57 protein-coding genes and 13 pseudogenes (1 of these 70 only partly in view) are annotated in these 54,831 nt (G+C 70.0%); 38 read left to right on the top strand and 32 right to left on the bottom strand.

Annotated elements, in window-relative coordinates:
• Positions 1-379, top strand: partial view of a caspase family protein gene (locus tag OG764_RS00345; RefSeq protein ID WP_328966323.1) — the 3' portion only. The gene continues 476 nt to the left of window position 1, outside the view; the window shows 379 of its 855 coding nt (coding positions 477-855); the start codon falls outside the window, past its left edge; the stop codon is at positions 377-379.
• Between the two features lie 110 nt (positions 380-489).
• On the opposite strand, the gene OG764_RS00340 is transcribed toward OG764_RS00345, so the two are convergent.
• From OG764_RS00340 to dhaK, 3 genes are all read right to left on the bottom strand, one after another.
• The gene (locus tag OG764_RS00340) at positions 490-897 is read right to left on the bottom strand and encodes a PTS-dependent dihydroxyacetone kinase phosphotransferase subunit DhaM (RefSeq protein ID WP_328966322.1); all 408 of its coding nucleotides are present in this window, start codon (positions 895-897) and stop codon (positions 490-492) included.
• A complete protein-coding gene (gene dhaL, locus OG764_RS00335; protein WP_328966321.1) occupies positions 894-1,502 on the bottom strand; it encodes a dihydroxyacetone kinase subunit DhaL in 609 nt (202 codons plus the stop codon). The genes OG764_RS00340 and dhaL overlap by 4 nt, the downstream gene beginning before the upstream one ends.
• Before the next feature lie 112 nt (positions 1,503-1,614).
• The gene (gene dhaK / locus OG764_RS00330; protein WP_328972836.1) at positions 1,615-2,616 is read right to left on the bottom strand and encodes a dihydroxyacetone kinase subunit DhaK; all 1,002 of its coding nucleotides are present in this window, start codon (positions 2,614-2,616) and stop codon (positions 1,615-1,617) included.
• A 311-nt stretch (positions 2,617-2,927) separates the two neighbouring features.
• Between dhaK and OG764_RS00325 the strand changes: the two genes are divergently transcribed.
• The 3 genes from OG764_RS00325 to OG764_RS00315 are packed head-to-tail and all read left to right on the top strand — an operon-like array spanning position 2,928 to position 4,587.
• Positions 2,928-3,173: a hypothetical protein gene (locus OG764_RS00325; protein ID WP_328966320.1), complete on the top strand. Its 246-nt coding sequence runs from the start codon at positions 2,928-2,930 to the stop codon at positions 3,171-3,173.
• Positions 3,170-3,844 carry a HAMP domain-containing protein gene (locus OG764_RS00320; protein ID WP_328966319.1) on the top strand — a complete coding sequence of 225 codons (675 nt, stop codon included), beginning with the start codon at positions 3,170-3,172 and terminating at the stop codon, positions 3,842-3,844. Before OG764_RS00325 ends, OG764_RS00320 begins: the two co-directional genes overlap by 4 nt.
• A 17-nt stretch (positions 3,845-3,861) precedes the next feature.
• Positions 3,862-4,587, top strand: a complete 726-nt coding sequence (locus OG764_RS00315; protein WP_328966318.1) for a sensor histidine kinase — start codon at positions 3,862-3,864, stop codon at positions 4,585-4,587.
• Positions 4,588-4,680: 93 nt separating this feature from the next.
• Here OG764_RS00315 and OG764_RS00310 read toward each other — a convergent pair whose 3' ends face one another.
• From OG764_RS00310 to OG764_RS00300, 3 genes are all read right to left on the bottom strand, one after another.
• Positions 4,681-5,460 (bottom strand): sigma-70 family RNA polymerase sigma factor, encoded by a 780-nt coding sequence (locus OG764_RS00310; RefSeq protein ID WP_328972835.1) that lies wholly within the window; start codon positions 5,458-5,460, stop codon positions 4,681-4,683.
• Positions 5,461-5,585: 125 nt separating this feature from the next.
• The gene (locus OG764_RS00305; protein WP_328966317.1) at positions 5,586-6,140 is read right to left on the bottom strand and encodes an RNA polymerase sigma factor; all 555 of its coding nucleotides are present in this window, start codon (positions 6,138-6,140) and stop codon (positions 5,586-5,588) included.
• Positions 6,141-6,356: a hypothetical protein gene (locus tag OG764_RS00300; protein WP_328966316.1), complete on the bottom strand. Its 216-nt coding sequence runs from the start codon at positions 6,354-6,356 to the stop codon at positions 6,141-6,143.
• Between the two features lie 277 nt (positions 6,357-6,633).
• Between OG764_RS00300 and OG764_RS00295 the strand changes: the two genes are divergently transcribed.
• The 8 genes and pseudogenes from OG764_RS00295 to OG764_RS00260 all read left to right on the top strand — a co-directional run.
• Positions 6,634-7,005: a hypothetical protein gene (locus OG764_RS00295; RefSeq protein ID WP_328966315.1), complete on the top strand. Its 372-nt coding sequence runs from the start codon at positions 6,634-6,636 to the stop codon at positions 7,003-7,005.
• 264 nt (positions 7,006-7,269) lie between these two features.
• Entirely contained in the window at positions 7,270-7,854 is a 585-nt protein-coding gene (locus OG764_RS00290; protein ID WP_328966314.1) for a tetratricopeptide repeat protein, read from the top strand.
• 112 nt (positions 7,855-7,966) lie between these two features.
• Complete coding sequence (locus OG764_RS00285) at positions 7,967-9,004, top strand: hypothetical protein (RefSeq protein WP_328966313.1); 1,038 nt, start codon at positions 7,967-7,969, stop codon at positions 9,002-9,004.
• 17 nt (positions 9,005-9,021) lie between these two features.
• On the top strand, positions 9,022-10,191 hold the full coding sequence (locus OG764_RS00280) for a trypsin-like serine peptidase (protein WP_328966312.1): 1,170 nt from the start codon (positions 9,022-9,024) through the stop codon (positions 10,189-10,191).
• Positions 10,188-10,889: a hypothetical protein gene (locus OG764_RS00275; RefSeq protein WP_328966311.1), complete on the top strand. Its 702-nt coding sequence runs from the start codon at positions 10,188-10,190 to the stop codon at positions 10,887-10,889. Before OG764_RS00280 ends, OG764_RS00275 begins: the two co-directional genes overlap by 4 nt.
• A gap of 163 nt (positions 10,890-11,052) precedes the next feature.
• Entirely contained in the window at positions 11,053-12,195 is a 1,143-nt protein-coding gene (locus OG764_RS00270; protein WP_328966310.1) for a hypothetical protein, read from the top strand.
• A 418-nt stretch (positions 12,196-12,613) separates the two neighbouring features.
• A complete protein-coding gene (locus OG764_RS00265; RefSeq protein ID WP_328966309.1) occupies positions 12,614-13,393 on the top strand; it encodes a hypothetical protein in 780 nt (259 codons plus the stop codon).
• A 336-nt stretch (positions 13,394-13,729) separates the two neighbouring features.
• A pseudogene (locus tag OG764_RS00260) lies at positions 13,730-14,335 on the top strand (Tn3 family transposase); the annotation flags it as partial.
• 109 nt (positions 14,336-14,444) lie between these two features.
• Here the strand turns inward: OG764_RS00260 and OG764_RS00255 are convergent.
• The 5 genes and pseudogenes from OG764_RS00255 to OG764_RS00240 all read right to left on the bottom strand — a co-directional run bounded on the left by OG764_RS00255 (position 14,445) and on the right by OG764_RS00240 (position 18,740).
• The gene (locus tag OG764_RS00255) at positions 14,445-16,118 is read right to left on the bottom strand and encodes an FG-GAP-like repeat-containing protein (protein ID WP_328966308.1); all 1,674 of its coding nucleotides are present in this window, start codon (positions 16,116-16,118) and stop codon (positions 14,445-14,447) included.
• 100 nt (positions 16,119-16,218) lie between these two features.
• A pseudogene (locus OG764_RS41615) lies at positions 16,219-16,302 on the bottom strand (DUF397 domain-containing protein); the annotation flags it as partial.
• 171 nt (positions 16,303-16,473) lie between these two features.
• Entirely contained in the window at positions 16,474-16,749 is a 276-nt protein-coding gene (locus tag OG764_RS00250) for a hypothetical protein (protein WP_443055836.1), read from the bottom strand.
• A 93-nt stretch (positions 16,750-16,842) separates the two neighbouring features.
• On the bottom strand, positions 16,843-17,481 hold the full coding sequence (locus OG764_RS00245; protein ID WP_328972834.1) for a response regulator transcription factor: 639 nt from the start codon (positions 17,479-17,481) through the stop codon (positions 16,843-16,845).
• Positions 17,478-18,740, bottom strand: coding sequence for a sensor histidine kinase (locus OG764_RS00240; RefSeq protein WP_328966307.1), 1,263 nt, complete (start codon positions 18,738-18,740; stop codon positions 17,478-17,480). The genes OG764_RS00245 and OG764_RS00240 overlap by 4 nt, the downstream gene beginning before the upstream one ends.
• Before the next feature lie 311 nt (positions 18,741-19,051).
• On the opposite strand from OG764_RS00240, the gene OG764_RS00235 reads away from it, so the two are divergent.
• The 5 genes and pseudogenes from OG764_RS00235 to OG764_RS00210 all read left to right on the top strand — a co-directional run.
• Positions 19,052-19,708, top strand: a complete 657-nt coding sequence (locus tag OG764_RS00235; RefSeq protein WP_328966306.1) for a hypothetical protein — start codon at positions 19,052-19,054, stop codon at positions 19,706-19,708.
• 296 nt (positions 19,709-20,004) lie between these two features.
• On the top strand, positions 20,005-20,496 hold the full coding sequence (locus OG764_RS00225; RefSeq protein ID WP_328973299.1) for a hypothetical protein: 492 nt from the start codon (positions 20,005-20,007) through the stop codon (positions 20,494-20,496).
• Positions 20,497-20,622: 126 nt separating this feature from the next.
• Positions 20,623-20,751: a hypothetical protein gene (locus OG764_RS00220; protein WP_328966305.1), complete on the top strand. Its 129-nt coding sequence runs from the start codon at positions 20,623-20,625 to the stop codon at positions 20,749-20,751.
• A 273-nt stretch (positions 20,752-21,024) separates the two neighbouring features.
• Positions 21,025-21,150 carry a hypothetical protein gene (locus OG764_RS00215; protein ID WP_328966304.1) on the top strand — a complete coding sequence of 42 codons (126 nt, stop codon included), beginning with the start codon at positions 21,025-21,027 and terminating at the stop codon, positions 21,148-21,150.
• Between the two features lie 275 nt (positions 21,151-21,425).
• Positions 21,426-21,839, top strand: a pseudogene (locus OG764_RS00210) (transposase); the annotation flags it as partial.
• A gap of 16 nt (positions 21,840-21,855) precedes the next feature.
• On the opposite strand, the gene OG764_RS00205 reads toward OG764_RS00210, so the two are convergent.
• The 3 genes from OG764_RS00205 to OG764_RS00195 all read right to left on the bottom strand — a co-directional run bounded on the left by OG764_RS00205 (position 21,856) and on the right by OG764_RS00195 (position 23,791).
• Positions 21,856-22,206, bottom strand: coding sequence for a nuclear transport factor 2 family protein (locus tag OG764_RS00205; protein WP_328966302.1), 351 nt, complete (start codon positions 22,204-22,206; stop codon positions 21,856-21,858).
• Positions 22,199-22,810, bottom strand: coding sequence for a TetR/AcrR family transcriptional regulator (locus tag OG764_RS00200; protein ID WP_328966301.1), 612 nt, complete (start codon positions 22,808-22,810; stop codon positions 22,199-22,201). The genes OG764_RS00205 and OG764_RS00200 overlap by 8 nt, the downstream gene beginning before the upstream one ends.
• Positions 22,811-22,876: 66 nt before the next feature.
• Positions 22,877-23,791 carry an IS982 family transposase gene (locus OG764_RS00195; protein WP_328966300.1) on the bottom strand — a complete coding sequence of 305 codons (915 nt, stop codon included), beginning with the start codon at positions 23,789-23,791 and terminating at the stop codon, positions 22,877-22,879.
• 310 nt (positions 23,792-24,101) lie between these two features.
• Here OG764_RS00195 and OG764_RS00190 point away from each other — a divergent pair, with 310 nt between their 5' ends.
• From OG764_RS00190 to OG764_RS00180, 3 genes and pseudogenes are all read left to right on the top strand, one after another.
• A complete protein-coding gene (locus tag OG764_RS00190; protein WP_328966299.1) occupies positions 24,102-24,593 on the top strand; it encodes a hypothetical protein in 492 nt (163 codons plus the stop codon).
• Positions 24,594-24,914: 321 nt separating this feature from the next.
• Positions 24,915-26,439, top strand: a pseudogene (gene istA / locus OG764_RS00185) (IS21 family transposase); the annotation flags it as partial.
• Positions 26,439-26,965 (top strand): annotated as a pseudogene (locus OG764_RS00180) (ATP-binding protein); the annotation flags it as partial. The pseudogenes istA and OG764_RS00180, both read left to right, overlap by 1 nt.
• A 46-nt stretch (positions 26,966-27,011) precedes the next feature.
• On the opposite strand, the gene OG764_RS00175 reads toward OG764_RS00180, so the two are convergent.
• Positions 27,012-27,464 (bottom strand): NUDIX domain-containing protein, encoded by a 453-nt coding sequence (locus OG764_RS00175; protein ID WP_328966298.1) that lies wholly within the window; start codon positions 27,462-27,464, stop codon positions 27,012-27,014.
• Positions 27,465-27,966: 502 nt separating this feature from the next.
• On the opposite strand from OG764_RS00175, the gene OG764_RS00170 reads away from it, so the two are divergent.
• The 3 genes from OG764_RS00170 (at position 27,967) to OG764_RS00160 (ending at position 29,698) form a co-directional block, all read left to right on the top strand.
• The gene (locus tag OG764_RS00170) at positions 27,967-28,167 is read left to right on the top strand and encodes a DUF1272 domain-containing protein (protein WP_328966297.1); all 201 of its coding nucleotides are present in this window, start codon (positions 27,967-27,969) and stop codon (positions 28,165-28,167) included.
• A gap of 123 nt (positions 28,168-28,290) precedes the next feature.
• Complete coding sequence (locus OG764_RS00165) at positions 28,291-29,136, top strand: class I SAM-dependent methyltransferase (RefSeq protein WP_328966296.1); 846 nt, start codon at positions 28,291-28,293, stop codon at positions 29,134-29,136.
• Positions 29,137-29,287: 151 nt separating this feature from the next.
• Positions 29,288-29,698, top strand: a complete 411-nt coding sequence (locus OG764_RS00160; protein WP_328966295.1) for a hypothetical protein — start codon at positions 29,288-29,290, stop codon at positions 29,696-29,698.
• 57 nt (positions 29,699-29,755) lie between these two features.
• Here the strand turns inward: OG764_RS00160 and OG764_RS00155 are convergent.
• From OG764_RS00155 to OG764_RS00140, 4 genes and pseudogenes are all read right to left on the bottom strand, one after another.
• Positions 29,756-30,654, bottom strand: a pseudogene (locus OG764_RS00155) (GNAT family N-acetyltransferase).
• Between the two features lie 215 nt (positions 30,655-30,869).
• A pseudogene (locus tag OG764_RS00150) lies at positions 30,870-31,388 on the bottom strand (MmyB family transcriptional regulator); the annotation flags it as partial.
• Between the two features lie 2 nt (positions 31,389-31,390).
• Positions 31,391-31,834, bottom strand: a pseudogene (locus OG764_RS00145) (terpene synthase family protein); the annotation flags it as partial.
• A 533-nt stretch (positions 31,835-32,367) separates the two neighbouring features.
• Positions 32,368-33,726 (bottom strand): outer membrane protein assembly factor BamB family protein, encoded by a 1,359-nt coding sequence (locus tag OG764_RS00140; protein WP_328966294.1) that lies wholly within the window; start codon positions 33,724-33,726, stop codon positions 32,368-32,370.
• 392 nt (positions 33,727-34,118) lie between these two features.
• On the opposite strand from OG764_RS00140, the pseudogene OG764_RS41610 reads away from it, so the two are divergent.
• Positions 34,119-34,238, top strand: a pseudogene (locus OG764_RS41610) (DUF4132 domain-containing protein); the annotation flags it as partial.
• 179 nt (positions 34,239-34,417) lie between these two features.
• The gene (locus OG764_RS00135) at positions 34,418-34,759 is read left to right on the top strand and encodes a DUF5713 family protein (protein ID WP_328966293.1); all 342 of its coding nucleotides are present in this window, start codon (positions 34,418-34,420) and stop codon (positions 34,757-34,759) included.
• A gap of 44 nt (positions 34,760-34,803) precedes the next feature.
• Here the strand turns inward: OG764_RS00135 and OG764_RS00130 are convergent, their stop codons facing one another.
• Both OG764_RS00130 and OG764_RS00125 read right to left on the bottom strand, forming a co-directional pair.
• Positions 34,804-35,334, bottom strand: coding sequence for a hypothetical protein (locus OG764_RS00130; RefSeq protein ID WP_328966292.1), 531 nt, complete (start codon positions 35,332-35,334; stop codon positions 34,804-34,806).
• A gap of 37 nt (positions 35,335-35,371) precedes the next feature.
• Positions 35,372-35,785, bottom strand: a complete 414-nt coding sequence (locus OG764_RS00125; RefSeq protein ID WP_328966291.1) for a hypothetical protein — start codon at positions 35,783-35,785, stop codon at positions 35,372-35,374.
• A gap of 300 nt (positions 35,786-36,085) precedes the next feature.
• Between OG764_RS00125 and OG764_RS00120 the strand changes: the two genes are divergently transcribed.
• Positions 36,086-36,325, top strand: a complete 240-nt coding sequence (locus OG764_RS00120) for a hypothetical protein (protein ID WP_328966290.1) — start codon at positions 36,086-36,088, stop codon at positions 36,323-36,325.
• A 561-nt stretch (positions 36,326-36,886) separates the two neighbouring features.
• On the opposite strand, the gene OG764_RS00115 is transcribed toward OG764_RS00120, so the two are convergent.
• Both OG764_RS00115 and OG764_RS00110 read right to left on the bottom strand, forming a co-directional pair.
• Entirely contained in the window at positions 36,887-37,711 is an 825-nt protein-coding gene (locus tag OG764_RS00115) for an IS5 family transposase (protein WP_328966289.1), read from the bottom strand.
• A 413-nt stretch (positions 37,712-38,124) separates the two neighbouring features.
• Positions 38,125-38,673: a hypothetical protein gene (locus tag OG764_RS00110; RefSeq protein WP_328966288.1), complete on the bottom strand. Its 549-nt coding sequence runs from the start codon at positions 38,671-38,673 to the stop codon at positions 38,125-38,127.
• Positions 38,674-39,704: 1,031 nt separating this feature from the next.
• On the opposite strand from OG764_RS00110, the gene OG764_RS00105 reads away from it, so the two are divergent.
• The 4 genes and pseudogenes from OG764_RS00105 (at position 39,705) to OG764_RS00090 (ending at position 41,782) form a co-directional block, all read left to right on the top strand.
• Positions 39,705-40,397: a hypothetical protein gene (locus OG764_RS00105; protein WP_328966287.1), complete on the top strand. Its 693-nt coding sequence runs from the start codon at positions 39,705-39,707 to the stop codon at positions 40,395-40,397.
• Positions 40,398-41,055: 658 nt separating this feature from the next.
• Positions 41,056-41,319 carry a hypothetical protein gene (locus OG764_RS00100; protein ID WP_328966286.1) on the top strand — a complete coding sequence of 88 codons (264 nt, stop codon included), beginning with the start codon at positions 41,056-41,058 and terminating at the stop codon, positions 41,317-41,319.
• A gap of 16 nt (positions 41,320-41,335) precedes the next feature.
• A pseudogene (locus OG764_RS00095) lies at positions 41,336-41,515 on the top strand (hypothetical protein); the annotation flags it as partial.
• Positions 41,516-41,560: 45 nt separating this feature from the next.
• Complete coding sequence (locus OG764_RS00090) at positions 41,561-41,782, top strand: chitin binding peritrophin-A domain-containing protein (protein WP_328966285.1); 222 nt, start codon at positions 41,561-41,563, stop codon at positions 41,780-41,782.
• 310 nt (positions 41,783-42,092) lie between these two features.
• On the opposite strand, the gene OG764_RS00085 is transcribed toward OG764_RS00090, so the two are convergent.
• Complete coding sequence (locus OG764_RS00085; RefSeq protein WP_328966284.1) at positions 42,093-42,773, bottom strand: carbohydrate-binding module family 20 domain-containing protein; 681 nt, start codon at positions 42,771-42,773, stop codon at positions 42,093-42,095.
• Positions 42,774-43,856: 1,083 nt separating this feature from the next.
• Here OG764_RS00085 and OG764_RS00080 point away from each other — a divergent pair.
• Both OG764_RS00080 and OG764_RS00075 read left to right on the top strand, forming a co-directional pair.
• Positions 43,857-44,375: a hypothetical protein gene (locus OG764_RS00080; RefSeq protein ID WP_328966283.1), complete on the top strand. Its 519-nt coding sequence runs from the start codon at positions 43,857-43,859 to the stop codon at positions 44,373-44,375.
• Positions 44,372-44,776, top strand: a complete 405-nt coding sequence (locus OG764_RS00075) for an alpha/beta hydrolase (protein WP_328966282.1) — start codon at positions 44,372-44,374, stop codon at positions 44,774-44,776. The genes OG764_RS00080 and OG764_RS00075 overlap by 4 nt, the downstream gene beginning before the upstream one ends.
• Before the next feature lie 128 nt (positions 44,777-44,904).
• Here OG764_RS00075 and OG764_RS00070 read toward each other — a convergent pair.
• Positions 44,905-45,129: pseudogene (locus OG764_RS00070) on the bottom strand (barstar family protein); the annotation flags it as partial.
• A 65-nt stretch (positions 45,130-45,194) separates the two neighbouring features.
• Between OG764_RS00070 and OG764_RS00065 the strand changes: the two are divergent.
• From OG764_RS00065 to OG764_RS00055, 3 genes are read left to right on the top strand one after another with little or no spacing between them, the layout of a single operon-like run.
• A complete protein-coding gene (locus OG764_RS00065; RefSeq protein ID WP_328966281.1) occupies positions 45,195-45,749 on the top strand; it encodes a hypothetical protein in 555 nt (184 codons plus the stop codon).
• Positions 45,739-45,972: a DUF6302 family protein gene (locus OG764_RS00060; protein ID WP_328966280.1), complete on the top strand. Its 234-nt coding sequence runs from the start codon at positions 45,739-45,741 to the stop codon at positions 45,970-45,972. The genes OG764_RS00065 and OG764_RS00060 overlap by 11 nt, the downstream gene beginning before the upstream one ends.
• Positions 45,969-46,106 carry a hypothetical protein gene (locus OG764_RS00055; RefSeq protein WP_328966279.1) on the top strand — a complete coding sequence of 46 codons (138 nt, stop codon included), beginning with the start codon at positions 45,969-45,971 and terminating at the stop codon, positions 46,104-46,106. Before OG764_RS00060 ends, OG764_RS00055 begins: the two co-directional genes overlap by 4 nt.
• A gap of 373 nt (positions 46,107-46,479) precedes the next feature.
• On the opposite strand, the gene OG764_RS00050 is transcribed toward OG764_RS00055, so the two are convergent.
• Positions 46,480-47,700, bottom strand: coding sequence for a hypothetical protein (locus OG764_RS00050; protein WP_328966278.1), 1,221 nt, complete (start codon positions 47,698-47,700; stop codon positions 46,480-46,482).
• Positions 47,701-48,447: 747 nt separating this feature from the next.
• On the opposite strand from OG764_RS00050, the pseudogene OG764_RS00045 reads away from it, so the two are divergent.
• Together OG764_RS00045 and OG764_RS00040 are read left to right on the top strand one after the other, a co-directional pair.
• A pseudogene (locus OG764_RS00045) lies at positions 48,448-48,876 on the top strand (BRCT domain-containing protein); the annotation flags it as partial.
• Positions 48,877-48,927: 51 nt separating this feature from the next.
• A pseudogene (locus OG764_RS00040) lies at positions 48,928-49,114 on the top strand (hypothetical protein); the annotation flags it as partial.
• Positions 49,115-49,148: 34 nt separating this feature from the next.
• Here OG764_RS00040 and OG764_RS00035 read toward each other — a convergent pair.
• The 6 genes from OG764_RS00035 to OG764_RS00010 form a co-directional block, all read right to left on the bottom strand.
• On the bottom strand, positions 49,149-49,613 hold the full coding sequence (locus OG764_RS00035; protein WP_328966277.1) for a hypothetical protein: 465 nt from the start codon (positions 49,611-49,613) through the stop codon (positions 49,149-49,151).
• A 253-nt stretch (positions 49,614-49,866) separates the two neighbouring features.
• The gene (locus OG764_RS00030) at positions 49,867-50,142 is read right to left on the bottom strand and encodes an NUDIX domain-containing protein (RefSeq protein ID WP_328966276.1); all 276 of its coding nucleotides are present in this window, start codon (positions 50,140-50,142) and stop codon (positions 49,867-49,869) included.
• A gap of 1,095 nt (positions 50,143-51,237) precedes the next feature.
• Entirely contained in the window at positions 51,238-51,447 is a 210-nt protein-coding gene (locus tag OG764_RS00025) for a hypothetical protein (RefSeq protein WP_328966275.1), read from the bottom strand.
• 148 nt (positions 51,448-51,595) lie between these two features.
• On the bottom strand, positions 51,596-52,117 hold the full coding sequence (locus OG764_RS00020; RefSeq protein ID WP_328966274.1) for a hypothetical protein: 522 nt from the start codon (positions 52,115-52,117) through the stop codon (positions 51,596-51,598).
• Between the two features lie 242 nt (positions 52,118-52,359).
• Positions 52,360-52,743: a hypothetical protein gene (locus OG764_RS00015; RefSeq protein WP_328966273.1), complete on the bottom strand. Its 384-nt coding sequence runs from the start codon at positions 52,741-52,743 to the stop codon at positions 52,360-52,362.
• Between the two features lie 364 nt (positions 52,744-53,107).
• Positions 53,108-53,314: a hypothetical protein gene (locus OG764_RS00010; RefSeq protein ID WP_328966272.1), complete on the bottom strand. Its 207-nt coding sequence runs from the start codon at positions 53,312-53,314 to the stop codon at positions 53,108-53,110.
• Between the two features lie 422 nt (positions 53,315-53,736).
• Here OG764_RS00010 and OG764_RS00005 point away from each other — a divergent pair, with 422 nt between their 5' ends.
• On the top strand, positions 53,737-53,928 hold the full coding sequence (locus tag OG764_RS00005) for a hypothetical protein (RefSeq protein WP_328966271.1): 192 nt from the start codon (positions 53,737-53,739) through the stop codon (positions 53,926-53,928).
• The last annotated feature ends 903 nt before the right edge of the window (positions 53,929-54,831 follow it).

Raw genomic sequence — 54,831 nt, 5'->3', positions numbered from 1 at the left:
CGGGACCAGTGACCCGGACCAGCTCGAAGCCGGGTTCCGGGCGATGCCCCTGCTGCGCCAGACGGAGATCTACGAGCGCGACAAGGACTTCTTCCTGCAGCTCCAGCAGGATCTGAAGAGCGCGAACGGCAACGGGCGCAAGCCCACGGCCCTGCTCATCTCGGGCTGCCAGGACAACCAGTTCTCCATGGACGGCTCGCAGAACGGCGCTTTCACGGGCGCGCTGCTCGACGTGTGGTCGAACGGCTCCTTCCGCGGCGGCTACCGGCAGTTCCACCGGGCGATCCAGCGCAAGCTCCCGGTGACACAGAGCCCCAACCTGTACCTGACGGGGGAGCCCGGAGCCGAGTTCCTCGACCAGAAGCCGTTCACCGTCTGACAGCCGGCGAGCCCCGCGCCACCCGACCGACGCCCGGTGGCCCCCCGTGGCTGCGGGCCGCCCTCCCGGCGGCTCCGGCCGCGGGCCCGTCGTGGGCGGAAGGGGCGGTTTCATCCCTTGCGGTAGTCGTACGCCTCCTCCGCCGCGGCCGCCACGGCCTCCAGGGGGGCTCCTGCCGAGGCGGCAACCAGGGCCGCCACCGCGCCCTCCAGGAAGGGCGCGTCCAACAGACGCGACCCGGGCGGCAGTTCCTCGTCCCCGAGCAGCGCCTTCACCGTGAGCACCGAGCTGCCCAGGTCGGCGAGGAATGCGACGCCGGCTCCGCGGTCCACCGCCGACGCGGCTGCGGTGATGAGTTCGGCGCTGGTGCCGAGCGTGCCGTCGGCGGTGCCGCCCGCCGGGGCGATCGGGGCCACCGCCCCGCCCGCTGCCAGGCCGCGCGCCAGTTCCACCACCTGCTCCGCGACCCCGGCGCTGTGTGACACCAGCACGATCCCGACCAGCGCCCCGGCGCTCATGCGGTCCCCTCCGCGGTGTCGGCCAGCGCGCCCAGCAGCAGCGCGGCCGAGGTGGCGCCGGGGTCCTGGTGCCCGATGCTGCGCTCCCCGAGGTAGCTCGCGCGGCCCTTTCGGGCCCGTAACGGAACCGTCGCGCCGGCTCCGCCGTCCGCCGCGTCCGCCGCGGCCCGGTACGACCTGCTCAGCGCCTCGACCCCCGGGACCAGCGCGTCCAGCATCGTCTTGTCCCCCGGCGCGGCCCCGCCGAGCCGGGCGACCGCGTCCACGCCCGCCCGCAGGGCCGCGCGCAGGTCCTCGTCGGAGACCTCGGCCGCCTCGCCGAGCTCCTTGCCCGTGCGCCGCAGCAGCGTCCCGTACAGCGGCCCGGACGCGCCGCCGACGGTGGCGATCAGCGTGCGTCCCGCCACCTGGAGCAGCGCCCCGGGCGTTCCCGCCGGCTCCGGGCCAGCCACGGCCGACCGTACGGCTGCGAAGCCGCGCAGCAGATTCGCCCCGTGGTCGGCGTCACCGATGGGCGAGTCGAGTTCGGTGAGCCGGTCCGCCTCCCGTTCCACCGCGTCCGCGGCGGCCCGCATCCAGTGCCGGAAGAACTCTGCGTCACGCATCCTGCCTCCTCCACATCCCGTACGTGCACATCCCGTACGTGCACATCCCGTACGTGCACATCCCGTACGTGCGCTTCCCGTTCGCGCGCCTTCCGTACGTGCGTCGCACCGCTCAGCGGCCCCAGCGCAGGGCCGCGGTCTGCACCGGCGCGTCCCACAGGCGCAGCAGCTCGTCGTCCGCCCGGCACACGGTCACCGAACAGCCTGCCATGTCCAGGGAGGTGACGTAGTTTCCGACGAGTGCCCGGGCCACCGGCACACCGCGTGCGGCCAGGGCCGCGGCCACCTCCGCGTGGAACCCGTACAACTCGAGCAGCGGGGTCGCGCCCATCCCGTTGACCAGCAGCAGCACCGGCCGGCCGGCTGCCGGGTGCGTCCGGGCGAGGTCGTCGAGCACCGCCTCCACCGCCACCTCCGCGATCTCCCGCGCGGTCATCATCGCGTGCCGCTCCCGGCCGGGTTCGCCGTGGATGCCCACGCCCAACTCCAGCTCCCCGTCCGGGAGGTCGAAGGTGGGGCTGCCCTTGGCAGGGGTGGTGCAGGAGCCGAGCGCCACCCCGAAGCTGCGGGAGACGTCGTTGACCTGCCGGGCGAGGGCGGCGACCCGGTCCAGCGGCGCCCCTTCCTCGGCGGCCGCCCCGGCGATCTTCTCCACGAACAGGGTGGCCCCCGTACCGCGCCGACCGGCCGTGTACAGGCTGTCCGTCACCGCGACGTCGTCGTCGACGAGCACGGTCTCCACCCGCAGGCCGTCCTCCTCCGCCAGCTCGGCAGCCATTCGGAAGTTCAGCACGTCCCCGGTGTAGTTCTTGACGACGAACAACACTCCCTGACCGGCGTCCACGGCGCCCGCCGCGTGCAGCATCTGGTCGGGCACCGGCGAGGTGAACACGGCCCCCGCGCAGGCCGCCGACAGCATTCCCGGCCCCACGAAACCGGCGTGGAGCGGCTCGTGCCCGGAGCCCCCACCGGACACCAGGCCGACCCGGCCGCCGTCCCGCGCACCACGCCGTACGACGACCTGCCGCGCCACGTCGACCTCGAGCTCGGGGTGCGCGGCGGCCATCCCGCGCAGCGCGTCGCCGACCACCGTGTCGGCGGAATTGATGAGCATGTTCACGGAAACCTCCGGTGCGGTGGAGTCCTGCGTGTGACCTGCTGCCGACCGTAAAGCACGGCGGGGCGCCGCGGTGGCGGAACGCGAGCGGGCCGGCGCCCCCGGACTTCACGCCGCAGCAGGGGCGGGGTCGGCCGTTCCCCCTTCGGGTCCCCATTTTCACGAGCGGAAGTGCTCCCGGGGATTCTTACGCGCCTTTGCCGTTGCCCTGCCGCGGCTGTGAAACGCCCCCGGCAATGTCGTGTCCGCACTGCGAACGAAGCGCGGAACACCCGGAGCGCACGAGCGCGAACCACGAGGGAGTGGGCATGACGAAGACCAAGACGAAGCCGAACACGGCACGGCGGGCCGGAACGGCGGTGGGCGTGGTGGCGATGCTGGCCGCGGCGCTGCCGGCGGTGGCGGTCGCGGCGCCCGGCACTGCGCCGGCGGTCCCGGCCGCATTGGTCCCGGCCGCATCGGCGGCCCCCGCGTCTGCGAAGTGGTGCCCGAGCGTGGCGGGGCACCGGGTCGACTGCGGCACGGTCGACCGCGGCTCGGCACGATCACGGTGAGCTACGCGGTCGTGCGGCACACCGCGGCCGGCCCCGCGAAGGGCACCGTGGCCGTGAATCCGGGCGGTCCCGGCGAGGTCGCGATCGACCGGGCGCCCCTGTTCGCCCCCGCTCTGCACGGCCTGCTGGCGGACCACGACCTGCTGCTCGTCGACCCCCGCGGCACCGGCCGCTCCGAACGGCTCCCCTGCGGGGTCACCGACGCCGAATACCGCTTCGGCACGCGCGCCCAGCAGCGCGCCGCCGTCGAGCGCTGCGCCCGCAACCTCGGGCCCAAGGCCGCCGCCTACACCGCCGCCACCGCCGACGACACACTGCCGGTCACCCCGGAAGCCCTGCGGGTGGCCCGTACCGGCCGCGGCGAGCACCGCGCGGACGTCGTCGTCTCCGGCACCGAGTACGGCACCCTGACCCGGGCACTGCCCGGCGGCGGAGCGGTCACGGCCGGGCAGAGCTACGACGACGTCGCCCGCGTCGACGACGCCTTCCTGTGGCGGATCTCCTGGACCACCGCGGCCGCCGTCGCCCTGTCCGCGCTGCTGAGCTGGTGGGTACTGGGCCGGATCCTGCGCCCGTTGCGCGAGCTGGCCCGCGCCACCGGACGCATCACCGCCACGCAGGACCTCTCCACCGGGTTTCCGCCGGCCGGGTCCGACGAGATCGGCCGCTGACCCGCAGCTTCGAATCCATGCTCACGGCGCTGCGCCGCTCGCGCGCGCAGCAGCAACTGGTCCAGGACGCCGGCCACGAACTGCGCACCCCGCTGACGTCGGTGCGCGGCAGCGCCGAACTCATGCAGCGGGCCCGCGGCCGGCTCGCGCCCGAGGACGAGGAGCAGATCCTGACCACCCTGGTCACCGAGACGGCGGCCCTCGACGACCTCGTGCGCGAACTCGTCGAGCTCGCCACCGACCGCTACGCGCAGGAGGACCCGGCCGAAGTGGACCTCGCGGTCCTGGCCGAGGACACCGCGCACCGGCACCGGGCCCGGACCGGGCGCACGATCACCGTCACGACCGACAGGCCGGTCCCCGTCCGGGCCCGGCCCCGCGCGCTCCAGCGGTGCCTCGACAACCTCCTGGGCAATGCGGTGAAGTTCAGCCCCGACGGCACCGAGGTCACCCTGCACGTCGCCGGCTGCCGGCTCGCCGTGCGCGACCGGGGCCCCGGCATCGCACCCGGCGAGCACGACGCCGTCTTCGACCGTTTCCACCGCGGTCCGCGCACCCAGGCCATCCCCGGCTCGGGACTGGGCCTGGCCATCGTGCACGACATCATCACGGCCGACGAGGGCACCGTGTTCGCCACCGATGCCGCCGGCGGCGGCGCGGAGGTCGGCTTCGTCCTCCCGCCCGCGACCCCGCCCGAACCGGCCGCCACACCGCCGCGGCGCAGGCTCCGCCGCACACCGTGACGCCGGAGGGGGCGACTTGGCCGGACCCGACCTGGCCGCGCCCCGCCCCGGGGGGCCTGGGGAACGGGGGCGCACCGCCGGCGCAAGCGGTGCTCAGAGGTCGAGATCCGGCAGCTCCGCCCGCAAGCGGTGCACGGACTCGTTGTGGATCCGGCGGACGCGGTTCTCGGTGATCCCGAGCACGGCGCCGATCTCGGCGAGCGTGAGCCCCTCGTAGTAGCGCAGCGTCATGACGGTCTTCTCCCGCTCGGGCAGTTCGTTGATCGCCCGTGCCAGGGGCCTCGGCAGCTCGACGTCCTCGGCCGCCCCCGCGGGCAGGCCGGAGGCGGAGTCCTGCGGAGTCTCCGCCGGATCCGGCAGGCCGGCCTCCGCGGCCCGGACCTGCAACCGGCCGGCCGGCTCCTGGAGCGCGTCCCCCACGGTCCCCGGACCGGCGGCGCCCCCGGACCGCGTACGCCGCCACCCCGGCTCCCGGGCGGCACCGGCCCGCGTCCTCGGCCACGCCCCCCGCCGCCCGGACCGCGGCACCGGGTCCGGCGCCCGGAGCCCGTCGGCCATCGCCCTCGCGATCAGGGGGACCGCGTACGTCTCGAAGTTGATCCCCCGCTCGAGGTCGAACGTCCCGATCGCGTCGACCAGCGCGAACATCCCGGACGGCACGAGGTCGGCCTCCCCGCCCGCACCCACCCTGGCAGCCATGTACGTGACGAGAGGCGAGTAGTGCAGGATCAGCTGCTCGCGCAACCGCTCGTCGCCGGTCGCGTCGTACGACCGCCACAGCTCACCGATCGCCGGCGCCGGGGCAGCCACGCCCCCCGCACGCGGCGCAGCGGGATCCGCCTGCCGGCCGAGCCGCTCCTTCAGCGCGGCCAGGGACGTCTCCACCTCCGCCGGCGGAACGGCCCGGCCCAGCGCCGCCTCCGTCGCACGCAGCACGTCCCGGACCGGATCGTCCTCCGCCGACCGGAGGCCGTCGATCTGCTCGTGGTGAGGTCCCGTCACCGCCGCTCACCTCCCTCGACTCCGTCGAGCAGCCCCAACTGCTTCAGTCTGGCCGACAGGGGCGCCAATGCGCGACGTGCCGTACTGAGCTGGACCCGTACCGTCGACGGCTCGATCCCGAGCATGGCCGCGATGTCAGCGGTGGGAAGGTCGGCCAGGTAGTAGAGCGCGGTCACCTCGCACTGGCGGGACGGCAGTTGCGCGATGGCCCTGCACACCTGGTGGAAGCCTTCCTTCACATCCATCAGGGCGGCCATGTCCGGACCCTGCGCGGCCGACTCCGCACCCTCGAGAGGGACCGCGCCCGGATACCGGCCGCACACCTTGATCGATTCGCGGATCACCGTCTTGGTCAGCCAGGGCCCCCAGTTCCGCACGGGCTCGGCAGCCGGGTCGTTCATCCGTCGCCAGCACTGGATGAACGTCTCCTGCACGGCGTCGGACGCCAGCGCGTGCAGCGCCCCGCACACCATGGCGGCCCTGGCGAGCAGCGGCCGGTACCACCTCCGGTAGACCGCATCGAACTCCTCCTCGCAAAAGTCTCCGGGCATTCATTCCTGCTCGCCGTCGGGACGCCTCGCGGTCCACGAGGCTCCGTCCTGGTCGGTGACCTCGACGGATCCTCCACCGTGGGACAGCTGGTGCAGCACGACCCGCAGGGTCCTGCGCCGCGCCGCCTCGCGGATCCAGTAGGCGCACGTACGCGCGATCACGGCTGCGGCACCCGCACCGGTCGCCGCGAACGCCCACCCCCAGGTTGAGAGCACGGTACCGCCCTCCCTCTCGTCTCATCCGGACGCCGGGAAGACCCCGGCACCCCGTAAGAGGCGCGCGACCTCAAAAGTGCGTAGACGGAACGCCGCACCGACGGCGGACAAGCCGATCGAGCGACGCCCGGCACACCAGTGCGTACCGGGCAGGGCGCGGGCGGCCACCGGCATCGGAACGGCCCCGCCGGGCATGACTGGCTCGGCACCGCGCACGGCGGGCGCCGCAACGCCGAGCGCCTAGGGGGCGTCACATGGGGGCGAGCAAGGAAAGCTCGTGGTGGAGACGGACTGGCTGCCGCCGGCGGAACTGGAGCGGCTGCTCGCCGCGGACGTGGCCGGGTTCCCCGGGCTCGCCCTCGAGGGCGCGGCAGACGCGCCGGGCGGGCACCGCGGCGGGCCGGACCCCGTGCTCGTCTCCACCGTGGTGACCGGGGTGACCACCCTGCTGGCGCCGTTCGTTGCCAAGCTCGTCGACCGGCTCTTCGCGGCGGAGCCGGACGCCCGCACCTCCGTCGTCCCCGGCGACGGCGGCCCCGAGATCGTCCTCAGCGGCCTGCCCGCGGACACCCGGGTGGAAGTCGTCTCGCAGGCCCTGGAATCCGGGGCCGTCTCGCTGCCCGTCACCCTCGAGCCGGCTCCCCGCTAGGCGCTCGTGCGCCGGCGTCGCAAGGCCGCCGCACAGTGGCGGACGCAGCTCGAAGCACTCGTCGGCGAGGCCCGGTCAGGGCCTCGCCCGCCGGCCCGGCTGGTGGAGGCCTGCCTCCACCACGCCGCGCAGTGCGACCCGTAGGACACCGGCAGCCTGGCCGCCGCCCTGGACGAACTGCTCGCCCTCGCCCATCACCTGTGGCAGCCGGGCGGCGGGGGCAGCCCGGGGGAGAACCCCGGCTGGCCGCCGCTCGCCCTGGCGATGGACCTGTCCTTCGCCCCGTACGGGGTCACCGGCGACGCCGACTTCGTGGTGGCCTTCTCCCGGCGTCTGAACGACCTCGGCCTGACCGCCTCCGCCATCGGCATCGTCGACCGGGCGCTGGAGACCGACGTCCCGTCGGCCCGGCTCGACGGTGCCCGCCACCGGTCGGGCCTCTCCCGGCTCCACTGCCACCGGGGTGAACTGCTGCGCCAGGCGGGAGAACTGGCCGCCGCCGAGACCTCGTTCCGTACGGCTCTCGGCCTGCTGGAGGGCGGGACTACCCGGGCGGGCCGGGAAGGCAGGGCCGCCGTCCTCAACAACCTCGGCCTCGTCCACTGCGAGCGCGGCGACCTCTCCGAGGCCAAACGGTGCCTGATGGCGTCCATCGAGATCGACGAGCGGCTGGGCACCGGGCGCCTGGAGCTGGCCGTCGGATTCGACAACCTCGGCGTGATCGAACTGCGCCTCGCGGCTGCGGCCGGCCCCCGCACCGCCCGCCCGCCCACGTCCCGGGCGGGGCGAGCTGATGAACAGGCAACTACTCCCAGTGTGCATTCAGTAGCAGAAGCTTGTAATTCATGACAAAATCTGATGTGAGCTTCCAGTGCGGCATGCTCGCGCGTCGAGCCGGGCAGCCCATCCATCGTCGGAACGGTCGGGGACCGCTCTGAACGGCGATGCGAAAGGACGCGTTATGGACCTCGAATCCTTCCTCGAACTCGAATCCCTCCCGGACGACGTCGTCGCGGCGATCGAAGTCCGGGATCGCTGGAGGCGTGCATCGGCCGGCGGCGGCCTGGAGTTCCTCGTCACCGACATCGCCAGGTGGACGCCCGGTGGCACGGTGCGGGTCGCGTTCCTCGACGGGGACGACCAGCTGCACGCGGACATCGCAGCAGCCACCGCGCAGATCACCGACAGCTGCAACCTGACACTCGACTTCGGCCACGACGAGGCGACCGGGACGTTCCGGCGATGGACCACGGCCGACACCGCCTACGCCGCCGAGATCCGCGTCAGCTTCGACCTGGGCGGCTTCTTCTCCCTGGTAGGGACCGACAGCACGGATCGCATCATCGGTGCCGGCGGCGGCCAGGTCGGAGGCAACCCCGGACAGCGCAGCCTCAACCTCGGAGGTTTCGCCGTCAACAAGCCCCCGACGTGGCAGGGCACCGTGCGCCACGAGTTCCTCCACGCGCTGGGGTTCCACCACTCCCACCAGAACATGCGCGGAACCTGCGAGGGCGAATTCCGCTGGGACGACGATGCCGGGTACGTTCCCACGCAGAATGACAGAGGCGTGTTCGTGGCGGACGCCCAAGGGAAGCAGCCCGGCATTTACACGTTCCTCGCGGGCGCGCCGAACAACTGGTCGCGCGCGACGGTGAATCACAACCTGCGCACCGAGAACGATCCGGACGTCGTCGCCGGGCCGTTCGACTCACGATCGGTGATGCTGTACCGGTTCCCGCTGTTCTTCTACAAGTCCAGCCCGAGCAGCTGCGCGCCGAGCGGCAACGGGCAGAGCCTGTCGGACGGGGACAAGCGCGGGCTCAGGCTGCTGTACCCGCACACCGCGGACGAGCTGGCGGTCCTCCAGGGCCGCGCCGGTGCCGTCCTGGAGTCGCTGGGAGCCGGCCCGGAGGGGACCCCCGGTTCGAACGGCGGCAGCCTGGCCGACGCGTACCGCAGCCGGGTCGGTGAGCTGGCCGCGGCCCAGGCCGGCGGCTGAACCGAGCGGAGGATGCCATGCCTGGCCGCAACCCCTACGACGGGCTCCTGGGCGGGCCCTCGGACGGAGAAGGCGGATTCGAATCGGCAGCCGGGGGCGGCCCGCCGAGCCCACCGGACCCCGCCTACCTGATCGACGAGCTGTCCCGCGACATCGCCTGGCTGGAGGAGCAACTGGGGGAGCCGGCCGATCCTGAGGTGCTGGAGCGGCTGAAGCAGGACGCGGAGCGCGCGCTGTGGGAGGTGGCCGATCTCGGCGGCGACGCCCGGTTCAGCCGGCGTGACGAGGCGAACCTGGAGGCCGTCGTCCACAGCGACGGGTCCCGCCCGGTGCTGTTCGTCAAGGACGACTTCTTCGACGCAGGCGCGCCCGCGGCGACCACGTGGGGGATGTCCCTGATGCAGGTGGAGGCCGAGGTCCGCAAGGTCTGCCGGGCGGTCGGCCGGGTGAACGACCCTCGCGTGCCCATCGGCTACCAGGGCACGGCGTGGATGATCGACGAAGGTGTCGTCGTGACGAACTACCACGTCCTGAAGGCCATCTCCCTGAATCCGTCCCGGACGGCCGACGGCACGTTCACCGGAACGCTCGCCCCCGGCGTGTCGGTCGACTTCGGGGTGGAGATCGGCGGCGGACCGCCGGACCGCTCGTTCCCCATCCGCCGGGTGCTGGGCGTGGGCCGCGCCGGAGCTCCCGAGTTCGCCCATCCCACCGTCGGAGAGGTCAACTTCGACGGCCTCGACCTGGCCGTGCTCGAACTCGACCGGGTACCGGGACGGCAGTTCCCCGCCCCGGTCGAGGTCGCCCGCGGCGACGACCCGCAGACGCAGGGAGGGCTCGCCTCCCGAGGGCGCAGGGTCTACCTCGTCGGCTTCCCCGGCAACCCCGGGTCCACCACCCCGGACGTGTTCGCCGAACTGTTCGCCGGAGTCAAAGGCGTGAAGCGGCTGACTCCGGGACTGCTCACCGAAGGGCGGGGCGAGCGGGAAGACGACGCCCGCAAATGGATCATCGGCCACGATGCCAGCACGCTCGGCGGCAGCTCCGGCTCGCTCGTCGTCGACCTCGAGGCCGGGGGCCGGAAGGTGCTCGGACTGCACTTCGCCGGGGTGCCCGCGCGAGTGAACTGGGCCCATGGCCTCGAAGGCGTGACACCCGATCTGGCAGCCGTGATACCGGGGTGGTGACACCCGTGCCGGAGTCCTGGAATCCGCGCTTCCTCGCGATGGCGAACTCCGTCGTGCGGGATATTCCACGTATCCGGGCCATCCTGCACCAACTCGGGATCCGCAGCGTCGACTACGAGGATCCCGAGGACTACGTCCCGAGTGCCTTCACCAACGCCTTCGGGCTGGACAAGGTCGTCCCGTTCCAGGCTGCACTGGCCAAGGCGGGGTTGCTCATCGACGACGGGCCCGTCGACATCCAGCAGGAGCTGTTCGACCGCCTCGTCACGCTCCAGGCCATCGGCTCGCGCGCCTATCTGCCCGCCAACCCCCGCGTGGCTGCGCGGCGCCTCCTCCTCGCCTCCGACCTCGTGTGCCAGGTCGAAGCCGACGGGCAGCAGGGAACCGGCCTCCTCGTCGCCCCGACCCTGGTGGCGACCGCCGCCCACGTGGTGGCGCCGCTCGTCGACGAGGTGCAGCCGGGATCCTTCTCGGCGCGCACGGGCTCGACGAGCCGTATCCATGTGACGTTCGGGAACGTGGCGGACCTGCTCGACGACCAGGAGTCGCCCACCCAGCTGACGGGGACGCCGACCCCGCTCGCCGCTGCCTGGCTTGAGTACTACAGCCCCCGGCCACCCAGGAGGCCGCCGCCGACTTCGTCGTCGACAGCGTCGTCGGCATCGGTGAGGACGGGCCCTGGGATGCCGCGCTCCTGAGACTGGCCGAGGAGCGCCCGTTCCATCCGAGACCCCCGTGCGAGTCCATTCCCAGGAGCCGGTTCCAGATCCACGTGCTGCACCACCCCGACAACGGCACTGGTCAAGCCCCCCCATGCTGTGGTCGATCGGAACGGTCGACAGGCCCCTCGGAGATCCGCCCATGAGGCTCCTGCACTCCGCGAACACCTCCGCGGGCTCGTCGGGCGGCCCGGTCTTCGACGCGGAATTCCAGGTCGTCGGCCTCCACCAGGCGGGCAGACCCGGCCGGTTGGCTTCCGGTGAAGACGAGGTCTGCAACCGGGCCGTCCCGATGCGGCCGCTGGTGTCCAAGATCGAGTCGCCGAAGGTCCCCGAGAGCGTGCCGCTCGTCCCGACCGTCGAGAAGGCCGACGAGCAGGGCAACGCGGTGACCCGCACGGTCATCGGCCGGCTCGGGACAGTGGAGCGGATCCACCGCGGCCTGCACCCCGACGCCACTGCACACGAACGCCTCATCGTGGTCGTCGGGGAGCCGGGGCACGGGCTCCGGTTCACGAAGTACCTCGTCCGTGCCCTCGTCACCCGCTTCTCCGGGGTGTACGCAGCGATCGACGTCGCGAACTGCCAGCGTGAGGACGCCGCGTCCTTCGCCGAGAAGGTGGCGGGCGCCTTCGCCGCCGAGACGGGTGCGGGCCCGCTGACCGGGCTCACCACCGGCCAGCGCGAAGTGCGCAGCCGCACCGTCGTCGCCCTGTCCGAGACGCTCAAGGAGATCGCGAAGCCGGACGGGGCGTGGCTCGTCCTCGAAGGCTTCGACACCGCGGCCGAACGTCTCTCGGCGTCAGTCATGGACCTTGTAGGCCAGCTCATCGCCGAACTGCCGCAGGCGCCCGGCGTCCATCTCGTGCTGGCCGGGTGGCCCGAGAACCTCCCGAGCGGATTCGAGACGAGCATCGACTACCTCGTGGCCCCGTCGGCGGAGGACATCGCGCGCACGCTGCTGCCGCCGGCCCCGACACCGGCCCTTCTCTCCTTCGTGGTGCCGACGGTCGAGATGGCCCTCAAGGCTGCCGAGCAGGCGATCCCCGGTGCGTGTGCCTACCGGATCGCGGAACGGGCGCGCCCCGCCGTGGCGCACGGTGCCCCAAAGGAGCAGCATGCGTTCCGAGGGGGAACTTGCCGTGCGCTGCGCGGAAGCAAGGTTCACAGCCATCGTTCGAGCGGCGAGGAGGGCGGACAAGCTCAGGGAGCGAGCAGAAGGTGCAGCAGCCCGACGACGCCGACACCGACTACCACCGCCGTTCCGATGGCGGGGCGCTGGTAGGCCAGGCACCCGGCGACCGTGCCTACGATGATGAGCAGGACAGCCCGCAGGCTGAGTTGATCGTTCTGACCGTTCAAGGGAGTTCTCTCCTTCGTGTTCCGGTGTAGGGCTCCGCGCGGTGTCTGTCCGAATGCACGTGCGTTGGTTCCCTGGGCCTTCCGGCAACGGGCCGGCCCGACGCCCCTGGCAGCCACAGAGAGTCGGTGGGGGCCCCACCAGTGGACGCAGACCGAGCCGAATTCCTGAAGCTGCAGCCGAGGATGCAACCCTGGAAGTTCGGCTAAGCGCGGAGGACGGGGAGTGGCGTATGGACGGGAGTTCGGATCTGGGGCCGTATGACCCGCTGCACTGGCGGCTGGGCGGGACGCTCGGGCCGCGTGGGAGCGGGAGGGGCGCCGAGTCGTTGCCTCGGAGGGAAGTGACCTCCCATGACGCCGAGTTTGTTCGATGGCTGCGCGGCTGCCTGGTCCGCGGAGGCTGGACCTCGCTCGGCCTGGCGGTGGCCAAGGTGAAGCGCGACCGCGACCGGCCCTGGCAGGACTGGGAGGAAGGAGAGTCGCAACTCGGGATCGCAGAGACCACGCTCTCGCGCTGGCTCAAGAGCGAGACGATTCCCTCCCGCACCAAGCTGCAGGATCTCGTTCAGGCCCTCAACCTGTGCATCCGGGACCAGCAGGTCGCTGGCCAGGCACGTGAGGTCCAGCCGGTCTCCTCTACGGAGCTGCAATACGGTATACGACTACGTAATGCCGCCCAAACAGCCCGCGATCAGACCCCTGCGCAGCGAGCCTACGACCAGGCACAGAAGGAACTTGACGAGGTCAGCCACCACTACCAGCAGGTCATGGCCCGCCTCGCAGACCTCCTGGGGCAACGCGAGGGATACCAGCGCACTGCAGGACTCCTCTTCGAGACCCAGAAGGAGCTCCCGGCCGCGGCACGCGAGCTCGCCGAGGAAGTGAGCGAGGCCATCGCCCGTATCGAGACCGTGCTTGACCGGTGCGAGATGGCCCGCCAAGACGCCCAGGAGACCTCCAGCAAAGCCCTCGACCTGTTGGAAGGGGCAGAAGGTGACCGGGACAAGGCTCGGCGTCGAGCGGATGAGCAAGAGAATCTGAGGAGGCAGGCCGAGCGGTACCAGGCCGAGACCGCAACGTGGGCGCAGTTTCAGCACGACATGGATCCACGGTGGAACTGAGTACTGAGGTCCGCACGGTCGTCAGCGCGAGCCGAACGCCCCGGCACTGTGCCGTCCGCACGGCTTTAGGTGCGAGGCGCGGCATACGGCCATGGGGACCAGCGGTACAGCCGTTGGCGCTAAGGACTTGATCTTGGTCGCCTAGCGCAGGTGATCGGCTTGCTGCGGGTGTTCTCCGGAAGATCATCGACCGCTGGCGGGGGCTGGTTACCGTCCGCCGCATGCCGGTGGAATTTCTGACTGATGAGCAGGCCGAGGCGTACGGGAAGTTCGCCGAGGAGCCGACAGTCGCGCGGGGTGCCGGGCACCACCATCTGCCCGATGCCGATGAGCTCCTCGCCGCGCTTCAAGGACCGGGAGGACCAGCGGTTCTGGAAGGCCCAGATGCCCGGCGCCGAGACGGCGGGCATCTGGGCCGCTGGCCGGCTCCCTGGTCACCAACCAGGTCCGGGCCTACGACCTGCTGCGGATGTTCGGCCGCGAGGGCCACCCCACCCCGCTGGGGCAGGCGTTCGCCGAGTACCGGCGGATCGCCAAGACCCTCCACCTCCTGGCGGTGGTGGACCCCGTGGACGACACCTACCGGCGTCAGATGCACAAGCAGCTCACCGTTCAGGAGTCCCGCCACAAGCTCGCCCGGGACATCTGCCACGGCAAGAAGGGCACCATCCACCAGGCGTACCGGGACGGGGCGGAGGACAGCTCGGCTCACTGGGCCTGGTCCTGAACGCCGTGGTGCTCTGGACGCCCCGGTACATCGACGCCGCCGTCGCCCAGCTCCGCGCGGAGGACCACGAGATCCGGGACGAGGACATCGCCCGGCTCTCCCCGCTCAAGCACAAGAATCTCAACATGCTCGGCCGCTACAGCTTCACCGCCTCCACCCCAGCCGGCGGCAGCCTGCGGCCACTGCGCGACCCGGATGCCGCCGGACTCAACTGATCCACGGCTCTCGGCTGGGGGCTCTATGTCGGGTCTATCGGGAATCATTCATGACACTCCCACTTGGGAGTCCCGACGCGCAGTGTCGCGCCGGGGCTCCCGGTGTTTCTCAGGCGAGGGACTGGATGTAGGCCCAGCCGCCTTCGCCGACTCGGACCGGGGTGCCGAAGATGTCCGTGGTGCCCGGGCGGAACCATAGGTCGCCGCCCGTGGCGGTTGTCGCGTCGTACTTCGTGGTGACCCAGAGGTCGGCGCGGCCGTCGGCGTCCGCGTCGCCGAGCGAGACGGCCAGGGGGCGCTGTGCGGCGGTCCAGGTGTCCCCGCCGATCGTCTGGGGCGCGGCCAGGCCGGCCGCGCCCTTGGAGCGGAACTCCTTGAGCTCGCCCGTGGTTCGGTTGCGTGCCCACAGGTCGGCCATGTTCTCGTCACCGGTCTCGGCCGGGTTCTCAGTGACGTCCCCCGGGGTGAGTACGTCGTGATCCGCCCAGTCCCCCTCGGTGGGCAGCAGCTCGATCGCCGCGCGGGGCAGTGAGGGGCCGGTCGCCGGGGTGCCGCCCCGGTGCAGCCACAGGCGGCTGCCGCTCGCGCTCTTGACGACCAGGTCGCACTGGCCGTCGCCGTCGAGGTCTCCGGCGGCGAGCGGGACCGTGCCCGTCCAGCCGGTTTCCCGGTTGGGTACGGCTACGCGCTCGCCCAGCGTTCCGCCGCCCACGTTGGGGTAGACCCACAGGTTGTCGCCGATCCGCGCCACCACGTCCTCGCGCCCGTCGCCGGTCCAGTCGCCGCGGTGACTGACCACGGCCCCCAGCCAGCCACCGCTTCCGATCAGCTGAGGGGAGCCGAACCGGCCGGCGCCGGTGCCCGGGTAGAGGCGCAACGTCCCGTCCTTGCGTACGGCGAGCAGGTCGGGGCGGCCGTCTCCGGTGAGATCGCCGTCCACGGGGGCCCGGGTGACCGCCTTCGCCCGCAGGAGGGCGTGGTCCTTCGTCCCGGCGAGCTGCACGTCGGCGACGGACGCGGATGGGGTCTCGAAGTCCTCCGAGCTGAAGAAGGCGTGGTCGAACTTCGCCGTGTAGGTCTTGGTGGCGGTGTTCCACCCCGCCGTCGGGGTTTTCGTCCCGGCGTCCGCTTCGACGAGCGGACCCGTCACGGGCCTGCCCGGGCCGACCGTCGGATCCACGACGTCGGGCCTTGCGTTGAAGTCGCCGCCGAGGATTACGGCGGCGCCGCCCGCGTTCGCCTCGATGTGCCCGAACAGCTCGTGCATATCGCCCGCCGCGGTACTAGCGGACAGGTGGACGCTGCAGGCCAGGGTGTGGCGGCCGGCGACCGGACCCTTCGCGCACACCGCGAGCCGCGTGTCGTTCGCCACGACCTGGACGAACGATCCGACGACGCCTGCGCTCGTCCGCAGGATGACGGCCTGTCCGAGCTGGGTCGATTCAGTGGTCGGCGTGGCCGTGGTGCTCCACTGGTTGCATCCGGTGCTGCTCACCTTGGCCGCGAAATGGCCGGAGTATCCCGCGCCCAGCTTCTGCATCAGCTTCTCGTACTGGCCAGCGCACAGCTCCTGGAGCATGACCACATCGGTGGCCCCCAGGTCGGGCACCTTCTGCAGCGCCTCGTCCGCCCACACGTCCTCGTCCGCCGCGCTGCTCTTGCACGTCGACGACGCGCCGCACACGTTGTACGAGATCAGGCTCACCGGCTTCCCGGCCGGGGCGGTCCCCGCCGCGACGGCCGGGCCCGCCGCCGTACCGGCGAACAGACCCGCAGCGAGCACGAGTCCGGCTACCAGTGTTCTTCGAATCGCTTGCACGTACTCGTGCCACCCCTCTGAGGAAGATCACCAAAACCTGGTGAGTCTACAAAGGCTCCTCACGCTACGGTCGCGCCCCCGTGACCTCGCCGAGGAACGCGGCCCAGGCTCCGGGCGTCACCGCCAGCTCGGGCCCTTCGTCCACCTTCGAGTCCCGTCAGTCGCTCAGGCCGAAGCCCGTCCGCATCCGCTGGCCCGAGGACCCGCTCACCTCCGAGGAGATCGACCTCCGCGAACGGATCCGGTCCAGCCCCATCCGAACGCGGAGATCCGCAGCTAGCGGCTGTGATCAAGGGCTTGTGGCGTGTTTGAGATGTGTTCACAGTGGCTGCCGTATCAGGGCGAGTTGGATGGTGGCCTCGTAGCGGACGGCCAGCTTGTCGTAGCGCGTCGCGACACCGCGGGCCTGTTTCAGCAGGCCGATCCGGTTCTCGACCACGTGTCTGGCCTTGTATTTTTCGCGGTCGAAGCCGGGTGGCCGACCGCCTGCGCTGCCGCGCCGACGCCGGTGTCCGGCCTGGTCAGGCTTTTCCGGGATGGTGTGTGGGATCTGCCGCCTGCGATCCGAAGATCGTTCCACAGCGAAGATCAACATCTCAAAGGAGCCTTGAGACTGCTGGGCGGCTGGATTCATCCTCGGGGAGGGCCGGTTGCCCTCGTGGCGGTGGACCGGCTTGCGGCCCCATGCTCATTGCCGACCTCTCAGGTACGTGAGAACGGCCTGGACACGCCGGTTGGTATCGTTACTGACCGGCAGGTTCAGCTTGGCCAGCAGGCTGCCGATGTGTTTACCCACACCTGCCTCGGTCAGGGTGAGGATGTGGGCGATCGCCGCGTTCGAATGCCCCTCGGCGATCAACGCGAGCACCTGGCGCTCCCGCGACGACAGGTGACGGAGCGGATCCCGCTGCCGCTGCATCAACTGCCGCACTACCTCGGGGTCGACGACCGTACCGCCGGCGGCCACCCGCCGCAGCATCTCCGCGAACTCGGCGACGTCGCCCACCCGGTCTTTGAGTAGGTACCCAACGGCCCGTCCCTGGCCCGAGGCGAGCAGTTCGTCAGCGTAGCTGTGCTGCACGTACTGGCTCAGCGCCACCACCGCCAAGCCGGGGTCGGCGTCGCGCAACGCCACTGCGGCGCGCAGGCCCTCGTCGGTGAATCCGGGTGGCATGCGCACGTCGGTGACCACCAGGCGGGGCCTGGTCTGCTGCACCGCCGCGACCAGCCCGTCGGCGTCACCGACCGCGGCCAGGACCTCGAAACCGAACCGGGGCAGCAGTCCGATCAGCCCCTCACGGAGCAGGACCGAGTCTTCGGCGATCACAACGTGCACGGCAGCTCCACCCGCACGATCGTCGGCCCTCCGACCGGGCTGGAGATCAGCAGCCGGCCCCCGGCCGCCGCCGTGCGGTCGGCCAGACCGGTCAGGCCCGTACCTCCCGACGGGTCCGCCCCGCCGCGTCCGTCGTCACGCACCTGCACGGTCAGTATGCCGCCCGAACGCCGGACCCTCACCGCGGCCTCGCCGGCGGCCCCATGCTTGACCGCGTTGGCCAGTGCCTCCGACACCGCCGCGAACGCAACCGTCTCCACCCCTGGCGGGAAGCGACCCGGGTCGGCGTCCACCTCGACCTCCAGCGGGCTGCCTGCGGCCAGTTCCTCGATCGCGGCGCGCAGCCCCAGCTCACGGAGCGTTCGCGGACTGATCCCCCGGATCAGATCACGCAGTTCGACCATCAACGCCTTGGCGTGGTCGTGCGCCAGGGCCACCGGCGCCCTCGCCGGAGAGTCCGCTGGCAGGTCCAGCTTGGCCACACTGAGTTGCATGGTCAGGCTCACCAACCGCTGCTGAGCGATGTCGTGCAGGTCTCGCTCGATCCGGTGGCGCTCGGCGTCGAACGCGTCCGCCAGCCGCGTCCGCGACCGTGCCACCTCGACCAGTTCGGCCACAGCCGGGTCCGGCTCGGCGCACAGCAGCAACCGTGCGAGCCCGGCATGCACACCACTGAACGTCGCGGTCAGGTACGGCATCGCCTGGAGCAGCAGCAGCCCGAGTGCGGCCCGCCCGACCACGCCGCCCACCGGTGCCGCGGCCGCCAGCTGATGGTGCACCGCAATCGGTGTGGAGACCACCACTAGGCCGGCGACCGCCAGTACCCCCAGCCACAGCGGCGCGATCACAGCCAGCAGCAGCAGGTACGTAACCGCCCGCCAGGCATCCGGATCGGTGTAGACGCCGTCGTTGCGCCGCGACACGACCGGCCCGTCGTCGACCAGCCGCAACCGCCACCGCTCCACGGCCGCCACCGCAAGGGCCAGCCACGGCCCCACCAGCGCGAGGAGGCTGACGCCGAGGAGACCGAGCGCGGTCGCGGCCAGTGCATACCAGCCAGTGTCGATCCCCTCGTTCATGAGTACTGCCACGGCCAGCACCAGGGGAGCAGACAGGCAGGTCAGCACGAGCCAGACAAGGCCCGACACCACTGCCGCCGTCGCGGCGTACACCGCCCCGCGCCATGGCCACGCCGAGACCAGGAACCGGGGTCTCATCATCGCCCTGAGCAGGGTATCGGCTGAGGTCATGGGCCCAGGCTAGGCGCACCCGGTCGGCCCGAGCCAGGACGCTGGGGCGAGTCCTGCGGTAGGGCCAGCCCTACCTTTCCGGCCGCGCCGCCGCACAGCTCGCCCCGTGCCCGCCGACAGGTCCGGGCACGGCCACCGGCAGGTGGTGCCAGACCTACCCCGGGAGTAGGTCCAGCGGGCTGTCGGCGCTTGCCGACAGCCGCCTAGCTTGGGCGCACCGTGCCCGCCCCCCTGCGATGTGCGGCCGATCCGACGAGGAGTCACCTTTGAGTACCACCCACGCCCGGAGGCGTAACGCCGGGCTCCTGGCCATGACCCTTCTGCTGGCCGTCGCGTTCTTCCTGGCACCGCCACTGTTCTTCCCCGGCCCGTTCGACGACTTCCCGCGCGCCTTTGCCGCGTACTGGTCCTCGGGCGGCGGCCGGGGCTTCCCGGCCGACCTCCAGCACCTTATCGACCAACAGTTCGGCTATCACCTGGTACGGGCGGTGATAGCTCTGCCGCTGCTCGTGGTGCTGGTGGCACTGGCCGTCCGGATCCGGCGGTTCCGACTGCCGCTCGCGGTGCTCGCGCTCGCGGCCGCGACACTGATGATCTTGAACGTCCAGGGGTTCGTGTCGCCGTTCGGCACGCTGCTGCCGCGTCTGGCGCACCACCGCGCCAACGCCGATCTGACCGCTGACCTGGCCCAGGCCCGGAACCAGCTCGCACACGGCCCGATCTCGCCCGCGCTGCACGTGATGCTCGACGAGTACGTGCGATGGCACCTGGTGAAGGGCGTGCTGTCCGGGCTCCTGGCAGCCGTTCTCATCGGCCTGTCCGTGGTGGCCTGGCGTCGGGGTCGGCGGTGGTACAGCCTGCTGCCGACAGTCCCGGCCCTGGGTGCGCTGGGGGTCGTGGTGGCCAATGCAACCACCGTGGCGAACCCCGCGCCGGGGCTCTTGCTGCTCCTCCAGGGCAGTTGGTGAGCTCCGAACACCCAGGGAGTGGCTCCTGCCGAGCGGGTGCGGAACAACCCGCACACCATCTCGGAGAAGCGGGACCAGGCCGGACACCGTCGTCGTCGCGGCAGCGCAGGCGGTCGGCCACCCGGCTTCGACCGCGAGAAATACAAGGCCGGACACGTGGTCGAGAACCGGATCGGTCTGCTGGGACAAGGCCATCGCGTCACCTCTCGCTTCAACGAGCCGCTACTCGGAGAGCCCGCCGGTAGCCACCCGTGGATACGACCCGGCAACCCGGCACTCCCCGAGAGGTCTCCTGCGTGCACGCGCCCGGATACGACACCAACGGCTTACCGACCTGGAGCGCCTCCCAGGCCGCCATGGACGCGTACGGCAAACAAATGCCGGACATCCGGTTCATTTCCTCCCTGCTGGCCGGCTACCAGTCCGACCGCGAGGCCCTGACTGGACGATTCGCCCATGGACGGGACGCCGTCCTCTCCGAGGCGAACCTCCTCGCCATGGAGGCCCACGACGATCTGCTGGAGGCTGGCGCCGTCCTGGACGCCCTGGCCCTCTCCTGCACACCGGGCCCGTATCTGCCGGGCGAGGAACCGTACGACGACGTCCCCGAACCGGTGAACTCCGCAGCGGAGCTGCGCACCGACGCGGCCATGCTCGCGGAGCGCCTGGTCGCCCACGACCGCATCCACGGGGAAGGGAAGACCTCACGGCCCCGCAGTCCCGCACCGACGGAGACCGGGACGCCGAGCGGGACTCCGCCCGCGCCTACCTGCGCAGGGAGTGGATAGCCGCCCGCGAGGTCCGTTTCGGCGGCCGCCGGCTGCCGTAGCCGTCACCAAAACACCCGACCCCCCTGCGCCCCGGCCGCGGGGCACGGCCTGCCACCTGACTGCGAGCACCCATAGGGTCGGGCCATGAAGAACCCGACCGACCACTCACGCCGTGACCACTTGCAACCCCGACCGAGCGAAGCCGCATGGGAGGAGATGGAGGTCACCTCGCGGCTCGCCACGGAAGCCGAGTTGGAAGCCCTGGGATACTAGGGCGCCGTCCTCATCATGCACATCGTCCGGACCACGTTCCGGGCCGACGGCACGCCCATCAGCAAGACCCTGACCATCCAGGGCGGAGCACAGCCCTCGTGATGTATCGGAAGCCCGAGGACGTGGAGGGCGACGAGGCGCTCCCGGCCCCCGACGAGCCAGCGGTGCCAGCACCCCGGGGCCCGGTCCGCCGGACGGTGCGGACGTACCTCGTCGGCGTGGAGGACTCTCCGCAGACGAAGATCGGGCGGCCACCGGCACCGTCAATCCCGGATGGCGCAGCTCCAGACCAGCCACCACGCCAGGCTCCTTCCGCTCCTGGATGTGGAGGGGGACTACGAAGGCGCGCTGCACGAGCGGTTCGCGGACTACCGGGATCGGGGGTGTGGTTCGACCTGACGCCTCTCGGAGATCCCGCCACGGTCGTCATTGGCGCACTGGCAGAGCTGGGACTGGATATCCGGACCAGCCACCGAGAAGAGCAGAGCGGAGCCCGCGCGACCGACCGGACAGGCGGCTGACGCCCAGAGCAACAGGGCCGCCGGGGCTAAATGATTGATTCCAAGGGGTAGCTTCGGAGACAGCATGAGGGTGTCCAAGCTCAGCTTGTGACGGCCGAGATGGACACCCTCGCGACTGCGCTCTACGTGCGCGTCAACGATCCTGCTGAAGGCTTCGCACTCACCGGTGCCAAGCCCGTCGAGCGCGAGGTGCTGCTCGATTTGCTCGCGGCCGAACCGGACCTGACCCGACAGCGGCCGGGCCAGATCCTGCTCGCCGACATGAACTACTACGGCCGCGCGTTCGAACACGAGCTGGCGGCCACCGGTATCCGGCTCCTGCGGCCGGCCCGCAAGGGCGAGGCCCTGCGGGCCGGATCGCACCTGTTCAAGCGGCTCCGGCAGCTGATCGAGTCCGTGAACCAGACACTCAAGAGCCAGCTCGACCTCGAACGCCACGGCGGACGCACCCCGACCGGCGTGACCGTCCGGATCCTGCAACGCATCCTCGCGCTGACCGTAGCGATCTGGCACAACCACAAGACCGGCCAGCTGGCCCTGCGATCACTCGCCGCCTACGAAAACTGACCTCGAAATCAATCGTCTAGGCCGGGAGGAAGAAGCCGGTGATGTCGGCGAGGCGCCCGTCCTCGTGGTGGCGGGCGGTGCTGATGCCGGTCGACGCAGTCTCGCCCTGCCCGCCGAGCTGGGTCCAGCGGGCGAGGGAGCGGTCGTGGTGCTCCAGCACCTCGTCAATGCGGAACCGGTGGCCGGGGAAGGCTTCGGCGAAGCCGGCCATGTAGGCGGCGAGTTCGGTCAGGCTGGCGACCTCAGTCCCGGGGTCGCGGTAGGTGACCTCGTCCACCGCGACCGCGCCGAGGGCGGCAAGCCGGTCGGCGGGGTCGGCCGACCAGCAGGCGGCGTAGTCGTTCCAAAGCCGCTGGGTGTCACTCATGGTCGTCCTGCTTTCGTGGAGTCCTCAGGGAGCCGATCGACGCCATCGCGCCGTCGGTGACGCTGTGCAGTGTGGTGCGGGGCAGGCCGGCCCGGACGAGCACCAGCAGGCCCTGGTAGAGCGCGAGCAGGTGGGCGGCCGTGGTCCCGACATCGAGGTCCGGCGGCGTGTCGCCGCGGTGCCGGGCGCGGGCCAGCGCGTCGGCGAAGCCGCCTTCGATCACTGCCAGGCCGTGGTGCACGCCGGCGGCGGCCTGGGGGAGGGTGAAGGACTCGACGGCGGTGTTGGTGAGCAGGCAGCCCGGGTCGGGCTCGGCGCCGGTCTCGATCGTCGAGGTGAAGAACGAGCGAATGCCGGCCAGGGGGTCCGCCGGCTCCATCAGGTGGACCCGGACCCGGCCCTGCACCACCCGCTCGTTGTAGGCATCCAGGGCGGCGCGGAACAGGCCGTCCTTGCTCTGGAAGGTCCGGTACAGGCTCCCCGGGTGCAGTCCGGTGGCCTCCTCGATGTCCCGCAGCGAGGCGCCGAGGTACCCCCTGTGGCGGAAGAGCCGCATGGCCGAGGCCAGCACCTCGTCCTGGTCCCAGAGCTGCCTGCGCCCCATCCCGACCCCCATAGTTGAACGCTTGCTCACAAAAATAGCACGGCCTGGGTGATCGATCCCAAGGGATCAGTGGTCATAGGCGGTAAGTGAGCGCAGGACGGGCTGTCCGGTCTGGTCGTTGTGCCAGATCGCGGCGGTCAGCGCGAGGATGCGCTGCATGACGCGGGCGACGACACCGCCTGGTGTGCGTCCTCGGTGTTGTTCGAGATCGAGTTGACCTTTGAAGGTCTCGTTGACCGACTCGATGATCTGCCGTAACGGCTTGAACAGTGGCGCGCCGGGTCGTTCCGGCTCGCCCTTGCGGGCCGGCCGCAGTAGCCGGATGTGCTGCTCGGCCAGCTCGTGTTCGAAGTCCCGGCCGAAGTAGTTCTTGTCGCCGATCAGTGTCTGGGCAGGACGTGCGGCGACGAGGCCGGGTTCGGCGGCGAGGAGGTCCAGCAGGGTCTCGCGCTCGTCGGCCTTGGCCCCGGTCAGGGCGAAGGCGACGGGCAGGCCCTGGAGCGTGCACACGAGATGCAGCCGCAGGCCCCAGAAGAAGCGGCTGTGACTGGCGCAGTACCCGTACTCGGCCCATCCGGCCAGGTCGGAGCGTTTGACGGTCTCGCGTGAGCGGCCGCATTCCACCGGCGTGGAGTCCACGATCCACACGTCGTCGCTCCACACGAAGGTGTCGGTGGCGAGCAGCCGGGTGACGCGCCGAAGCAGTCCGGCGCCCTTGCGCAGACGCTTGTTGTAGCCGGGCTGCTGCGGCAGATATGGGAAGAGATGCCCCAGGTGGGAACGGGCATGGCGAAGCCACCTGGCCTCGGAGGTGAAGCCGAGCATGGCCTGCATCATCGCCAGTGTCACCAGTTCGGCGTCGGTGAGCTGCGGGGCGATCCCCACGGCTGGCCGCCATGGCGCGAGATGCGGAGACGCCTTCAGCAGGTCGTCGGACTTCACATAGAGTGCGGTCGCGAGGGTGTCCAACTCTGTCTTCACACACTGACGTTGGACGCCCTCGCCCCATGCGCGCAGACGATCCCTTGGAATCGATCATCTAGCTTGCGATCGACACGGTGTCCCGCAGCCTTCCGGCTGCGGGACACCGCAACGACCAAGACCGAAAGCTCGCGTGACCTGCCCGAATACATGGACGCCGTCCGCGCCCGCGGTGCTGCCCGGACACGCGAGACCGAGGACGAAGCAAATCCTGCCGCAGCCTGAGCGGTCCACCTATGATCCCTGCTTGGGACCGGCCGCAAACCAGGGCGGCAACTGCCGTCGACCGACAGCGCGCGAGGGACTACAAATGGGCTCCGTGGTCGTAGGTGTCATCGGTACCTTGCTCGGAGTGCTAATCGGCGTGGTTGCCCAGCAGGCGCAGGCAAAACGCAGCCACAGGTGGCAGCGCGAGGACGTACTCAACAGCCAGAGGTGGCAGCGCGAGGACGTACTCGGCAGTGCGAAGCGAGCCGTGTACGCCGAGTACCTGCGATCCATCAGCGCGAGCTACGCCCAAGCCATCTCAGGCCAGAGGACCCGCACCGAGGACGCGCACCTGCTTGCCGCAACAGCCGAGCTAGAGATCCTCTCCGGGCCGGAAGTGGCAGAACCGGCCCGGGATCTCGTTGACACCGTGATGAAAGTGCACGAGCGGATCGCTACTGGGAGCGGTGTACCCAAGGCGGAGGTCGATGCGGTCGATCGCCGCCGGCTAGAGATCGTCGACCTGTTCAAGGCTGACCTCGGGCTCCCCACGCGGGCTAGTACGGCTCACGGGTCAGGCAGATCGCGTCCTTGAACACGAAGCATCCCTGCCCGCCTGCCGAAGCAGACTAACGCCCGCGACGACGCGATCCCTTGGAATCGATCATCTAGGGGGTGGCGTGACTCTTCTTCGGCAGCTCGGCTGAGACCAGGGATCACTGCCGGTGATGGGTACGTTTTCCCCGGTTCAGGTGGTTTGAGCGTCAGGCTATGTCTCAGCCCGACTTCTCCTGATTCCGCATGGGCATGGCGGAGTTCGGGTTGAGGGTCGTGGACATCGCGGAGTCGCACGTGTCCCTCGATCTACGGACCGAGAGGTCGACGGGCACACCGGATGACAAGGAGAACGTTCACCGTGGTCGACATCATCGAGATCTACGTCCACTGGTACGCGGGCCGCTCGAAGAGCCAGCTCGGCGCCTCGTTGGGCGTGGACCGCAAGACGGTCAAGAAGTACCTGGCGCTGGCGGAGGCGGCCGGGATCACCCCGGGCGGGCCGCCGATGAGCGAGGTGGACTGGCCAAGCTGATCAAGAGCTGGTTCCCGGAACTCGCGGATCGGCGGCTGAACCAGCTGACCTGGCCGGAGCTGGACCGGCACCGCGACTACATCAAGGGCCTGCTGGGAACGGTCACCGTCACCACCATCCACCAACGTCTGCGCGATGAGCACAAGTTGAAGGCGTCGGTCTCGTCCTTGCGCCGTTGGGTGCACGCCTCGCTGCCGGACGAGGCGGCCAGGTCGTGGGTCACCGTGCTGCGGGACGACGTCGAGCCGGGCTCGGAGGCCCAGATCGACTACGGGTTCATGGGGCAGTGGACGAACCCGCGCACCGGCAAGCGGCACCGGGTCTGGGCGTTCGTGATGGTGCTGCCGTGCTCGCGGCACGTGTTCGTCCGCCCGGTGCTGCACATGAACCAGCATGCCTGGACCGAGGCCCACGTCGAAGCCTTCCGGTTCTTCGGCGGCGTCCCGCGCCGCTTGGTGCCCGACAACCTGCGCACGGGAGTGGACAAGCCCGATCTCTACGACCCGAAGATCAACAGAGCGTATGCCGAACTCGCCACCTATTACGGTGCTTTGGTGGACCCAGCGAGAGCCCTGCACCCGAAGGACAAGCCGCGGGTCGAGCGGCCCATGCCCTACATCCGTGACTCGTTCTGGAGCGGGCGCCAGTTCACCTCCATCGAGCACATGCAGGCCGAGGCCGTCACCTGGGCCCAGAACGTCGCTGGCCGACGCCAGTGCCGGCCACTGGGCGGGGCCAGCTCGCGTCGGTGTTCAAGGCCGTCGAGGCCCAGGCCCTTCTGCCGTTGCCGGACACACCGTTCGTCCTGGCCCGCTGGTCCACTGCGACGGTCGGCCCGGACATCCACATCAAGGTCGGCCACACCCTCTACTCGGTGCCCTGGAAGCCAATCGGCCGGCGCGTCGACGTCCGCTCCACCGCCACCATGGTCCAGGTCTTCCACGACGACGAACTGGTCAAGACCCACGCTGCCCTCGAACAAGGAAATCGCACCGACGAGAGCGACCACCCGCCCGAGAAGATCGCCTTCCAGATGCGCACGCCGGTCTGGTGCCGCACCCAGGCCGCCGAGGTCGGTGAGGCCTGCGGCATGGTGATCGGCCAACTGCTGGAGGTCAACGCGATCTACCGAATCCGCGCCGCCCAGGGGGTCATCGGACTGCGGAAGAAGTACGGCGACGGCAGGCTGGAGGCGGCCTGCGCGAAGGCGGTCACGGTCGGCGACCCGTCCTACCGCACCATCAAAGGCATCTTGGTGGCCGGCACCGAGACCGACCCGGAGCCGGAGACGGGCGATGCCGGGGCCGCAGCCTTCCTCCACGGACCCCAGCAGCTGTTCGCCACCGCCACCGCGAGACCGTCGCCCTCCAACGGCGACTGCAGAGAGCGAAGTTCGAGCAGCAGGTCACCCTGGAGGAGTTCGACTTCGCAGCCTCCTCGAAGCTACCCGCAGCCCAGATCCGCGACCTGGCCGCCCTGCGCTGGCTCCATGCCGGCGAGTCCGTAATTCTGTTCGGTCCGGTCGGGGTCGGAAAGACACACATCGCCCAGGCCCTCGGGCATCTGGCTGTCCGCCAGGGCGCCAACGTCCGCTTCACCAAGACCAGCCGCATCTTGGCGGACCTGGCCGGCGGCCACGCGGACCGCACCTGGGAGAAGCGCATCCGCGGGCTGATCTGCCCCAACGTCCTCATCCTCGACGACTTCGCGATGCGCCAGCTCACCGCAGCTCAGGCCGACGACCTCTACGAACTGGTCAGCGAGCGCCAGGGCGGTCCCTGATCATCACCAGCCACCAGGTCATCATGAACGGCCCCAGCTGCCGGCCGAACAAACGTCCCAAGAGCCCCACCGACAAGCAGCTGCTTGCCAGCTAGGCCCCCAGCAAGCAGAGATGAGGCGGTGGGCGCCCGACCTGGACTGTCATACGCAGTCTCCGGGGCGGGGCGCCCCACTGCGGAGCATCCGAAGGGCGTCGCTGGCAGCCGGTGAGAGCATCGAATCCCGCAACTCAGCCAGCGGGATCCAGTCCGCTGCATCGGTGGAGCCGTCGATCTCGACCACTGCGGGCGCATGGGCCTTGAGATCAACGGCGTAGAACAGCGCCGTCAGATGCCATCTCACGCCGTGGCGCTGGACCGCGTATGTCCGCGCGTCGACCAACCGGGCAGCGACGAGCTTAAGTCCTGTCTCTTCGCGAAGCTCACGCGCCAACGCCTCGACCGGTTGCTCGCCGTGATCGATCCCTCCACCAGGCAGATGCCACAGACCGGGATCGAAGATCGGGGAAGCCTCCGACAAGCGAGTGAGTAGTAGCCGGTCTTCCTCCACCGCGATTGCGTAAGCCGAGACGCGGGTCTGCACCCGAGCTTCCATGATTCCTCCCCGCCGAAGCTGACAGTGCGAGGCACTCTACCCAGGCGCGGCGCGAACCAGGACCTGGGGAATTACGTGACGTTTGCCCTGGGGAATTACGTGACCGTCGACAGACGGGCACCAGGGGGGCCTCCGGCCGGGCCTCCCGGCTCACGGCGATACGGAACGGGCCCCGGGAAGCGGGGTGTTGGCCCCTTTGATGATGATCGTCATACCGGCATCCTCGCGCTGCCGCCTGCCGCCTGCCGCCTGCCGCCTGCCGCCTGCCGCCTGCCGCCTGCCGCCTGCCGCCCGCCGCCCGCCACCGGACCCTGCCCCGCGACGACCGGACCGACCGGATCGACCGGACCGCGCGCCGCCGCGACCCGATCGACCGGCCCCCGCTCCGCCGAGGCCGGATCGTACGCACAGCTGTCCCGGTCGCCCCTTTCCGGCCAAGATCACCTCCGCGCAGGATGAAGGTCCGAGCGGACGACGAAACGACGAGGCGAGGAGAGCCGCCATGGCCCTGGAGATGCGCGAACGCTGCGAACGGTGCGGGGACGACCGCGTGCGGCCGGACGGACCCGCCTTCATCTGCTCGTACGAGTGCACCTTCTGCACCCCCTGTACCGAGGCGATGCAGCACAACTGCCCGAACTGCGGCGGCGAGCTCGTGGCCCGCCCCCGCCGCCGCGCCCAGGGCTCCGCCGCCGCGGAGTAGCCCGCCCGGCCCGGCACGGTCGTACGGCCCGGCATGGTCGTGCGGTGTCCGGGCAGGATCCGTGGGATCCGCGCACGTGCGGCGGTGGCAGCGGTCGGGTCGTGCCCGGGAGGAGTGCAGGCTGTGGAGAGGGAAGACACGGGTACCGGGCGGGAGCACCCCGCCATCCCGCCGGCGGTGCGGGAGACGTACGGGCCCATGGACCTGGGGCACCAGCCGATGTTCGGCGGGGGCTTCATCAACTTCGGGTACTGGCAGGGCATCGACCTGGCCGGCCCGCTCGGCGAGGACGAGCGGGCCCGCAGCCAGCAGGCCCTCTACCGGCACGTCCTGGACGCCGCAGGTCCGCTGCGGCAGCGGCGGGTCCTCGACGTCGGCTGCGGGCTCGGCACGGGCTGCGCCGTCGCCCTGAGGGAGTACGGGCCCGCCGCCGTCACCGGCATGGACATCCACCCTGACCAACTGGCCCGGGCGCGTGAGGAGCAGGCCGTACTGCTGCGCGAGGAGCCGGGCCGGCTGCGGTTCGGCGAGGGGGCCGCGGAGAGGATGCCCTGGGAGGACGGGGCGTTCGACGCGGTCGTCAGCGTGGAGGCCGCGCAGCACTTCCCCGACCTCGCCGGTTTCGCGGCCGAGACGGCGCGGGTCCTGCGGCCCGGCGGCACCGTGGCCGTCACCAGCTTCTTCACCGCGGACGAGGCCCCGGACCGCCCCGAACAGCTCGCGGGACTCCTGCACACGTACGCGAACGGCCTGGACATCGCCCGCCCGGTCACGGCCCTCGCGGACGCGTTCACGGCCGCCGGCCTGACGGACGTACGGACCGCTTCCATCGGCCCCGATGTCTGGCCCGGCTGGGACACCTGGCTCTCCCGCTGGTGGGCCCCGGGCACCTGGCCCCGCAACTTCCTGCGCGCCTACGAGAACCAGATCCTCGACTACTACGTGGTCACGGCTACCCGCCCCCGCTGACGGCCCCCGCTGACGGCCCCTGCTGACCGACCGGGGACCGCCCCCGATCCCGCCCCGATCCGGGTCAGGGGCGCGCCCGGGGGCACGTACGCCGTCGCAACGTGATCGGAATCCGTTTCCCGTTGTCGCGGGTGGCGATCATGATGGGGCGATGAGCAGATATACGGAGGTCATCGTCCTGGCGCGAAGGGCCGAGGAGGTCATGGAGCCCCTCACCCGGCCCGACGAGAGCCGGGAATGGCACCAGTGCTTCACGCGTGTGGACGACGGCGTGTTCGACGGGTCACGCATGCCCTCCGAGGAGTGCTACGTGTGGGTGATCCAGTTCATCCGCCACAACTGGCGCGGGTTGCTGGGTCACCTGGAGTCTCTGGCATGGCCGGATCCGCACTCCGTCCAGGTCCTCGTGCGGGACGAGGAAGACGACTGCTTCGGCCTCTGGATGATCCACGACGGCAGACTGGTCGAGGTGCCGCTGCCGCGCACGGAACGAGAACCGTTCTCGGCCTCCGTGACCGGAGTCCTCTCCCGAACCGACCGCCGCAACGGCGGAGCTCGATGACGGCAGGGTCCTGGGGTCCCGGAACCTCAGGACCCCGGGACCCCGGAGCCCGGGCCCCTATGAAGTCCGGCCCGTCGGGTGGAAGTTGATGCGTTCCCTGACGACGGGGAAGCCGGCCCGGGCGAGTTCGCGGCCATGGGGAAGTTGCCCTGGTCCGTGGCTCCGCTGATGGACTGCGCGCCCTGCCCGACGAGGAAGTGGGTGCATTCCGCGAGGAGGTCGTAGGCGTAGCCGCGGCCGCGCTGGTCGGGGAGGGCCCCGATGAAGCCGATGGTCGGGCCGGAGGGGTTGTGGGCCGGGATGTGGATGCCGGCCAGGTCGCCCTCCGGGGTGTGCGCGGTCTGCCACCACTCCCGCGGGGAGGGGCACCAGTGGAAGAAGTCGAGTTCCTCCTGGGCGGCCTGGTCGAGGCCGCCCTCCTCGATGGCCCTGAGCGCGTGGGCGTCGAGGGTGGCGGAGTGGATCCGGCGCAGCGCGTCGAAGAACACGCCGTCGTCGGGTTCGGCGCTGAAGCGCAGGCGTCCGGGCCGCTCGGGCAGACCGCGTTCCGGGGTCCAGCGGTACAGGAAGCGCTCCACGAGGGGTTCGTACCCTGCGGCCCGCGCGGCGGCGAAGCGCGCCTCGGCGCCGGCCCGCAGGCCGGTGCCCTCCCGCCAGCCACCGGGCAGGTTGATCTCCAGTTCGACTTGCCAGGGGGCGGAGCGCAGGAGTTCGGCCCCGGCCTGCTCCTCGCCCTCGGCCACGTCGAACCAGTTGATGTTGACGGGCTCCGAGTCGTCGGGGCCGCCCCACCACGCGCCGCGTGCGACGACCTCGCCGTCGCGAAGGGCGACGCGCTTCCAGTCGGGGCGGAACCGGGTGTTCCGGTGGCCCTCGCGGGCGCCCAGGGGGTCGGGGAGCGCGTCGAAGAGATGGGCGTCGCTTGCGGAGAGCGTGCGGATGACCGTGTCGGTCATGGATTCCTCCGGGAAAGGGCTGCTTGGAGCGCTCCCGGTCAGATCAGGACTGACGAACCACGCCGGGACAGCAGAAGAGGGAGCGCTGGAACGGTGTGAACTGCACGGCACTCGCCTCCTTCCGTCCGTCTCAGGGCGTGGAACCACGCCGTACGTGATCTTCCTCGGGTCCGTCCACGGATTTTCCGCGCCCCTCGAATGCCGTGGCGGGCCCGTTACCCGGGGACCTGCGCGTTCGCCGTGGGCTGCCCGCCGTCGCCGGCCGGCTCCGCCTCCGCCTCTGCTTCCGCCTCCGTACCCGCATCCGTACCCGCGCCCTGGTTCACGTCCAGCCCTGCGAGGAGGCGGAGTCCGTCCTCGGCGGGGCTGCCGGGGGCAGCGGACAGCACCAGCAGCTCCATGCCCGATTCGTCCGGCAGCGCAAAGTTCTCCTGGTGCAGTTCCAGCAGTCCGACCAGCGGGTGCCGGTACGCCTTGCGGCCGTGGGTGCGGGCGCGTACGTCCGCGCGGGCCCACAGGCGGCGGAAGCGCTCGCTGCCCATGGCCAGTTCGCCGATCAGCGAGGCCAGGCGGGGGTCGTCGGGGTACTTGCCGGCGGCCAGCCGCAGGTGCCCGACCACGTCGAGGGTGCACTGCTCCCAGCCCTCGTACAGGCCGCTCTCGGCCTCTTCGAGGAAGTGACGAGGACGAGGTTGTCCATGTCGCCGCGGGCTTCCTCCTTCTCCAGCGAGTACACGTCGTTGCACATGAAGGTGACGTCGGTGGCGGCCTGGCGCATGATGCGCAACTGCGGGCTGTGGAAGGCCGCTGCGGGGACGGTGATGCCGGCCGCCCGCTCGCCCAGGGACAGCGGCAGGTCGGTGCCCGCTATGCACCGCCGCACCTGTAGGTAGGTCTCCATGTCGCCGGGAGTGCCCCGGAGCCGGCCGATCGCCTCGTGCGCCTGGGTGGCGAAGTAGTACTCCCACTCGTGCGCGGTACGGGCCGCCCAGCCCGGGTGCGCACCGTCGAGGCTGCGCGCCCAAAGGTCGGCGAACGCCACCGAGCACGCATCCGCCCCGGCGGGCGGGGCGGCGCCGTGCACGATGTCGATGAGCCGTCGGCACATGGTCGCGGCGCGGGCGGGGTCCTGCCCGAGGGGGCCGTCGAACTGATCGTCGAAGACGAAGAAGAAGGCCATCGCGTCCGCGCACAAGTCCAGCGCCGGGCCGTGCGCGTAGGGGAAGCCGTGGGCGGCCAGGAGCGGCATGTCCCACGACGCGTACCACTCCAGCGCGCGGCCCTCACCGACGAGCCCGATACGCGCCACCCAGGCGAGATTGCGCCGTCGTGCGTCCTCCAGGTCCGCGCTGACGGCGCTCGGGAAGGGGAGGTGGAAGTCGATGTCCTGCGGCACGTGTCCTCCGTGGAGCGAACTGGTCGCAGCCGTGCTGGAGTACCGGCCGGCTTCCGATGCGCAGCCCACGGTCTCCCGGTTCCGGTGGCGTGACGAAGCGGCTTGTCGGCCAGATACTGGCCGGACTTCACCGGCATCGCGCGCTCGCGGTTGACGGACGCGGAATGCCACCCGCGACGCCCGCGACGTCCGTGACCCCCGCGGCGGACCGGCCCCGGTCCTCCTCACGCACGCGAGGCCGGCCGCTTGCCCGAGGCCGGGGACCACCGGCCCCCAGCCCCCGGCCCCCGCCCCCCGAACCGGGGTCGGGGCGCCCGTCAGACGGGCTGGGTGGCGAAGGCGAAGAGGCCCTCGGTGCTGCGGACGACGGCGTACCCGTTCGTCGTGAACTGCGGCATCTCCTCGATTCCGGAGGTCAGCAGCTTCTTGTCGCGGGCGTCGAGCGCGGCTCCGGTGCCGTCCAGGTACGCGTAGAGGACGTTGTTGCCCGGGAGGGCGCTCGGCATGATGGTCACCTCGTCCGCGGCCTGGCGCCACAGCTCCTTGCCGGTCTCCGTGTTCCAGGCGACCGCGCCCTTGCCGTACTGCACCACGGCGGTCTTGCCGTCCGGGGAGATGGCGAGGCCGTCGTCGTCGATGGCGCCGTTGGTGTCGATGCCCGGCCCCTCGGCGAGCCGGCGGCCGCTCTTGACGTCGATCAGCGTCATGACCGCTTCGGATTCACCGTACGAGGACCATTCGAGGAGGGCCTTGTCGCCCTGGTACGGCATCAGCCGCGCACTGGTCGCCTTGTCCGGGGTGACCAGCTTGGCGATGGCGGCCGGCGGCGCGAGGTCCTTGGTGTTCCATGCCTTCGTGCCCGTGCGGATGTCCACGGCGGTCAGCCACCAGGCGGAGGGCTGGTAGGAGATGTCCTTCTGCGAGGCGTAGCCGAGACCGGCGCCGACCGCGCCCTTGAGGTCGACGTCCGAGACCTCGGTGGCCAGGGTCTCACCGTCACCGATCGGAACGAACCTGGCGTCGAAGCCGCTGGTGTCCACGAGGTAGCCGTGCCGGACCGGGGTCGACATGTGGGTGTCCCCGTCGAAGGAGGAGCTCCCCAGCTTCTCGCCGGACGGCGCGTACATGGTCAGCACGGTCCGGGTCGAGGCCTTCTTCAGGCCGCTGGCCGGGGTGTCTTCGCGGTTGCGGATCAGCAGGGCCGGCGAACCGTCCCGCCACTCGCCCACCTGCGCGAGGGCCGCCTCCGGGGAGGACGCGGAACCGTGCCTCTCCCCGGGGAGGGGGAAGTCGAACTTCTTGCGCAGCTCGCCGCTCTTGGCGTCGAGGAGCCGGGCGGTGAAGATGGTCGTGCCCGACTGGCCGTCGCGGTAGCCGGTGACGATGACGGCGTCCCCGACCGTGCACTCGTTGCCCTGCGACGTGTATTCCTCGGAGGCCTTGCCCACGCAGTTCCGCGCCTCGTCGGCCGGCAGGCTCCAGGCCGGCCGCGCGGCCAGCCCGGGCACCGGCTTGCCCTGGTAGGCGGGGCCCTTGGGCGCCGCGGGCGCGGACTCCGCTGCCTTCCCGGTCCCGCCGCCGGCCTTGGCGTCGGCGTCCGCGCCTCCGGAGCACCCGGTCACGAGGCCCGCGGAGAGCACCAGGCCGAGCGCCACCGTCGTTCGTATGCGATTCAACTTACTTGCCTGTCTTCCCTCTTGAATGATCACGCCCAGCGGGCCACCCTACTTTGATCAAGAACCACTCCTGCACGACGCGCCCGCGCGCCCGCATGCCGACCGCGCGTCCGCATGCCGCCCGCGGGCGCGGTGGCCGGTTCCGGCGGGATGCGGCGCGGGGGCGTGCTCAGGCCACCAGGACGGCAGGCCAGGGCCTGCTCAGCGCGTACTCAGCGCGTGCTCAGAGCGTGTTCAGTGCGGGCCCGAGGCGCCCGGGCAGGGTGGCCGGGAAGCAATGTCCGACCCTGCCCCTAGAGTCACACCCAACGTGATCGCGGCGGCGCTGCGACCGGGGGTTTGCCGTGCGGTGCCATGCCCCGGACCAGGCCGTCTGACCGAGGAGACAGCACATGGGGTGGGTTCCGTCCGGCGACTACGAAGTCGCCCTCGACGACGGGAAAGTGGTCTGCCGCAACGCGGCGGGTCGCCGGCTGAAGACGGTTCCGGCGAAACTCGCGGACGATCCGGCTACACGGAGGCGACCGAGACCTCGCTGTGCACAGCCGCGTGGCAACCGCCCCGGTGACCCTCGGATCGCGGGACGCCGGGTCGGCCGGACCACGAGCGATCCGGCACGAGTAAACGGCGTAGCTGTCGGTGGTGTCGTGCAGGATGCGCGCGTCGGTTCTCCGTAGGCCGGAAGGGCACCATGCCGATCACAAACGAGCAGCTGGCAGGGCACGCGTTTCTGCGGTCCATGTACGAGGACCCGTACTTCCCCGACCACGTCGTCGACCGGGGCCGGGCGATCCTGCTGCGGCTGTGCGAGCGGATCGAGGCCGCGCAGCCGCCGGACCTGCAAGCCCTCTACGCGCTCACCCAGGTCGCGACGGGGGAGTTCAACCTGCTGGAAGCGGAGTTCGAGGCGGCAGGGAGCGAGATCGAGACGGTTGCGCGCGAGTCGATCGCTGAGGAGTTCCGGCTTGTGGCGACGGCATACGGGTTCACGGACGCGGACACGGAGGAGCTGATCGCCGGCAGGGACTGGTGAGCAAAGGCCAGGAGGACGCCCGGCGGCCGCCTGCCCTTCATCCGTCATCGCTGCCAGCGCGGGGCTTCATCGTCGGGAGTGTCCGGGCTGGCGAAGTGGAACGGTACGGAGAGGTGGTCGGCCAGAGCACGCCCCGCCCGCCCGGCAGCGACCGCTACGGGGTGGCGCGTGTCGCCGTCCTCGTTCTCGCCGAGGTAGCGCTCGGCCGCCAGGTCGTCGCGGCCCGCGGTGCGGGCGGAGGCGGCGAGCCCAGCCCCGGGGCGCGAGGAGATCTGCCAGGTCTGCGTGTGCAGGGCGGAGTCGTTGCCGGGTTCGTACTCGACGACCCGCAGGGCGCCGCGTCCGAGCGAGAGGCCGGTCTTCACGAACTCCTCCGCGCTCGGAGGAACCGGCAGGAGCATCGCCGCGGACGGCGGCGTAGTCGCCGACGGGGCGGTGAACCGCTGGACGCCCCACGCGGTGGCGCTCGTACCGCCGACGGCCAGTGGGCGGCCCCCGGGTGCGGGGAACAGGCCGAGGTGCGACCCGGCCAGCACGGTCCGGGGGGCTCCGCCGGCCAGCGGCAGGGCCAGCACGGCGGGTTGCGGCCACTGCTCCTGGATCAGGACCCAGTCACCGGCGAGCGCGGCCTTCTCGGCCGTCCCGCTGTTGTCCCGGAGGTCGATTACCTTCGCCGCGGACGGGCGGGGTGCCGTCCGCGTTCCAGAAGGTCACGGATTCCGGGGTCCACGAGGTGTCGCTCGGCAGTGCCACGCTGTCGGCACCACCGCCGTACCAGTTCGTCGGGCAGGCCCGGTCGCGGATCCCGCACCGGCCCGTGAGTACGGCGGGAGTGCCCTGCGGGGTGGTCACGGTGGTCGTGGTGCCGTCGGCGTACCGGGTCCAGAGCGCGCGGGTGCTGCCCGGCGGCCGGTGCAGGAACCCCGTGGGCCCGGTGATGAGGATCTGCTCCTCGCCGGGATCCGGATGCGCCACCGGGCTGTCGAGGACCAGCTCGGTGACCGGACCGGCGGCCTGTCCGGACACGGCGTACGCCGGAGACGGGACAGTGGCCAGAGCGGCCAGCGGCACCAGCGTGGACAGGCCGCGCCGGAACAGCGCAGTGGTGCGCGCGATTCCCCCAGAACAAGGCGCGGGGGCGGGACGGTACGGCCCGTCACCCGGCCTCCCCGTGCAAAAGGGGGGTGATCATACCCGCGCTCCCGCCGGGCCTGCCGGGCAGCCGAGGATCTCGGGCCGGCGGCACCCTCCGACGCTTCCTCCCCGGCCCTGGGCGAATGACGTCGGCGGCTGACGTGGACGGGGGCCGTGGGGCATCATGCGCTCATGACGAGCAGGGGCGAAGCCGGCGGGGGCCGTCTGATCGACGACCGGTACTTCCTCACGGAAAGACTCGGGTCCGGGGCGATGGGCACCGTCTGGGCGGGGTTCGACCGACGGGTCGGGCGCGAGGTCGCGGTGAAGGAGGCCTTCGTCCGCACCGACCTGGACGACGCGACCCACCGCGCGCGCGTCGAGCGGGTCCTGCGCGAGGCGAAAGCGGCGGCGCGCGCCGCCCACGGGTGATCCCCGCGCATGCGGGGGTGTTCCCGTCACGTGACGGCGCTTGGGCAGCGTCACGTGGTGGTCCCCGCGCATGCGGGGGTGTTCCCAGGACCCGGACCTTCGGGAAATGAGCCTGCTCGTGGTCCCCGCGCATGCGGGGGTGTTCCCGTGGTCGACGCTGAACACGCGGAGAACCACGTGTGGTCCCCGCGCATGCGGGGGTGTTCCGTCAGCAAGCGCACCGCCTGTGAGTACACGCTCGTCCTCCCCGCCGACGCGGGGGTGCTCCGACGTTCAGCAGCATCCCGTCGAGCTCGGCTGCGTCCTCCCCGCCGGTGTGGGGGTGTTCCCGACTGGGGGCGTCCGCTACAGCGCTGTCCAGGGCTGGGGTTCGCCGGGCCTTATCAGTGCTGTCCGGACCGGTGTCGAGGGACCAGTGTCCTTGCCGCATAGCAACGCGGACGTGCTCGGATCCGCAGCGGAAGAGGCATCTGCTGGAGCGGCAGGCTCCTATGCGACGTGGCCTGACCGCCCGACCCTTTAAGTGAGCGTTTGATTCTCGGTTGTCTGTTTTATTTGGGGTCAGGTGTCGCGCCAGTTGGGGGTGTTTTGGTGGGTGAGGCGTCGGGTCATGAGGTTGATGGCGGCGATTTGGATCATGGCTGCTGATCGGTGTGGGTGGGTTTCGTAGTCGCGGGCCAGGCGGCGGTGGTGCATGAGCCAGCCGAGGGTTCTTTCGACGACCCAGCGGCGGGGTTGGACTGTGAAGCCGTGGGCGTGGGGGTCGCGTTGGACGATCTCGAGGTCGATGCCGCGGGTGGCGGCGTGTTCGATGGCTTTGTTCTTGTAGCCGTTGTCGGCCCAGGCTTTGGTGATGGTGGGGTGGCGGGCTGCGAGATGGTCGATGAGGTGGGTGCAGGCGGCGGAGTCGTGGACGCTGGCGGCGGTGACGAGGACGGCCAGGAGGAGGCCGAGGGTGTCGGTGGCGATGTGCCGTTTGCGGCCGATGATCTTTTTCGCGGGGTCGATGCCCTGGTCGGCGAGGTGGACGTTGGCTGAGGTCTTGATGCTTTGGGAGTCGAGCAGGCAGGCGGTGGGCTCTGGTTCGCGGCCTTCGGCCTGGCGGGGCAGGGTGCGCAGGAGGCCGTTGAGGTGGTCGAAGATGCCGTCGTTTTGCCAGTGGGCGAAGTAGCCGTAGACGCTTTGCCAGGGTGGGAAGTCGTGCGGTAGGTAGCGCCAGGGGATGCCGGTGCGGTCGACGTAGAGGATGGCGTTCATGAGTGCCCGCAGGTCGTGGTGGGGCCGGCGGATTCCGGCGCGGGCCTGGCGCCAGGTTTCGAGGGTGGGGCGGATCAGTTCCCACCGCGCGTCGGACAGGTCGCTGGGGTAGGGCCGGGGTGGTCGCATGATGTGGGGATACCGGCGCTTGCAGCTGTCGGGGAGGGCGTGTGCGGTGGCATCGGGAGCGTTGGCAGGCGTCCTGGATACGTCGCGAAGTAGGTCATGTGCAATTGAGACGGGATGTTCCGGTGACAACCGGATCACTTCGCCTGCCGACCGCTCTTCAGGAAAGCCATATTCCAGTACAGACGGCACGGCAATTCTGCGGCACCGGCAGTTCAAAACTGCGTCAGACCAGTGCGAACATAACCAAAACGCTCACTTAGCGCTGTACTTGGCCCCTTAGCGTTGTAGTTGGCCTCAATGCGGGAAATCCTGTGCGGGCCGACCGGGATCTGCTCCTGGTGGTGGCATCGAGGCAGCAGTTGAACCAGGAGGGCCGGGACCTCAGCAAGGCGGGCCTGGTGTCGTCTGGCCGGCTACTGCATCAGCTCGATGTGGGGGTGCTCCGGTGATGCCGGGCAGATGTACAGCTGCTGGTCGTAGCTGCGGCCTATCTGGACTGCCGTGGGGCGCCTGGGGTCGAAGCCGATGGCAGCTTCAGTAGCTGGATCCCCGTACGGGAACCAGCTTCGCGCGTCGTCGCCCCCTTCTTCGGATGAGGCGATGGTCAGCAGGGCATCCATTTCGCTGCCGCAGGTGGGGCAGGGGCGCGGCCCAGGGTCGGTGGGACCCCAGGAGGGCCAGCCGCCGACCTTCCAGCCAGGTGCGGCGGACAGCACACAGTCGTAGTACGTCTCCGGCTCCATGTCCTCGTCGGCTGCCTGAGACACCCTCCAGTTCCCGATCTGCTCCTGGAGGTCCTCACTCAGCTCCATGTGGTCGGGGTACTCGGTGACCTGCTCCGGGCTGAGCGGGCACGGCTCGGGCAGGTAGTCGTCGAACTGCATCGCCGGCGGTTCGGGGGGCGTGGTGAGGATGTCGGTGACGGTGGCTGCCGACCGCCAGAACAGCACGGTCCTGGGCATGATCGGATGGTCGAAGGGACACCACAGAACCTGCAGCAGGTCAGTTCCCTCAGGCGCGTCCAGATCGGGCACGTCCCGCGCGTACAGCTGCGCGACCGGCAGCATCGCTATGGAACCGTCATACGGCCGGGCTGCCACGAATTTCAGCGGGCCCTGCCGAGGGGGGCGGATCCGCTCAAGGATCTCTCGTTCCTGCGGGGTGAGGCTCCTGCCGCGGCAGGCGACACTGATTTGTCGCTGCAGCCGCACATCCGCCGGGGACAGCGCCGGGTTGATTCCATCCACTTCATGAGGGCCGTCGCAGTGGGGCCACGGCTCGTCGGCGGGCCACAGCAGTGGCCCGCCGATCGAGCTGTCCTGGGGCGTCGGCGCCCCGGGGCGGGGGTGCAGCCGGGTCGCCGTGCGGGCCAGCGGGGCCAGCTGAGGAAAGACCGCGGTCACGTCAATCGGCCGCGGCGGAGTGATGGGAGTGACGTTCATATCGGTGATCTTGTCAACTGCCTCTGACAGCGGAGCTCCCCAGGGCAACTCTCTCCTCAGGCGGCACGTAGCGACGTTGGCCTGCATGTATGGAGGTGCGGAATCTTGAGCGCTGTACTCGATCGTTGAGCGTCCAGTTGGCCCACTGAGCGATGTGGGCGGCCCCGAGGACCGGGCAGGCCAGACGGGCTGCGCCCGTTGAGAGGCCCGAGCAGGGGGCCAGGGGGCATCACGCCCATATCAGCCCTCTGCGGCATTTCCGCAGGTCAGCGGCGTCCTGGTCTAGTTGGGCCGCCCGAGGGTGCCGGGTGGGCTAGCCTCCGCTGTCGGTAGCTGGTGACAAGATCGCCGGTATGAGTTTCGTACGCACTACTCCGCCCCGGCCTGTCGAGGTGGCAGCGGTCTTCCCTGAGCTGGCTCCGATGGCACGTCCTGCGATACGGCTGCATCCGCGTCCGGGGTCGCCTTCGGTCAGGGACAGCTCGGTCGGCGGGCCGTTGCTATGGCCGGCAGGAGAGCCGTGGCCGCACTGCGAAGACGCGCACCTGCACGTGGACACCGGATCCCGCCGGTCACCGACCGAAGTGCGGCTCGAGAGACTCTTGCAGTACCGGTGGCGCCCTGACCTCGAGTCCACGCTCACGCCCGAGGAGGAGGCGCTCAAGGAGCGCAATGCCGTGTGGCTCGCCAAACGGCGCGACGCCGGTCCTCCCGAGCCTGCCGAATGCCCGGTCCCGATGTTGCCCGTGGCTCAGCTGTTCCTGCGTGACATACCCCTGTTGCGGCCGCCCGGCCAGGCCGATCTGCTTCAGATTCTCTGGTGCCCGCATGAGCACGATCCGGATTACAAGCCGGCGACCGCACTGTTCTGGCGGTCCGCCGCGGACGTCGGCGACGTCCTCGTCGCGCCACCGGAACCGTACGAGGCGGACTATCCGGGTTACGTGCCGGAGCCGTGCCTGCTGGCACCAGAAGCGATCACCGAGTACCCCAACAGCCTGGACCTGAGCCCGGAGCTGCAGCTGATGCTGGAGGACTGGAACAGGTGGCAGACAGGCGGCGCCGACCTGGCCAGCTCCTACGCGGCGTATCCGCGCGACTTCTATTCCATCCATCTGGGCAACGCACCCGGCTGGAAGGTCGGCGGCTGGCCCCCGTGGGGCCGCACGGACCCGTACCCCCGGTACTGCGCTGTGTGTGAGGTGCAGATGGTCCCGCTGCTGACGATCGCTTCCTGGGAGTGAGACGGCGACGAAGGCTGGGTGCCGGAGGAAGACCAGGCCAACGCTGCTGGATCTCACTACGCGGGCCAGAACCCGTCGCAGCCGACGGGGGTAGAAGTAGGCAGCACGGACAACATGCAGATCTACGTCTGCCCGACCTCCCCCGAGCATCCGCATACCGACTTGATCCAATGAGCTGTCCCAGCTGGGACGCAGGTGAGGCGATCGATATCGCCAACCGGGAGGAACGCATCATGTGTGCGCGTTTCCGCAGGTGAGAGGCATCCAAGATTTAGCGCGCTAGTTGTCCATCCGGGCCAACTAGCGCGCTAAGTCACAGCGGCTGTAACTGAGCGGTGTACCTGGCCCCTGAGCGTTCTAGTTGGCCCAGGCGAGCGCTGGGGATGGCCCCGCAGGGCGGCGGGTAAGAGGGACTCCCGGCCGAGGCGGGGCCGGAGCTGGTCATTAGGCTCCAGCGACATGACCAGTGATCTCGGATTCACCTGCTCGTGCCGCGCATCCTGAACGCTGGCTGTCCCGAGGGCCCGGCTGCGGAGGGCCGGCGGTTCCCAGCCGGGAGCTGCCGGGTCTCCATGGCCTACGGATTCATGATCGGCCCCGAAGGCGCGTTCGGGATCGATGCCCACCGCTGGACACCCCTGCACGCCAGCACAGTCGGTTGGTCGAATCGCTGGCCCTGGCCGCCCACGCGAGACGCTGGGCCAAGACCATCACGAAGATCACCGGCAAAGCCGTCGACTCTTTGGACCTCGCCGACTACGAGCCGGTACCTGAAGTGCAGGGCCTTAGCGACACCTGGTGGCCGGGCAGGGACTCGCTGATCGCCGTCTACCGCGGCGAAGCCATCGGTCTCGACGCCCCTCGATGTCTCGAAGCCCACGTCTACAGCGGCCTCGACGAGTGGGGCCTCCACGGCGGCTGACCGTTCGCGGGCGTCGCTGGATCTGAGCATCCTGCTGGCCCGACGGGCCAACTGTCGCGCTCAGTCACACGTCGGTGTGTCGGGGGCAGTCTTCCTCCTCCCGGTCCAGATCAGCCTGCTCGGCGTGCCCAGTCCGGCCGTCACTCCGACGAACCTGCTGCTCAACGTGGTTGCCGGGCCCGGTGCCCTGTGGCGCTAACGCCGTGACGGTGCCCTGCGCAGCGGCCTGGCCCGGAGCCTGGTGCTGTGGACGCTGTTCCGCTGCTCGCAGGGCGTGGTGTACCTGAAGGAGTGTCCGAGCATCCTCCACTTCAACCCGGTCCTGAAGGTCTGTGACTGGCCTGAGAACGCCAAGATCCCGGCCGCTGGCCAGGAGCGGGCTCTGACCCCAGCTGATGAGACCGGAGCGCGCTGGTTGGCCACCCTGGCCAACCAGCGGCCCGAGTCGGCTCCACGGCTTTGAGCGCCACGCACTGAGACTCCAGAGCCAGCAAGGGTGACAGTTTCGGGTGTGGACCGTGCGTCACGCCGCAAGGCCCGGCGGGCCCCGCTCCGAGGATGACCACGTCGGCCGCGTCTTCGTGGGCGGCCGTCCGGGGCTCCTGGGCCTTCTGACTTCCTGTCATGAAGGTGGATCATAAGCACTGAGAATTCGGTGGATTAACGAAAATCACCCGAATGAACCACGAGTTGGTGGGGTTATTGAGGTTACAGAGGCTGTTGGGGCTTCTGTGGCTACGTTTGTCATTCATTGCGACAATCCGCTGTGCGGGTCAGCAGATCCGTACGGCCACCACGTGGTCGGAGGTCGGTCCGGAGCCCGGGAACGTGGCCGTCGTGCCGGGCTGCACCGGCCGGCAGTCGCTGAGTTCGCCGCTGCGGTGCTGGACCTGAAGCGGTAGGGGAGTGCCGCAGTCGTTGCGTACGGACGCGTAGCGCCAGGTCGTGCCGACGGAGGCGCAGGCCGGTGCGGTGCCCGAGGCCGGGGTGTCGGGTGCGGTGCGGAAGGTGTCGTGCACGGTGAGCGGGGCGCTGCCGGGTGCGGTACCGGGCGCGGTGTTCAGCAGCCGGTCCGGCCCCTGCTCCCAGACGACCTGCCCGTCGGGCCGCTTGATCAGGTACTTGAACAGAACCGGCGAGGACGGCGCCGCGGTGGTGGTGGCGCTCCAGCTCGGATAGCCGGCCGCGGACAGGGGTACCGCCGCGGCCGGGTCCCACGAACCGAGCTCGGGAGTGCTGCCGGTGACGTACACGCGCTCGCCCCACGTGGTCGTGGCGCGGACCTCGAAGGTGACGGCCGCCTGCTCCTCCGGTCCGGTCCCGGCCCGCGCGTCCGTCGCCGAGGAGAGGATGCAGGCCGCGGCGAGGAGGGGGAGGGCGGCGCGTGCGGCGAAGGCGGTGGAGGCGGTGAAGGCGGTGGGGTGGGTGCGGTGTACGTGCTGCTGCCGGGTCATGCGGGGCTCCCTGGGGTCGCGTCCGGGGCCGGCCCGTGGGCTCGCGGAAGGCCGGCAACATCTTGCGCAAGATTCTGCAAGAAATTGCAGGAGTGTGGGGTCGAGGGGCGTTTCCAGCCGCCGATGCAGGCGAGGATGGCCGGATCGTCACGTGGTGACGACGGAAGTCGACGCCACTTGCCTGCCCCACCGGGGCGATCCGTCCGGCGCGCCGGTGCGTCCATTCGCACGTACGCTGGTGCGGATGTGATCAGGGGAGGTCGGACGCCGTGCGTCGGAAGGCTCCCGCATGAGGATCAAGAGCAGGACCCTGCTGGGCTGTGCCGCCGTCTCCCTCCTCGCCGGCCTCACCGCAGGTGCACCGGCGTCCGCCGCACCACCCGGCGGCACTCCCGTCCGCGCCGCGGCCCCGAGTCCGACCCTGGCCCCGGTCCGCGTCCCGGTCCCCGTGCCGGCCTGGGGGGAATGCCCGGCGGCGGCCCCGGGCGGCGCTTCCACCGCCGCGTTCGACTGCGCCACGGCCGAGGTGCCCGTCGACTACGACGCCGTCGGCGCCGGTACCTTCCGGCTGGCCCTGATCCGCCACCCGGCCGAAGGACCCGGCCGCAAGACCGGCACCCTGTTCTGGAACCCGGGCGGCCCCGGCGACGCGGGCACCCAGTACCTCCCCGCGGCGATCGGCGGATTCCCCGACGAGGTGCGGGCACGCTTCGACATCGTCAGCTGGGACCCGCGGGGGATGGGCGGGCGCACCACACCCGTCGTGCAGTGCTTCGACTCGCCCGCGGCGGAGGAACGCTTCCTCGCCGGCGCCCCGGGCGGCACACCGCCGCTCACCGACGCGGAGACCACCGCCTTCGTCGCGTTCCAGCAGCGCCTCAACGAGCAGTGCGTTCAGCACGCAGGGCCGCTCGTCACCCATGTGTCGACGGCGGACAACGCCCGTGACCTCGACCTGCTCCGGCAGGCGGTGGGCGACGAGCGGCTGACCTTCTACGGCACGTTCCTCGGCGCCACCTACCTCAACCTGTTCCCCGGCCGGGTCCGCGCGGCCGTGCTCGACGGCGCGGTCTTCCCGAAGGCGTGGCCGCAGGAGACCTCACCACCTTCGTGCGGGCCGGCTCCGACACCGGCATGGCCGCCACGTTCGAGGAGTTCTTGGAGCAGTGCGGCGCGGCCGGTCCCGAGGCCTGCCCGTTCGCCGCGGACTCGGTCGGCGCCACACTGGACAAGTGGGACGAACTCGTCGTGCGCACCAAGGCCGCGCCGGTCGTCCTCGACGGCGAGCCGACCGACGACCGGGCCCTCCAGATCACCGCCCAAAGCTCCCTGTACACGGTCAGGCCGCTCCCCGGCTTCGGCCGCTTCCCCGGCTGGGCCGCAGTGGCGCGGACGCTCGAACAGGCCTGGCGCGCCACGGAGACCGCCCCGCCCGCCGGTACGGGGACCTCCGCGGCCCCGACCCCGTCGACAGCGACGCCCTCGCCCGCGACCGCGTCGGCCGCTACCCTTTCGCCCCGACAGACGCGACCACCTTCGCCGAGTCAGCCGCCTCCGCCGACGGCGCGTACACCACGAGCGTCGGGCGGCAGCGGGCCGTGATCTGCGGGGAGAGCCCCAATCCCGTCACCACGGCCGCGTACGCCGCCCAGGCCCGGACCTCGTACGCCCGCGCCGGCTACACCGCCTGGCCGTGGGGAGCGGTGTGCAGCGGCTGGACCGAGAAGGCGGCGCACACCTACAACGGGCCGTGGAACAAGCAGAAGGGCACCCCGGTCCTCGTGGTGGGCAACACCTTCGACCCGGCCACCGCGTACACCAGCTCCCGCAGGGCCGCGGCCGAACTCGGCGGCAGGCTCCTCACGGTGAACGGCTACGGCCACACCGAGCTGCTCAACCCCAGCACCTGCGCCCGGCGGCACATCGCCGCGTACCTCGTCTCCGGCACCCTGCCGCCTGACGGAACCACCTGCGCACAGGACGGCACACCCTTCGGCGACTGACCAAAGCCCTACCAGGGGACGTGGCGCAGGAGTCGATCCGCGGGTAGGAGGATCGTGCCGGTCGCCGGTCGCCGGTCGCCGGTCGCCGGTCACAGCGACCGGCCGCCGAGTCGGGTGCGGGCCCCGGCTCACGCCAGGGTGACGCGCATGCCGTCCGTGGCGAGGGCGTCGACCGCGCCGAACACGTCGTACGGCTCGCCCTCCGGTGTCAGGCCCCGGGACAGGTGCTCGTGCGCGGTCCGGGCGTCGCGCCAGAGCAGGGTCGCGGGGGCGGTGTATCCGAAAGTGCCGCGCAGGCAGTCGCCGAGGGCCGCCAGGCAGCCGCCGAAGTAGCCGCCCGGCCCGTTCCCTGCACGCCTTCTACGGCTACCGCACCGCCGCCGCCGGGCATCTCGCCGCTGAGGGCAGGTGATCCGGCGTGACGGATGCATCCACCACCGCGGCGGGCGCCGCCGGGCAGGCCGCACGACAGGACGTGCTCGCCGCGGTCCGTACGTACGTGCAGGGCTGCCGGCCCGGTGCCCGCGTTGTCAACAAGCCGACCGGCCTCCTCGGCGCAGGAACCCTCCTCGCGGACCGTGTTGGGCTGCCGGCCGGGGACGTCCAGACGGCACTGGCCATGCTGGCCGCGCACGGGAGCCTGCGCGTCACGCCACGCGGCTACGTGATCGTGGCCAGGGAGGCAGGGCGGCCGCAGGTCAACGCGCTGCGGGACGCCGTGCGCGAGCGGATCCGTACCGGTCACTACCGCACGGGCGAGGCGCTGCCGACCGGCCTCCTCGGCCTCGACTTCGCGCTCCAGCCCCACCACGTCCGCACCACCTGCACCGCCCTGGCCAAGGAACACCTGCTGCGTGACGACCCGGACGGCCCGCACGGGCCCGGCTACTACGTAGCCGGAACGGCCAGTCCTTCTCCTCCCACCGCACGTTCCTCAACGCCCCATGAAATGGAGCTCTGCCGTGCTTGTTGATCTGACCACTGCCCCGACCGTGATGCGGGAGCGGCTGAAGGATCCGTCCCTGGTAGACGACGCAGTGAAGGCAGCCGGGCGCCTCGCCGTCCCGCTCGGCGGAGACCGGCAGACCGGCGCGCTGTTCCTGTCCTCGCTGGGGGAGGCGTACGAGGTGCTGGGCGTCCTGGAAGGCCGCAGAGATTCCCTCACACGCGCATCTGGAGACCGGCCACCGTCATGACGCGCTTCGTGGTCATCTGGGGGGAGCTCGCCCCGCTCGACACCAACCCCCTCGTCTGTGCAAGGCTGTTCGGCTACACGGAAGCCGCTGCCGAGCTGTTCGCCGCCGAATACGAGGCACCCGCCCCCGTGTGACCGAGCCTTCGAAAGGGTACGGGTGCAGACCCTCATGGGTCCCGTTGAGGACCCGCCCGCGCCTCGACGCGGTTGGCTTGCACTTGTGCAGCCGGCGGCCTGGGTTTCTCCATGAGACCGCACCGTGTTGGCGAAACGGTGGCCCCCGGGGCGGCGGAAGCCGGTGCTCGGCCCTGGCCCGCAGCCGACGCGCGGATGTTCGGCATCGCGGATTGGCTACTGAAGGACGGCGTTACTGGTAATCCTCCTTCACGCAGAAAGTGCCTTCCTCTGGCAACGACAGGACCCTTAGGCAAGGCACATCGTCCCAGCTCAGGAAGGCACTCTTGCGTTTCTACCCAACCCTTAGCTGCCCCAGACCGAAACGGCAGGGTTAGTAGCCGAGGTCGTAGAACTGGCTCCAGCCGAATGTCCCGTTCGGGTCCTGCCATGCGTGGAATGGGTATCCGCGAGGACCTGGCATTTCGGTGAAGATTTCCAGACGTCCGTCGGCGTTGTTCGCGACGACTGGCGCGTTCGCACTTGAGCCGCCAATCTTGGTCCAGCCGGACCAATCGCTGTTCGGGGCGTTCTGGTAGGTATGCCAGACATATCGCCTTGATCCCCCAGGGCCGCCGTACTCGATTGGGCCGGCGGCGAATGCTTCCAATCGGCCATCGCTGTTGCGTCCGACGCCGATCGCGCTGCCGAGCGCATTGTCGCCAGTGAGGCGACTCCAATTGGACCAAGAGCCGTTCGGGGCAGTCTGGTAGATATGCCATCCGGCATCGTTTTTGTCGACGGCGAAGAGTTCCAGGCGGCCGTCTGCGTTACTTGCCACTTCTACCAGTTTTTGTTCGTTGCCTTGAATGCCGGGCATGCCATACCAGCCGGTGGTCCAAGGTCCGTTGGGGCTGTCCTGCGCAATGCGGTAGATCCCGTTGTCCATACCGAGACCGAACACCTCTAGGCGTCCGTCTTCGTTGCGTCCCACGGCCACGGATGGCTGCGATCTCTCGAGGTTGAAGAGCCGTCCGTTGTGGTCGATGGGCTGCCATCCGCTCCACCAGACTCCGTTCGGGCTGCCCTGCCAGGAATGGTAGAGCTTGCTGTCCGTGCCGATGGCGAAAAGTTCGAGGCGGCCGTCCGCGTTACTGGCGACTCGTGGTGAACCCTTGAACGTGCCCTGCAGGTCGTACCAATCACTCCAGGTGCCGTTCCCGGTTTGGAAGCGACGCTTGATGCTGCCGTCTAGCTTGACAGCGAAAATCTCCAGTAAGCCATCGACGTCGGTTCCGACGGCGATCGACCGCTCGTAGTGGAAGCCTCCGCCGTCAAAGGGCAGCCAACAGCTCCAAGCGCCGTTCGGGGAAGTCTGCCAGACGTGCCAGATCCGATCGTCGAGTTCGTTTTGGGCGAACGCTTCCAGTCGCCCGTCCCGGTTACGTCCAACTGTGGGCTGTGATGTTGAGATTGATGGGCAATCCGCGGCCACTTGAACAGTCGCCGCCTCCGGGATCTGGGCGGAGGTGGTCCGACCCGTTGTGCTGGAGGTCGTGGCCGTGGCTGCACCGTTACCAGTGAGCACAAGTCCAGCAACAATGGCCGCTGTCACTGCAAATCTTCGGATCATCTTTCCCTTTTCGTGGTTTCCAGGGGTTGGTCATCGGGAGAAGGGAATAGTGCGCAACCATTACCTGACGCCCTGATCGAATTACAGAAGCGCTCCCACACCACATGGGGCCTGGTTCCTCTTTCCGGATGGAACTGGTGGCATGGGTAGCACTCGGCGCGAGCCCTATTGCCGCCCGCCATCCCAGTGAATACCGCCTTCTTCCGACTGAGTTTTCTATCTGTGCTGGCTCGTTGCGAGATCCGTGATTTCTCCACGGTTTCCGTGAATGGCGGCGTTCGGCGCGAAGGGTCCTGCATTGCTATGCAATCAGAGGTGCAGCAGAAAGATCAAGGGATGTCCAACAACATTGCCTGCGGCCTGCTCTGGTGGCATATGGGTCACTATAGAACTGTCTGTAAGTCAATTCGGAAGTGTTAATTCCGTGCGGCTTGACCTGAAATGTGTAGGCATTAATGGAGAAGGAGGTCGGATGTCGCGTAGTGCGGTATTCGGCCAATTCCTGTGCGCCCACACCTAGCTGCCCGAGACCCATCCTCTGCAGCCCAGTTTCGCATCGGAACGAATGATTAGTTTTCGCTGATGGGGGGATGTCATTCTGTCGAGGTAGGGATGAGAGGCTTATCAGCCTTGAGGGTGCTGGATGGTCCGTAGCGTCGATTTTGGGCCTGCCGGAAGCAAGATCGTTGGGTGCACGATGTCCGCCGGATCGCCGCGCACTTCAGGTCGATGGCCGCGATCCGGGTCGCCGGCGCGGACACGCTGGCCGGGGTCGACGGCATCGGCACGGAGAAGGCCCACGTCATTGCGGCCGAACTCGTCGAACTCGCCCCGCTCCTCGACAGACTCGAGGCCCAGCAGGTCGGCACGCAGGTCACCGAGCCGGAGAAGCCCGCGACCGATGCGACCGATGCGACCGACGGCGAGGACTCGGCGGGCGGCCCGCTGGCCGGACAGGCCGTCGTGGTGACCGGCTCCATGACCGGCCCCCTCGCGGTGTTGTCCCGGAACGAGATGAACGAGCTGATCGAGCGGGCGGGCGGAAAGGCATCGTCGTCGGTGTCGAAGCGCACCACCCTCGTGGTGGCGGGCGAGAAGGCCGGCTCCAAACGCACCAAGGCCGAGGAACTGGGCATCCGCATCCTCGACCCCGAGGAATTCGCCGACCTCGTCGCCGACCTCCTGACCACCACCAACGGCGGTGAGCTGGGCACTGGCTGGGATCTGAATGAGTGGCGGCACTCCGGCCTGACCCACCTGGGTCAGGCCGGGGCGGGCCTGCCTGCTCATGCTGATGGCGCAGTCCCGGCACAAGAAGGCGGAGAGCGTGCGGAAGTACTTCCACCCTTCCCCGGAGGCGATCGCCGAAGTCACCAGCTTGCTCGCGCCGGGCTGAGGCGGAAGACCGGTACGGGGAATGCCGTACGACGTCATCTGTGACGGCCGTGCAGGTCAATGGTTACGCGTGGCCGTCCGCCGGACAAATGCCCGTTCGGACGCGGCAGGATGAGGCGGCCATCTCGACGCAGTGCCGGGTCTGCTGGGCGGCCGTCACGATGGGGAACGGCCATGCCAGCTGCGCGCAGGTTCGCCTCGACCAGCGTGTTCAACCGGGCGATGGACGGTGACTGGTCTTCCCCGTGGTGGTTGACTCCGTACCGGGAGGCCGCGTCGGGCTGGTTCTGAAACCCGGTCGGCATCGCCAGCAGCGCACGGTTGGTCAGCAGTTCGTCGGCCAGCGTGGACGCCAGCTCCTCGATCCGCGGCTCGTCGGGATCCCAGGACCTCGCAGCCCAACCGCGCTTGGTCAGCTCGACGGACTCGGGATCGTCAGAATGTTCAAGCCGGGTCAGGAAGCTGTCGAAGATCTCCGGGACCAGCGCCCGGGCCAGCACCAGAGCCTCCCGTTGACCGGCCACGTAGTCGGGACTGAAGCTGAGTTCGGCGAGGAAGGCTCTGGGACGGCCTGACCATCGTCGCCGAGACGGACGGCTTCTTCGAACTCAAGAGAAGCCGGGGCCGGAACGTCAAACCCTCGCTCGAGTGAGGAACGCCGGCTCGGTAGACGTCTGCCGAGCCACGGCGTTGCTGCCCCGCGCCGGGGCAGGGCACAGATACCTCCCACGAGCGGGTGCGTGCCCGCCGCCGTCAACCGGCCGCCGGGACGCTCACCGCTCGCGCGATACGGTCCCCGACAAGCCTCTCGGCGTCAGCGAGCGGATACCAGCCGGCACCGGTCACCTCGGACTCCTGGATGCGCCCGATGTCCGCGCGTACCGTCGTGAAGCAGTACCCGAAGTCGAGGTGGTAGTGCTCCGGCTCCGCCTTCTCCGGACGTGCCGGAACCCGGCCGAACTCCACGTAGGCGGGGACCTGCGAGACGAGGGACACCTCGCCCGGATCAAGACCAGTCTCCTCCGCCAACTCACGGACGATCCGGCATCGTGGACCAAGGCGCGCGCGGCGCTGCGTCGGGCCCTGGTGCTGATCCCGCAATCTGGCCCTGACCGGACGGGACCGTGATGGTGTCCCGTTGGAGACGTGCAGTCGGCGGACTTGCGGCCGTTACGTACCCCTGCGCGTCGAGCAGCAGAGAACTCGGGCGGGCAGTAGACATCCCTCGGTTGCCGGCAGGCTGAGGAAGCACTACCACCGGGGCCGACACCGTAACGCCCGGCTGGCCGCTGGCGGTGGCCGGGCATGGACGATCTCTACGACGTACCAGCGATCCACACGACGGCGTACGCCTCCCGCTGCTCACCGTGGCGCGGCCGCTCCTCGCGCTCCTGGCGCTCCTTGACGCCCCCGCGCAGCCGTCCCTGGTGCGGCGTGCGGCGGGGAGTTGCGGACCCGGCTCGGTATGCGTCTGGCCGCGCCCGGCTGACGGGGGGCGGGGTCGCAGCTGCTGCTGGAGACCGGCTGGCTGGATGGGTGAGTGGTGCGCTGCCGGGGCGTGAGGGCGTAGTGCTGCTGGGCGGCCCGTTAGTGTTCCGTGAACGTGCGGGTGAGGGGCAGGGAGTCCAGGTGGCGAGTAGGCGGAGGGTCGATGATCAGATGGCGGCTGCCTACCTGACGCGTATGGCCGTCCTTGAAATCAGGAGCATGGCCAGGCGCCGTAAGGCGCTGGAGTCGTGGCCCGACGATGATTACGTCGCTTGCATCGCCTGGCTTGCCGATCTCGTACACAACATCGCAGGCGGTTCGGAACCTACCCGGCGATGGCTGCCCTGGCGCGGGCATCGGCGCCCGATGTACTGGACGTGGAACGTGGCAGGATCGGCGGGACGGGAATGGATCCTGGCTGCTCTGGAGCGGGAGGTCTGGGATTGGACACCCCCGCCTCTCAAGAGGCCGGCCGACGCCGACTCCTGACCTGGCCGACCGAGGGCCGTATCCGGTGCTTGTGTGGACGTGCTGCTGGCCAGCTGGTGCAGCTGGCAGTGCATCCCTGCTGTTCCTCGAGGCGACACCGCCTGGAACAGCCTGCGCGCCCGCCGCTGCCACCACCTGCGGCCACGCTCACTTCCGCCCGGCGTCCGTGCTCCAGGCGTCGGGTCCGCTGCCGCGCCATTCGATCAGGAGCGCGTCATCGAGGTGGACGTCGTCGGGGTCGAGTCTTGCGCTGCGGAAGAATTCGAGGATGTCGGCGTGGCCGGTCGCGCGTCCAAGGGTGGTGCCGCCGGCGTGGACGCGGCGCCTGCCCTGGCCGTCGGGCGGGTCGACGGTCACCCGCGCGATCGGATCTGCCTCGTCGCCGTGCCGGCCCGGGCATTCGAGTATCCCGAGGGCAGTGTCCGGCGACCCCGATCAGGCCGCGGAGCTCAGCGGCAGTGGGGCCGCTACGGGTAGCGCGGCAATGGGTGGGTTCTCACTGTACTCACGTGATTTGTTTCCAGGTTTGGCAGCCGGAGGTCTGGAAGGCTTTGTCGGTGTCGAGGATGGTGACGGTGGCCGGGCCTTTGCCGGCATGGTTGGCGATGATCTCGCCGACGTCGCCCGTGGTGCCTTTGAGACGGGCCCAGTAGCAGTCCACGGCGGTGCCGCTGGCGGGCCCGGTGCTGCGGTAGGTCCCTGGCCGGACTTCCCGGCCGACCAGGAAGGTGCCGTCGCCTGGGATCTCCTTCGCGGTTGTTTTCGCTATTCCGTTTGCCTCGGGGGTTGTACGGCTCGGTGGCGGGTCCTCGGAGGCTGGCACGGTGGTGGTCGGTTGTGAGCCACTGCCGGCGGTGCTGTCGCTGCCCACGATGCCGAAGAGCACCCCTACCACGAGCCCGCCGAGAGCGGCGAGGGAGTGGGTCAGCCCGGGCCGGCGGAGCTTGCCCGTGGTGCCCGGGTCCGGTTCCGGCTGTCCCCAGTACGGCCCCCGGGGCGGTCCTGACGGGGTGCTGCGGTCGGTCATGGGTACAGGGTGCGACCGGGCGGCTCCAACCGCACCCCGAGGGCTCAGGCCGATCCGGCCCAGGGCCGCTGGCAGTGAGGGTTCGCGCGTGGGTGCAGGTCAGCGCAATATGCCTGGCTCCCTGGTTCGTCCCGGTTCCTCGGACACGCCTGCCGCCTGCCCGACACCCTGGCCGGGCGCGGATACCGCCTTGTGTCATGGCGTCCCTGGGGTGCCGGACCGCGGGTGTGCCCCGCTGGTTGTCAGCGGATTATCTCGGCGAGCGGTAGTGCTCGTTCCGTTTCGCCTTGTGCGCGGAGGAACCGGTCGGCTTCCTGACGTACCTGTTCCCACAGTGCGTGAGTCCTGAGCCCCTGCGCGGTCCAGGTGGTGGAGCCTTCGTCCGCGGTCAGGTGGTTGAGCAGGTCGTCGATGCGTGCGAGTTCGGACAGTGCCTCGGGGGTGAGCCAGCCCTCGTTGCCGAGTTGCCGTGCCATTACGGCGGAGTCGTCGAAGTTCAGGGCGATCTCGTCGACCGGGACGGCGTGCTTCTCCAGCCAGGCCACCTGGTCGGGCGCGGGAGCGGCCAGCAGCGCCACGGCGGCCAGGAGCTGCCGGTACCAGCCTTCCCAGTTTGTGTCGTTCACGGCCCGATCATGTCAGTCGCTGGCTTCGGCTGCACAGAGTGCAGTCCCAGCAAGGCCGCCGAGATATCGCCGGTCAGTGGAACGGACATGGCCTCAGATCCAGAACTGATCCGAGCACCATTTTGAAGCATTCTGGCCCGTACAGCCCGACTTGCAAGGCCTGGTGGGTAGGTCGTTTGGAGGGGACGGGGCCGGGCTGGCAAGCTTGCGAAAGGCCCTTGTTTTCCGGCGCCGGTTAGGCCGTGACCACCCCCGCGCAGACCGGGAGGACTGCCGTTGAGTCTCCAGTGCTGGATGCTTCGGAACCGGCCCCGTCAAGGAGGACCCTAACCGTCACCACTGACACCATCTCGGGTGAGCCCGTTCAGATGGGTTTGTAGTCTTTGGGCTGGGTGCCTGTGATCGGCTTGTTGGAGATCACGATGTATGCCTCGGCGTAGGGGCTCTGCGTCTTGACGAGTTCGAATTGGTCAAGGTCGTATGTAGTGAAGCGTCGAAGGAGGGCTCTGAGCTGGTCCAGCTCATCGTCTGTCAGGCTTTCGCCTGCGGCCTCGCTCTGATCGTTGTCCATGGAGGCACGATATTGGTTCTGACGAGAACGGACCGGAACCAGCGCCCCGGCCGCGTACGACGTCGAGCCCGGCCCGCGACCCGCTGTCGGTGCCCGGGAGCGGGCTGGTCCTGGAAGCGAAGCTGGAAGGACTCCGGGTGGGGGAGCGGAGCGAACCCACCCCGAACGGGGTCACCCCCCTGCGTATAGCGCGAGAGTCCCCCGGGACCCGCTTCGCGGGTCCCGGGGGACAGGGGTGAAGCGAAGCGGAACCCCTGGTCCGAAGCGGAGGAATCGGCCAAGGCCGGCTCGCTCCCCCTCCACGTGCAGAGTTGGCCCGGTTGCGATCAGGCCTGGCGGCCCGTAAACGCTGGTTACTCCATGAGTTCGGCTGGGGAGGTTGACCGGAGTGAACCGTACGCAAGCAAGCCAAAGGGAGGGACATGGTGAACGCTGAGTCTGGAGAGCCCAAGCGGGAGTTTGTTGGCTTTGTTCGGATCGCTGGCCATCCGGACATTCAGCTTCGGCTGATGGCTTCGTCGGCGAGCGAAGCCTGGGCAACCGTCACCGAGCAGTATGGCGAGGGGCACGTGATCTCGGTATGGAGCGAAGAAGATGCCAGACGCCTCAGGTAGCCCCCGTGTGCGGGGCTGGGTCCGGCTGACTGATGAGCAGGGCCGACGTCAAGGCGACCGCAGGAAGGGGTGATGCGGAAGCGGGTCGCCTGGTACCGGGTAAAGGCAGGTGCTTGTTCGGCGGGCTTGGGTCATCATCAGGGGGATGAGTCACGACATTGATGCCGTTGCCGCTGTGACTTCGTTGTGGGAGGTACACCGCCGTGCGCCGTTTCCGCCTGGTCTTGCTGGTGCCGACCGGGCTGGTTTCGACCTTGTCATGGTCGACGCGGACATCGCCGGATGTGTGGACACATGGCTGAGCAATGCTGGCAGGCTGGATGTCCGGCGTTACAGGGTCCTGCATTGGCGAGGGTCTCAACTCAGGGAGATCCTTGCTGTGCTTGGTGATGGTGATAGCCCGGCATACTGGGATCGGCTCTTCCGTATGGCTGAACTCGTAGCGGCGACGGATCCCAGGCCGCGGGATGCCTACCCGCCTGAGCCGTGGACAGAGATGGACACCTGCGGGGAGTGACTGGCCCTGCTGCTGGCCTGGCTCGCGTCAGTGGGCCTTGGTCCTGTAGGCGGAGCCGGAAGGACCGGGGTGGGAGCGAAGCGGACACCCCAACGGGCCAGAGGCCCGGACCCCGTGAAACGGGGTCAGCCCGCGCGGAGCGTGGGCACCTCGGGCCCGGCGAAGCCAGGCCGCTCGGGGTGGAGCGCAGCGCAACCCCGAGCCGTCCACAGCGAAGCGAAGGACACCGGCCCGAAGGGCCGGCCCTGGCTCGGCGAAGCCGAGCCCCGCCGAGCGCAGCGAGGCGGTTTCCCTGCTCGGAGCGAAGCGGAGGAGCAGCGCCGGAGGCGCCCTCGGCCGAGCGCAGCGAGGCCGGTCTCTCCCTGAGCGCGCAGCGCTCAGGAACC

Source organism: Streptomyces sp. NBC_00239 (assembly GCF_036194065.1).
Lineage (GTDB): Bacteria > Actinomycetota > Actinomycetes > Streptomycetales > Streptomycetaceae > Streptomyces.
Note: the sequence above shows the minus strand (reverse complement) of the source record. Positions and strands in the feature narration are given on the sequence as shown.

What these genes read in the sequence shown, in the direction of transcription:
- OG764_RS00340 (WP_328966322.1), bottom strand. Translation starts at nt 897, where the DNA reads ATGAGCGCCGGGGCGCTGGTCGGGATCGTGCTGGTGTCACACAGCGCC.
- dhaL (WP_328966321.1), bottom strand. Translation starts at nt 1,502, where the DNA reads ATGCGTGACGCAGAGTTCTTCCGGCACTGGATGCGGGCCGCCGCGGAC.
- dhaK (WP_328972836.1), bottom strand. Translation starts at nt 2,616, where the DNA reads ATGCTCATCAATTCCGCCGACACGGTGGTCGGCGACGCGCTGCGCGGG.
- OG764_RS00325 (WP_328966320.1), top strand. Translation starts at nt 2,928, where the DNA reads ATGACGAAGACCAAGACGAAGCCGAACACGGCACGGCGGGCCGGAACG.
- OG764_RS00315 (WP_328966318.1), top strand. Translation starts at nt 3,862, where the DNA reads ATGCTCACGGCGCTGCGCCGCTCGCGCGCGCAGCAGCAACTGGTCCAG.
- OG764_RS00305 (WP_328966317.1), bottom strand. Translation starts at nt 6,140, where the DNA reads ATGCCCGGAGACTTTTGCGAGGAGGAGTTCGATGCGGTCTACCGGAGG.
- OG764_RS00290 (WP_328966314.1), top strand. Translation starts at nt 7,270, where the DNA reads ATGGACCTGTCCTTCGCCCCGTACGGGGTCACCGGCGACGCCGACTTC.
- OG764_RS00285 (WP_328966313.1), top strand. Translation starts at nt 7,967, where the DNA reads ATGGACCTCGAATCCTTCCTCGAACTCGAATCCCTCCCGGACGACGTC.
- OG764_RS00280 (WP_328966312.1), top strand. Translation starts at nt 9,022, where the DNA reads ATGCCTGGCCGCAACCCCTACGACGGGCTCCTGGGCGGGCCCTCGGAC.
- OG764_RS00270 (WP_328966310.1), top strand. Translation starts at nt 11,053, where the DNA reads ATGAGGCTCCTGCACTCCGCGAACACCTCCGCGGGCTCGTCGGGCGGC.
- OG764_RS00250 (WP_443055836.1), bottom strand. Translation starts at nt 16,749, where the DNA reads ATGTTGATCTTCGCTGTGGAACGATCTTCGGATCGCAGGCGGCAGATC.
- OG764_RS00240 (WP_328966307.1), bottom strand. Translation starts at nt 18,740, where the DNA reads ATGACCTCAGCCGATACCCTGCTCAGGGCGATGATGAGACCCCGGTTC.
- OG764_RS00235 (WP_328966306.1), top strand. Translation starts at nt 19,052, where the DNA reads ATGACCCTTCTGCTGGCCGTCGCGTTCTTCCTGGCACCGCCACTGTTC.
- OG764_RS00220 (WP_328966305.1), top strand. Translation starts at nt 20,623, where the DNA reads ATGAAGAACCCGACCGACCACTCACGCCGTGACCACTTGCAACCCCGA.
- OG764_RS00215 (WP_328966304.1), top strand. Translation starts at nt 21,025, where the DNA reads ATGGCGCAGCTCCAGACCAGCCACCACGCCAGGCTCCTTCCGCTCCTG.
- OG764_RS00205 (WP_328966302.1), bottom strand. Translation starts at nt 22,206, where the DNA reads ATGAGTGACACCCAGCGGCTTTGGAACGACTACGCCGCCTGCTGGTCG.
- OG764_RS00200 (WP_328966301.1), bottom strand. Translation starts at nt 22,810, where the DNA reads ATGGGGCGCAGGCAGCTCTGGGACCAGGACGAGGTGCTGGCCTCGGCC.
- OG764_RS00190 (WP_328966299.1), top strand. Translation starts at nt 24,102, where the DNA reads ATGGGCTCCGTGGTCGTAGGTGTCATCGGTACCTTGCTCGGAGTGCTA.
- OG764_RS00175 (WP_328966298.1), bottom strand. Translation starts at nt 27,464, where the DNA reads ATGGAAGCTCGGGTGCAGACCCGCGTCTCGGCTTACGCAATCGCGGTG.
- OG764_RS00170 (WP_328966297.1), top strand. Translation starts at nt 27,967, where the DNA reads ATGGCCCTGGAGATGCGCGAACGCTGCGAACGGTGCGGGGACGACCGC.
- OG764_RS00160 (WP_328966295.1), top strand. Translation starts at nt 29,288, where the DNA reads ATGAGCAGATATACGGAGGTCATCGTCCTGGCGCGAAGGGCCGAGGAG.
- OG764_RS00135 (WP_328966293.1), top strand. Translation starts at nt 34,418, where the DNA reads ATGCCGATCACAAACGAGCAGCTGGCAGGGCACGCGTTTCTGCGGTCC.
- OG764_RS00120 (WP_328966290.1), top strand. Translation starts at nt 36,086, where the DNA reads ATGACGAGCAGGGGCGAAGCCGGCGGGGGCCGTCTGATCGACGACCGG.
- OG764_RS00115 (WP_328966289.1), bottom strand. Translation starts at nt 37,711, where the DNA reads ATGCGACCACCCCGGCCCTACCCCAGCGACCTGTCCGACGCGCGGTGG.
- OG764_RS00110 (WP_328966288.1), bottom strand. Translation starts at nt 38,673, where the DNA reads ATGCCCAGGACCGTGCTGTTCTGGCGGTCGGCAGCCACCGTCACCGAC.
- OG764_RS00085 (WP_328966284.1), bottom strand. Translation starts at nt 42,773, where the DNA reads ATGACCCGGCAGCAGCACGTACACCGCACCCACCCCACCGCCTTCACC.
- OG764_RS00055 (WP_328966279.1), top strand. Translation starts at nt 45,969, where the DNA reads ATGACGCGCTTCGTGGTCATCTGGGGGGAGCTCGCCCCGCTCGACACC.
- OG764_RS00020 (WP_328966274.1), bottom strand. Translation starts at nt 52,117, where the DNA reads ATGACCGACCGCAGCACCCCGTCAGGACCGCCCCGGGGGCCGTACTGG.
- OG764_RS00010 (WP_328966272.1), bottom strand. Translation starts at nt 53,314, where the DNA reads ATGGACAACGATCAGAGCGAGGCCGCAGGCGAAAGCCTGACAGACGAT.
- OG764_RS00005 (WP_328966271.1), top strand. Translation starts at nt 53,737, where the DNA reads ATGGTGAACGCTGAGTCTGGAGAGCCCAAGCGGGAGTTTGTTGGCTTT.